The organism is Gulosibacter sp. (genome assembly GCF_052090685.1).
In the GTDB taxonomy this organism is placed as follows: domain Bacteria; phylum Actinomycetota; class Actinomycetes; order Actinomycetales; family Microbacteriaceae; genus Gulosibacter.
Genome location: NZ_JBQDBE010000014.1, coordinates 1 through 57,671 on the forward strand (window position 1 = coordinate 1; position 57,671 = coordinate 57,671).

General features: G+C 60.9%; 48 protein-coding genes (1 of these 48 running past the window's edge). 32 read left to right on the forward strand and 16 right to left on the reverse strand.

The features are described from left to right. Nucleotides 1-114: 114 nt before the first annotated feature. Genes ACTHXA_RS10210 through ACTHXA_RS10230 form a run of 5 tightly spaced genes read left to right on the forward strand, consistent with a single transcriptional unit; the run spans nucleotide 115 to nucleotide 3,927 of the window. A complete protein-coding gene (locus ACTHXA_RS10210; protein ID WP_441672000.1) occupies nucleotides 115-1,086 on the forward strand; it encodes a helix-turn-helix domain-containing protein in 972 nt (323 codons plus the stop codon). 60 nt (nucleotides 1,087-1,146) lie between these two features. Continuing rightward, entirely contained in the window at nucleotides 1,147-2,079 is a 933-nt protein-coding gene (locus ACTHXA_RS10215) for an AEC family transporter (RefSeq protein WP_441672002.1), read from the forward strand. Nucleotides 2,080-2,117: 38 nt separating this feature from the next. Then, nucleotides 2,118-2,609, forward strand: a complete 492-nt coding sequence (locus ACTHXA_RS10220) for a beta-class carbonic anhydrase (RefSeq protein WP_441672004.1) — start codon at nucleotides 2,118-2,120, stop codon at nucleotides 2,607-2,609. Further along, nucleotides 2,606-3,100, forward strand: a complete 495-nt coding sequence (locus ACTHXA_RS10225) for a methylated-DNA--[protein]-cysteine S-methyltransferase (protein WP_441672006.1) — start codon at nucleotides 2,606-2,608, stop codon at nucleotides 3,098-3,100. Before ACTHXA_RS10220 ends, ACTHXA_RS10225 begins: the two co-directional genes overlap by 4 nt. Next, nucleotides 3,100-3,927, forward strand: coding sequence for an esterase/lipase family protein (locus ACTHXA_RS10230; RefSeq protein WP_441672008.1), 828 nt, complete (start codon nucleotides 3,100-3,102; stop codon nucleotides 3,925-3,927). Before ACTHXA_RS10225 ends, ACTHXA_RS10230 begins: the two co-directional genes overlap by 1 nt. Here the strand turns inward: ACTHXA_RS10230 and ACTHXA_RS10235 are convergent. Together ACTHXA_RS10235 and ACTHXA_RS10240 are read right to left on the reverse strand one after the other, a co-directional pair. Continuing rightward, complete coding sequence (locus ACTHXA_RS10235) at nucleotides 3,857-7,267, reverse strand: DNA polymerase III subunit alpha (RefSeq protein ID WP_441672010.1); 3,411 nt, start codon at nucleotides 7,265-7,267, stop codon at nucleotides 3,857-3,859. The two genes, ACTHXA_RS10230 and ACTHXA_RS10235, sit on opposite strands and share 71 nt — an antisense overlap. A 1-nt stretch (nucleotide 7,268) precedes the next feature. Next, a complete protein-coding gene (locus tag ACTHXA_RS10240; RefSeq protein ID WP_441672012.1) occupies nucleotides 7,269-7,589 on the reverse strand; it encodes a DUF6504 family protein in 321 nt (106 codons plus the stop codon). Between the two features lie 181 nt (nucleotides 7,590-7,770). On the opposite strand from ACTHXA_RS10240, the gene ACTHXA_RS10245 reads away from it, so the two are divergent. The 5 genes from ACTHXA_RS10245 to ACTHXA_RS10265 are packed head-to-tail and all read left to right on the forward strand — an operon-like array spanning nucleotide 7,771 to nucleotide 12,982. Then, complete coding sequence (locus ACTHXA_RS10245) at nucleotides 7,771-8,370, forward strand: DUF4956 domain-containing protein (RefSeq protein WP_441672014.1); 600 nt, start codon at nucleotides 7,771-7,773, stop codon at nucleotides 8,368-8,370. Between the two features lie 2 nt (nucleotides 8,371-8,372). Beyond that, entirely contained in the window at nucleotides 8,373-9,209 is an 837-nt protein-coding gene (locus ACTHXA_RS10250) for a polyphosphate polymerase domain-containing protein (protein ID WP_441672016.1), read from the forward strand. Beyond that, nucleotides 9,206-10,738: a carbohydrate-binding domain-containing protein gene (locus tag ACTHXA_RS10255; RefSeq protein ID WP_441672018.1), complete on the forward strand. Its 1,533-nt coding sequence runs from the start codon at nucleotides 9,206-9,208 to the stop codon at nucleotides 10,736-10,738. The genes ACTHXA_RS10250 and ACTHXA_RS10255 overlap by 4 nt, the downstream gene beginning before the upstream one ends. A gap of 37 nt (nucleotides 10,739-10,775) precedes the next feature. Further along, on the forward strand, nucleotides 10,776-11,504 hold the full coding sequence (locus ACTHXA_RS10260; protein WP_441672020.1) for a response regulator transcription factor: 729 nt from the start codon (nucleotides 10,776-10,778) through the stop codon (nucleotides 11,502-11,504). Further along, the gene (locus tag ACTHXA_RS10265; protein ID WP_441672022.1) at nucleotides 11,501-12,982 is read left to right on the forward strand and encodes a sensor histidine kinase; all 1,482 of its coding nucleotides are present in this window, start codon (nucleotides 11,501-11,503) and stop codon (nucleotides 12,980-12,982) included. Before ACTHXA_RS10260 ends, ACTHXA_RS10265 begins: the two co-directional genes overlap by 4 nt. Before the next feature lie 42 nt (nucleotides 12,983-13,024). On the opposite strand, the gene ACTHXA_RS10270 is transcribed toward ACTHXA_RS10265, so the two are convergent. The 3 genes from ACTHXA_RS10270 to ACTHXA_RS10280 are packed head-to-tail and all read right to left on the reverse strand — an operon-like array spanning nucleotide 13,025 to nucleotide 15,590. Next, nucleotides 13,025-14,236: an App1 family protein gene (locus tag ACTHXA_RS10270; RefSeq protein ID WP_441672024.1), complete on the reverse strand. Its 1,212-nt coding sequence runs from the start codon at nucleotides 14,234-14,236 to the stop codon at nucleotides 13,025-13,027. Between the two features lie 4 nt (nucleotides 14,237-14,240). Further along, entirely contained in the window at nucleotides 14,241-14,933 is a 693-nt protein-coding gene (locus ACTHXA_RS10275) for an SOS response-associated peptidase (protein ID WP_441672026.1), read from the reverse strand. Between the two features lie 18 nt (nucleotides 14,934-14,951). After that, nucleotides 14,952-15,590, reverse strand: coding sequence for a DedA family protein (locus ACTHXA_RS10280; protein WP_441672028.1), 639 nt, complete (start codon nucleotides 15,588-15,590; stop codon nucleotides 14,952-14,954). A 96-nt stretch (nucleotides 15,591-15,686) separates the two neighbouring features. On the opposite strand from ACTHXA_RS10280, the gene ACTHXA_RS10285 reads away from it, so the two are divergent. Further along, nucleotides 15,687-16,571 carry a dihydrodipicolinate synthase family protein gene (locus ACTHXA_RS10285; protein WP_441672030.1) on the forward strand — a complete coding sequence of 295 codons (885 nt, stop codon included), beginning with the start codon at nucleotides 15,687-15,689 and terminating at the stop codon, nucleotides 16,569-16,571. Between the two features lie 145 nt (nucleotides 16,572-16,716). Continuing rightward, the gene (gene leuS / locus ACTHXA_RS10290) at nucleotides 16,717-19,230 is read left to right on the forward strand and encodes a leucine--tRNA ligase (RefSeq protein WP_441672032.1); all 2,514 of its coding nucleotides are present in this window, start codon (nucleotides 16,717-16,719) and stop codon (nucleotides 19,228-19,230) included. Here leuS and ACTHXA_RS10295 read toward each other — a convergent pair. Both ACTHXA_RS10295 and ACTHXA_RS10300 read right to left on the reverse strand, forming a co-directional pair. Then, nucleotides 19,227-20,237 carry a hypothetical protein gene (locus ACTHXA_RS10295; RefSeq protein WP_441672034.1) on the reverse strand — a complete coding sequence of 337 codons (1,011 nt, stop codon included), beginning with the start codon at nucleotides 20,235-20,237 and terminating at the stop codon, nucleotides 19,227-19,229. The two genes, leuS and ACTHXA_RS10295, sit on opposite strands and share 4 nt — an antisense overlap. Further along, nucleotides 20,234-21,367 (reverse strand): hypothetical protein, encoded by a 1,134-nt coding sequence (locus tag ACTHXA_RS10300; RefSeq protein ID WP_441672036.1) that lies wholly within the window; start codon nucleotides 21,365-21,367, stop codon nucleotides 20,234-20,236. The genes ACTHXA_RS10295 and ACTHXA_RS10300 overlap by 4 nt, the downstream gene beginning before the upstream one ends. A gap of 229 nt (nucleotides 21,368-21,596) precedes the next feature. Between ACTHXA_RS10300 and ACTHXA_RS10305 the strand changes: the two genes are divergently transcribed. Then, a complete protein-coding gene (locus tag ACTHXA_RS10305) occupies nucleotides 21,597-22,313 on the forward strand; it encodes a helix-hairpin-helix domain-containing protein (RefSeq protein ID WP_441672038.1) in 717 nt (238 codons plus the stop codon). Beyond that, nucleotides 22,310-24,628, forward strand: coding sequence for a ComEC/Rec2 family competence protein (locus ACTHXA_RS10310; RefSeq protein ID WP_441672040.1), 2,319 nt, complete (start codon nucleotides 22,310-22,312; stop codon nucleotides 24,626-24,628). Before ACTHXA_RS10305 ends, ACTHXA_RS10310 begins: the two co-directional genes overlap by 4 nt. 65 nt (nucleotides 24,629-24,693) lie before the next feature. Here the strand turns inward: ACTHXA_RS10310 and ACTHXA_RS10315 are convergent, their stop codons facing one another. Next, nucleotides 24,694-25,872 carry an acyl-CoA dehydrogenase family protein gene (locus ACTHXA_RS10315; RefSeq protein ID WP_441672042.1) on the reverse strand — a complete coding sequence of 393 codons (1,179 nt, stop codon included), beginning with the start codon at nucleotides 25,870-25,872 and terminating at the stop codon, nucleotides 24,694-24,696. Nucleotides 25,873-26,030: 158 nt separating this feature from the next. On the opposite strand from ACTHXA_RS10315, the gene holA reads away from it, so the two are divergent. Both holA and ACTHXA_RS10325 read left to right on the forward strand, forming a co-directional pair. Beyond that, entirely contained in the window at nucleotides 26,031-27,059 is a 1,029-nt protein-coding gene (gene holA, locus ACTHXA_RS10320) for a DNA polymerase III subunit delta (protein ID WP_441672044.1), read from the forward strand. Nucleotides 27,060-27,147: 88 nt separating this feature from the next. After that, on the forward strand, nucleotides 27,148-27,807 hold the full coding sequence (locus ACTHXA_RS10325) for an NUDIX hydrolase (RefSeq protein WP_441672046.1): 660 nt from the start codon (nucleotides 27,148-27,150) through the stop codon (nucleotides 27,805-27,807). A gap of 146 nt (nucleotides 27,808-27,953) precedes the next feature. On the opposite strand, the gene rpsT is transcribed toward ACTHXA_RS10325, so the two are convergent. The 4 genes from rpsT to ACTHXA_RS10345 all read right to left on the reverse strand — a co-directional run bounded on the left by rpsT (nucleotide 27,954) and on the right by ACTHXA_RS10345 (nucleotide 30,685). Then, nucleotides 27,954-28,220 (reverse strand): 30S ribosomal protein S20, encoded by a 267-nt coding sequence (rpsT, locus tag ACTHXA_RS10330; protein WP_441672048.1) that lies wholly within the window; start codon nucleotides 28,218-28,220, stop codon nucleotides 27,954-27,956. A 154-nt stretch (nucleotides 28,221-28,374) separates the two neighbouring features. Beyond that, nucleotides 28,375-29,901 carry a PTS ascorbate transporter subunit IIC gene (locus tag ACTHXA_RS10335; RefSeq protein WP_441672050.1) on the reverse strand — a complete coding sequence of 509 codons (1,527 nt, stop codon included), beginning with the start codon at nucleotides 29,899-29,901 and terminating at the stop codon, nucleotides 28,375-28,377. Nucleotides 29,902-29,943: 42 nt separating this feature from the next. Further along, nucleotides 29,944-30,219, reverse strand: a complete 276-nt coding sequence (locus ACTHXA_RS10340) for a PTS sugar transporter subunit IIB (RefSeq protein ID WP_441672052.1) — start codon at nucleotides 30,217-30,219, stop codon at nucleotides 29,944-29,946. Nucleotides 30,220-30,241: 22 nt separating this feature from the next. Next, nucleotides 30,242-30,685: a PTS sugar transporter subunit IIA gene (locus tag ACTHXA_RS10345; RefSeq protein WP_441672054.1), complete on the reverse strand. Its 444-nt coding sequence runs from the start codon at nucleotides 30,683-30,685 to the stop codon at nucleotides 30,242-30,244. Between the two features lie 124 nt (nucleotides 30,686-30,809). Here ACTHXA_RS10345 and lepA point away from each other — a divergent pair, with 124 nt between their 5' ends. Then, nucleotides 30,810-32,654 carry a translation elongation factor 4 gene (lepA, locus tag ACTHXA_RS10350; RefSeq protein ID WP_441672160.1) on the forward strand — a complete coding sequence of 615 codons (1,845 nt, stop codon included), beginning with the start codon at nucleotides 30,810-30,812 and terminating at the stop codon, nucleotides 32,652-32,654. A gap of 33 nt (nucleotides 32,655-32,687) precedes the next feature. Here the strand turns inward: lepA and ACTHXA_RS10355 are convergent, their stop codons facing one another. Together ACTHXA_RS10355 and ACTHXA_RS10360 are read right to left on the reverse strand one after the other, a co-directional pair. Further along, nucleotides 32,688-33,731 carry a M56 family metallopeptidase gene (locus tag ACTHXA_RS10355; RefSeq protein WP_441672056.1) on the reverse strand — a complete coding sequence of 348 codons (1,044 nt, stop codon included), beginning with the start codon at nucleotides 33,729-33,731 and terminating at the stop codon, nucleotides 32,688-32,690. A 7-nt stretch (nucleotides 33,732-33,738) separates the two neighbouring features. After that, nucleotides 33,739-34,098: a BlaI/MecI/CopY family transcriptional regulator gene (locus ACTHXA_RS10360; protein ID WP_441672058.1), complete on the reverse strand. Its 360-nt coding sequence runs from the start codon at nucleotides 34,096-34,098 to the stop codon at nucleotides 33,739-33,741. Between the two features lie 162 nt (nucleotides 34,099-34,260). Here ACTHXA_RS10360 and ACTHXA_RS10365 point away from each other — a divergent pair, with 162 nt between their 5' ends. Genes ACTHXA_RS10365 through ACTHXA_RS10380 form a run of 4 tightly spaced genes read left to right on the forward strand, consistent with a single transcriptional unit; the run spans nucleotide 34,261 to nucleotide 42,087 of the window. Continuing rightward, nucleotides 34,261-35,862 (forward strand): cytochrome ubiquinol oxidase subunit I, encoded by a 1,602-nt coding sequence (locus ACTHXA_RS10365; RefSeq protein ID WP_441672060.1) that lies wholly within the window; start codon nucleotides 34,261-34,263, stop codon nucleotides 35,860-35,862. Nucleotides 35,863-35,911: 49 nt separating this feature from the next. Beyond that, complete coding sequence (cydB, locus tag ACTHXA_RS10370) at nucleotides 35,912-36,976, forward strand: cytochrome d ubiquinol oxidase subunit II (protein ID WP_441672062.1); 1,065 nt, start codon at nucleotides 35,912-35,914, stop codon at nucleotides 36,974-36,976. Continuing rightward, nucleotides 36,973-40,566 (forward strand): thiol reductant ABC exporter subunit CydC, encoded by a 3,594-nt coding sequence (gene cydC / locus ACTHXA_RS10375; protein WP_441672064.1) that lies wholly within the window; start codon nucleotides 36,973-36,975, stop codon nucleotides 40,564-40,566. The genes cydB and cydC overlap by 4 nt, the downstream gene beginning before the upstream one ends. 30 nt (nucleotides 40,567-40,596) lie before the next feature. Then, nucleotides 40,597-42,087 carry an Hsp70 family protein gene (locus ACTHXA_RS10380; protein ID WP_441672066.1) on the forward strand — a complete coding sequence of 497 codons (1,491 nt, stop codon included), beginning with the start codon at nucleotides 40,597-40,599 and terminating at the stop codon, nucleotides 42,085-42,087. On the opposite strand, the gene trmB is transcribed toward ACTHXA_RS10380, so the two are convergent. Continuing rightward, entirely contained in the window at nucleotides 42,084-42,995 is a 912-nt protein-coding gene (gene trmB, locus ACTHXA_RS10385) for a tRNA (guanine(46)-N(7))-methyltransferase TrmB (RefSeq protein WP_441672068.1), read from the reverse strand. The two genes, ACTHXA_RS10380 and trmB, sit on opposite strands and share 4 nt — an antisense overlap. A 75-nt stretch (nucleotides 42,996-43,070) precedes the next feature. Between trmB and dapA the strand changes: the two genes are divergently transcribed. The 10 genes from dapA to ACTHXA_RS10435 all read left to right on the forward strand — a co-directional run bounded on the left by dapA (nucleotide 43,071) and on the right by ACTHXA_RS10435 (nucleotide 54,742). Beyond that, nucleotides 43,071-44,045: a 4-hydroxy-tetrahydrodipicolinate synthase gene (dapA, locus tag ACTHXA_RS10390; RefSeq protein WP_441672069.1), complete on the forward strand. Its 975-nt coding sequence runs from the start codon at nucleotides 43,071-43,073 to the stop codon at nucleotides 44,043-44,045. A gap of 42 nt (nucleotides 44,046-44,087) precedes the next feature. Further along, a complete protein-coding gene (locus tag ACTHXA_RS10395; protein ID WP_441672070.1) occupies nucleotides 44,088-45,803 on the forward strand; it encodes a ribonuclease J in 1,716 nt (571 codons plus the stop codon). Nucleotides 45,804-45,925: 122 nt separating this feature from the next. After that, on the forward strand, nucleotides 45,926-48,739 hold the full coding sequence (locus ACTHXA_RS10400) for a DNA translocase FtsK 4TM domain-containing protein (protein ID WP_441672071.1): 2,814 nt from the start codon (nucleotides 45,926-45,928) through the stop codon (nucleotides 48,737-48,739). A gap of 15 nt (nucleotides 48,740-48,754) precedes the next feature. Further along, nucleotides 48,755-49,348, forward strand: coding sequence for a CDP-diacylglycerol--glycerol-3-phosphate 3-phosphatidyltransferase (gene pgsA, locus ACTHXA_RS10405; RefSeq protein WP_441672073.1), 594 nt, complete (start codon nucleotides 48,755-48,757; stop codon nucleotides 49,346-49,348). A 110-nt stretch (nucleotides 49,349-49,458) separates the two neighbouring features. Beyond that, complete coding sequence (locus ACTHXA_RS10410) at nucleotides 49,459-50,079, forward strand: CinA family protein (protein WP_441672075.1); 621 nt, start codon at nucleotides 49,459-49,461, stop codon at nucleotides 50,077-50,079. A gap of 93 nt (nucleotides 50,080-50,172) precedes the next feature. Next, nucleotides 50,173-50,505: a helix-turn-helix domain-containing protein gene (locus ACTHXA_RS10415; RefSeq protein WP_441672077.1), complete on the forward strand. Its 333-nt coding sequence runs from the start codon at nucleotides 50,173-50,175 to the stop codon at nucleotides 50,503-50,505. A 113-nt stretch (nucleotides 50,506-50,618) separates the two neighbouring features. Beyond that, nucleotides 50,619-50,849 carry a DUF3046 domain-containing protein gene (locus ACTHXA_RS10420; protein ID WP_441672079.1) on the forward strand — a complete coding sequence of 77 codons (231 nt, stop codon included), beginning with the start codon at nucleotides 50,619-50,621 and terminating at the stop codon, nucleotides 50,847-50,849. A 300-nt stretch (nucleotides 50,850-51,149) separates the two neighbouring features. Further along, on the forward strand, nucleotides 51,150-52,211 hold the full coding sequence (gene recA, locus ACTHXA_RS10425) for a recombinase RecA (RefSeq protein WP_441672081.1): 1,062 nt from the start codon (nucleotides 51,150-51,152) through the stop codon (nucleotides 52,209-52,211). 26 nt (nucleotides 52,212-52,237) lie between these two features. Further along, nucleotides 52,238-52,993: a regulatory protein RecX gene (locus ACTHXA_RS10430; protein ID WP_441672082.1), complete on the forward strand. Its 756-nt coding sequence runs from the start codon at nucleotides 52,238-52,240 to the stop codon at nucleotides 52,991-52,993. A gap of 168 nt (nucleotides 52,994-53,161) precedes the next feature. Beyond that, complete coding sequence (locus ACTHXA_RS10435) at nucleotides 53,162-54,742, forward strand: SulP family inorganic anion transporter (RefSeq protein ID WP_441672084.1); 1,581 nt, start codon at nucleotides 53,162-53,164, stop codon at nucleotides 54,740-54,742. Between the two features lie 12 nt (nucleotides 54,743-54,754). On the opposite strand, the gene ACTHXA_RS10440 is transcribed toward ACTHXA_RS10435, so the two are convergent. After that, nucleotides 54,755-56,515 carry an ABC-F family ATP-binding cassette domain-containing protein gene (locus ACTHXA_RS10440; protein WP_441672086.1) on the reverse strand — a complete coding sequence of 587 codons (1,761 nt, stop codon included), beginning with the start codon at nucleotides 56,513-56,515 and terminating at the stop codon, nucleotides 54,755-54,757. Between the two features lie 177 nt (nucleotides 56,516-56,692). Here ACTHXA_RS10440 and miaB point away from each other — a divergent pair, with 177 nt between their 5' ends. Next, nucleotides 56,693-57,671, forward strand: the 5' portion of a protein-coding gene (gene miaB, locus ACTHXA_RS10445; RefSeq protein ID WP_441672088.1) for a tRNA (N6-isopentenyl adenosine(37)-C2)-methylthiotransferase MiaB. Its footprint extends 578 nt past the window's final position; 979 of the gene's 1,557 nt are visible here — the first part of the coding sequence; it begins with the start codon at nucleotides 56,693-56,695; its stop codon lies off the right edge, out of view.

The following is a 57,671-nucleotide window of genomic DNA, read 5'->3' on the forward strand; positions in this document are numbered from 1 at the left end:
TTCAAATGAGGCAACGTATCGAGCTACGCGGAGGTTTCTTATGAGTCAACGCGGAGCATGCGTTTTCAACAAAGAGTCACTATCATTAGCTCATACCCCGGCAAGGGAGGCGGTATGTCTGAACAATCAAAAATGGTCGAACTAGATATTCACAGCGTTGAGGATTGGCGAGAAGTCGCAACTTCGCTGCGGTTGCCGTTGGCAATCGAGTCGTTGAATGGCAAATTTCGTGCCCGACTGCGAAATCTGACGGTCGGTGGTGTGCGGTTTTTTACCGTTTCCGCAACTGAACACCGCTCCGCACCACTTGAAGAGCTCTCACAGCGCGGCGGTGAGCCGTACTACGTCATGGTGCATCAGGTGTCGGGTCGGTCACGGCTCTACCAAGCGCAACGTTCTGCCGAACTAGAGCGAGGCGACATCGCAATTTTCGACACGCTCATGCCATATCGGCGTGAGTTTGTTGAGGGCAGCACGATGCTCATGATGGTTCCGCAGCAACTTATTTCACTGCCGCCGCACGGCTTTGCTCAAATAGGTGGACTTCACATTGCCGGTAATTCTGGTTTGGGTGCAGTTATTTCGCCCTTGCTGACAGGAGTTTCCACAAACCTTAGTGCTTTGGAGAAGCCCGGCGGAATTGTATTTGTGCAAGCGATTGTGGACATGATTTCGGCTTGCGTAATGGAGCGACTAAACCTCAGCGTTTCCGGGCGGTCGAATTCACAGCTCGAATTGCTGATGAAAATTCGCGAATACATCATGGCAAACCTTGGTGATCTGGAACTCAATCCACAAAGAATTGCTGATGCGCACTATATTTCTGTGCGAACGCTGCATGCGCTCTTCAAAGAACAGGGCGCAACGGTCTCCACGTGGGTTCGTGAGCGACGCCTCGAGATGGCAAGGCGCGATTTGATTGATCCGCTCTGTAAAGACCCGATTCGCCAGATTGGTCTGCGGTGGGGGTTTGCGGATGCAACGCACTTCTCGAACGCCTTCCGCCTGGCATATGAAAAGTCGCCGCGGGAGTATCGTAAGTTTGCTCGAGAGGCTGCTCAATCAGCAGACATCGCAAGAACCTAATTTGCTGATGCCCTAATCGCGCGACCAACGTTGAGCAGCCGCTACTGAGCGGAGGCGTACGTGGTCGGAGTGCTGGAGGGCTTCAGCGTCATCGGCGTCATCATCGCAGTTGGTGTGGTGATCGACCGAACAGGCTGGCTCGGCCAGCACGGGCGACAGGTGTTGAACGGGCTGGCTTTCCACGTCGCCACTCCGGCGCTGCTGTTCGGGCTCATGTTCAATGCTGAGCTTGAGGTGTTGTTCAGCGACCAGTTCATTGCCACCGCGGCATCGATGGTCGCCATGGCAGTGGTCTACACCATCATGGGCGCCATATTTCGCTGGGGAGTCGGCCCAACCACCGTGGGGGCAATGGCGTCGAGCTACGTCAACTCCGGCAACCTAGGTATCCCCATTGCCGTCTATGTGCTGGGTGACGGATCGCTCGTCGCGCCAGTCATGCTGGTGCAGCAACTCATCTTGGGCCCGGTGATGCTCGGCATCCTCGACGTCACCTCGGCGACGCGAAAGGGCCGAAAACTGCCGTGGTGGCAGCTTGTGCTGCGGCCCTTCACGAACCCGGTTGTGCTTGGTTCGCTGCTTGGACTGTTACTTAATATCTTCGAGGTGACACCCCCGGGTTTTGTGCTGGAACCCATAGCGCTCATTGGCGCGATGAGTGTGCCCGCAGTATTGCTCGCCTTTGGGATGTCGCTGCGGGACAATGCGTTACCGTTCCGGGGTAAGGACCGCTACCAGGTGGGGCTCGCCACCGTGTTGAAGACGTTCATCCATCCCACCGTGGCGTGGCTGCTCGGGGTGTTCGTCTTCGACCTCGATAGCGTGACGCTGCTCGCGGTGGTGGTGGTCTCGGCATTGCCGACAGCACAGAATATTTACACCTACGCTGCGAACTACAGGGTCGCGGAATCACTGGCGAGAGAGTCGATTCTCGTTACCACGATTCTGTCGGTGCCAGTGATTTTTCTTGTGGCCCTCCTACTGCACCCGTAGCGAGGTTTAGACTCGGATGAGTCTGAAAGGGGCGAAATATGTCGTTTGCCGAAGAAATGATCGTTGCCAACAAGGAGTACGCAAGTACGTATCCGGGGCCGCGGCCATTGCGACCGTCGAGGGAAGTCGCGGTCGTCGCGTGTATGGACTCTCGTCTCCGAATTTTTGGATTGCTCGGGCTCGAACTTGGTGAAGCGCACATTATTCGTAATGCTGGCGGCGTGATTTCTGACGACATGATTCGTTCGCTGACCATCTCCCAGCGCATGCTCGGTACGCGCGAGATTATCTTGATTCACCACACGAACTGTGGGCTGTCGACGTTTTCGGAAGACGAATTTGATGACCTACTGATGCGCGAAACAGGTGCCCGAGCACACTGGAAGGCAGAGTCGTTCAAGGACGTGGACTCGAGTGTGCGGGAATCAATTCGTCGCATCATGCAGTCACCCTTTATCGAACACAAGAACGTGCGTGGCTTCGTCGCCGACGTTGACACCGGGTTACTTCGTGAGGTGCTTCCGTCATGACCGGATTGCGGCGACTTGAAACGTCCTTTGGTGAACTTGGTCTCGAAGCATCGGACACGGGGCTCCGCCGCATTTGGCTGCCCGGTTCACTGCCGCTCGGGTTTGATTCGGCGGCGGGTTCTTCGGCAGCGGAGGCACTGCTTGATCAAGCCGCGCAAGAGCTGATCGAGTACTTTGCGGGTGAGCGACAGTCATTTGACGTGCCGCTGGACTGGTCGGAAGCCACCGGCGGATTTGCCGGCCGCGCGCAGCGTGAGCTGGCGAACATCCCCTATGGCGAGACGCGGAGTTACGGCGAGCTTGCTGACCTACTGAACCATCCCCGGGCCGCTCGCGCGGTGGGTTCTGCCTGTGCGAATAATCCGCTGCCGATCATTTCCGCCTGTCACCGTGTCGTCAAGGCTGATGGCAGTGTCGGGTTTTACGGCGGTGGCGAAGCGATGAAACACGAACTGCTCGAACTCGAGCAGCGGGTTTTGAGCGCAAGTTAGTGACACCGCAACAACCCGTCCGGCTGCGATGGCAGCTGCGGGTTTGGCGCGCGCTGGTTCGGGCGTGGGCGTCGACCGCTGACTCGCTGTATTGGACCTGGTGGCAAGCCCGCAGCGCCGGGATGCGTGCGCAGCGGAAAGTGCGGGGCCGGCGTGCGGTCCTGCTCGCTGACCCGAGCCGGGTGGATCCGGAAAAGCCGGTGGTTGTTGCGCTCTCGGGGCTAATGACCTCTTGGGAGTTCCTCTCGCCGCTGACTGATGGCTTGATGGCACGCGGATTCCAGGTTGCCGTGCTCCCGCAGCTTGGACTCAATATGAGTTCTGTCGAGGCACTCTCGGCGCATGTGCACCGGTTTCTCGACACGCATGGCGAACTGCAACCGGTGGTGTTCGTGACGCACTCCAAGGGCGGGCTCGTTGCGAAACGCGTGCTGCTTGACGATCCGGAAGGTGAACTTGTGGTGGGGGCAGTGGCGCTGGCGGCGCCGTTCGCGGGTGCCACCGCAGCCCGCTATGTGCACGGGCTTACAAAGTTCGGGCGCGAGATTGTGACGTTGCGGGTGGGGACCCCGGCGCAGTTGCAGCTTGAACAAATGGATGCGCAGGATCACCGGATTGCCTCGATCGCGCCCGTGTATGACGAGATTGTGGGGGTGCGTGGCCGTGTGCGGGGTGGGCGAAACCGTGCGGTGAGTTCGCTGGGACACAATCGCCTGCTCAGCGATGATCGGGTGCACTCGCTGGTTGTGGTGGAAATTAATCGGATGTGGGAGACGTGGCAAGAGCACTTGACCGCATCGCCGACCACTCCTCCCAAACCCGTTTGAGATCCTGCGCGGCATCGGCCTGAATCGAGACGCCGCGGTCACCGGTTCGGCGTACCTTCCCTTGAATGAGGAGTAGGGGCGTCCCAAATAGCACGTTGCCGCTTTGCTGTTGCGCATCCTCAAAGAAGGTGGCGTCGGCGCAGCCGGTGCCATCGTCCACGCTAATAAAGACCACTCGTTTTCCCGAACGCATCGGCGGGGTTTGCGTTGCCACACGAACGCCCGCGACGGTCACTTCGGTGCCCCCGCGAAGCCCGAGCAGCTCACCCGCGGGGGTGACCCCGAGTTCGTCCAGCAGCGGCCGGTAGCTATCGATTACGTGCTCGGAGAGGTCGAGCGCGAGGACGTCAAGCTCGGCCTGCACTCGTTCTCGTGAGGTGAGTTCGGGCTCACCGGTGTGCTCAACCGGCGCATGTCCTTCGTGTCCGAGTGTGAGCGGTAGCTCGAGCGCATCCGGCGGTGCTGGCTTCGGCCGTACCCGAGGGCGACGGCGCACCGCAGCGAGCAGTTCACCACGCGTCGGATGCCCCGGTTCGAGCGTGTCGAGGGCACCGATGAGTGCGAGTCGTTCCGCGAGCGGTCTCGATGGCCGCGCGCGCGTGAGGAAATCGCCGAGCCCCTCGTAGGGACGCTCGGCGATGATGCGGGTTTGCTCGGATTCGCTCATCCCACGGATGTCGGCGAGCGCGAGACGAATACCGAGATCGCCAGTGCGGGTTTCGTGTCCCGGTGGTGTGTCCTGTACCCGCTCAACCACGAACCGGTCGGTCGAAATCTGCACATCGATCGGCAGAATGGGCACGCCGATTCGACGAGCATCGCCGAGCAGCAGCCGTTTGGGGTACATCCCCGGATCGTGGGTGAGCAGCCCCGCAAAGAACTCCGCGGGGTAGTGCGTTTTGAGCCACGCACTCTGCCACGTGGGCAGCGCGAACGCTGCCGCGTGGGCCTTGCAGAACCCGAAAGAACCAAAGCCCTTCAACACATCCCAAATCTCGTCGATCTGTTTATCGCTAAAGCGTCGACGGCCCTGGTGATCGAGATTCTTGCGAGTTTGCTGCCGAAACTGCTCCTCAATTCCCTCACCGGAGCGCTCCATCCGTCGACGGAGCTCATCGGCCTCGGCGAGGCTGATCCCCATACACTCGTGGAAGATACGCAGTACCTGCTCGTGGTAGACCACAACCCCGTAGGTCTCGTGGAGAAACGGCCGGAAATCGGGATGCAGCCACTCGGGGGAGGCATACCCGTGCTTCACATCGAGAAATGGACCGACCATGTTGCCCTTCATCGGCCCAGGGCGGAAGAGTGAGATATCTGCAATGAGGTCGTTATAGACATCGGGCTGCATTTTGCCGATGAGTTCGCGCTGACCGGGGGATTCAATCTGGAACATCCCGAGCGTGTGGGTTGTGCGGATCTCTTCGAAAGTCCGCTCATCATCCTTCGGGATCTCGTCGAGGACGACGTGGCCGGTCGTTGACACATAGGAGGCGTCGGGGCTGAGTCCACCACGAACCGCGGCGTGCGGCCCGTGCACTCGTTCGATTTCCTTGACCGCGTAGGCAAGCGAAGACTGCATCCGGACACCGAGCACGTCAAGTTTGAGCAGGCCCATGTCGTCGATATCGTCCTTATCGAACTGGCTCATGGGTAGCTCGATGCCGCTGGGCTGCACCGGAGTGGTTGACAGCAGGCTCGAATCGCCAAGCAACACACCGCAGGGATGCATTGACAAGTGCCGGGGGAGTCGATCCAGTCGTTCGGTGAGGTCGATCAGGAGATTGAGATCACGGTCCGTCTTCGCTTTTTCGGCGAGTTCAGCAAGCTCGGGTTTCTCTGCGAGTACCTCACGGAACTGGCCCGCGTTGAACCGCCATAGCGATTTGGCGATCTCACCAATGTGGTTCTCTTCGAGTCCGAGCGCGAGCCCGGCGTCGCGGGCGGCACCGCGGGCTCGGTAGGTTGAATGCATCGATAACAGGGTGACGCGCTCGCTCCCATAGCGGTTGAAGATCGCGCGGTACACCTCGTGACGACGATCTGATTCGACGTCGATATCGATATCGGGCAGTGTTGACCGTTTATTGCCGAGGAATCGTTCGAAGAGGAGGTCGTGCTCGATTGGGTTCACGTTCGATATGCGCAGCAGGTAATTGACGAGGCTTGAAGCGCCCGAACCGCGCGCCTGGTTGCGCACGCCCAGGTCGCGGATGAGCTCGGATACATTCGCAACGGCGAGGAAATAGGTCGCGAACCCGAAGCTCTGAATCGTACCGAGTTCCTGGTAGAGCCGGTGTTCGAGTGCCGTGCGCGCTTCGCCGACGGGGGAGTCGAAGCGTTCATTGAGCGCTGTGAGACAGCGGTTGCGCAGCACGCGATTGCTGTCTTCAGTAATGCCGAGCACTTCCGGCTCCGGCACCTTGGGCTGTCGCCACCGCAGGTCGCTATCAGGATCGAGTCGGCAGCGGGCTGCGAGCTCTGCGGTATAGCCGAGTAGCCGTTCACGCCCCGCGGCGCCCAGGGAAGTGCGCGAGGTGATGAGTTCGGCGAGCGCGCGCATCCGCTCGGGGGGTTTGAGCCAGGACTGTCCATTGGGCTGTGGCGGGAACTCGCCGAGCGGCTTGAGTTCCCCCGCGGCGTCGAGCACATCGCCGGTGATCGCATCGTCGGGTTCGAGATAGCGCACCTGGTTCGTGAGGATCGCCGGAACCTTACAGTCCTGCGCGAGCTCGAGCATCGCGGCGGCGTGAGTGAGGGATGCGGCGGAGCCCGGCTCGGTGAGATGGCAGACCACTTCAACGACCACTGCGCCGGGAAGCCGTTGCTGCCATTCCACGAGTAAGGCGCGAGCTTGTGCTTTGCGACCGGTTGCGAGTGCCTTACCGACATTCGACTGTGGACCGAGCAGCACCGTGCCCAACTGCTCGGTTTCACCGAGGAGGAATGGCGGAAAGCGCTTCGGTTCAAGCGAGGCGCGGTGCTCACGCTTTGCCGTCGCGTTCGCGCCTCGAGGAGGCACGTGCGCGGCCGAAGTGAGCCGACACAGTGCTGCCCACCCGTGCCCATTAAGCCCACCGTGCGCGAGTACGGTCACGCGCGCATCGGTGGTCTTGCCCTCGGGGGAGCGCAGTGCGAGATCAACCCCCACGATCGGCGCAATTCCCGCGGCAATGCACGCACGGATGTGCCGGACTGACCCGTACAAGCCGTCACGATCGGTGATCGCTGCCTCGTGCGCACCCCACTCGGCCACGCGCGCGACAAGCTGCTCGGGCCGCGCTGTCCCGTGATGGGATGAGTGCGCCGAAGCAACGTGCAAATGCGGAAAGGTACTCATTTCAGGCGAATAACCTCACTTCCAATTCGTCATCCCAGGCTTGCTCCAGCAGCCAACTGCCATCGGGCAATCGTGCGAGATCAAAGCTGCCGTCGAGGCGAACGCGGGTGCCCTGCAGCGGCACCGCATCCACCCGCCACATCTCGCGCTCAAACCGAACGCCAGCCCCGCGCGGCGCGCGAGCATTCGAACGCCACCACGCTTCCCGCCCGAGCCAGGGCTCGGGTGCACTCGTAACGCCGTAGCGCACATTCCGCCAAATGAAGCGCACCGGCGCTCCATCAGGGGAAAGATCTACCTCAACTGACTCACCAACAAACATGGACGGGCTCCCTCACTGTCTCGAAGTAATGTTCGAGAATGAAGCTAAACTGAGCCTACGACATGATCGAAAAAGTAACCAGTCTTGAGGCTGGATACTTGCTGCTCAAACGCGGCTAAGCACATTCATAGGTGCGGCATAGGAACAAGGCGCGAAATGGTCACAACGAAAGGAAATGACCATGACAACCGCACTCCTCCTCGCGGCAGACCTCCTTGCGATCAGCATCCTGGTCTTCGCACTTTTTGTGCCACGCCATCAACGCTTCGACCTCGTGCCCGCGTATCTCGCGGTGAACATCGGAGTGTTTTCGGTCACCACACTGCTTGCCTCAGCGGAGGTCGGAATCGGTCTCGGTCTCGGGCTCTTCGGTGTGCTCTCGATTATTCGATTGCGATCCAATGAGATCGGTCAGAGCGAAGTTGCCTACTACTTCGCGTCACTCGCACTCGGACTGATTTCTGGTTTCCCAACCACCGAGCCGTATTGGCAGCTTGGTCTGCTCGCGCTGGTGGTTGCCGGCCTGTACATCGGCGATCACCCGCTCATGATGCGCACGCGTCGCAGCGCGGTCATTCAACTCGATCGAGCCATCACTGATGACAAGGAGCTCAACACCACGCTTGAGCAGCTGCTCGGCGGTCCAGTCTCGCGAGTGACCGTGCTCGGGCTCGATCTGATTAACGATTCAACTCGCGTGGACGTGCGGTATCGCGTCACACCGAAACGACAAGTTGAGGCGGCACCGCAACGCGTGCACTATCTCGAGGATGTGGCATAGCCGTGAGTGACTTCGCCAGCATCAGTCTCGAGCAACTCAACGACCACGCTTCCCTCCAGACCCGAATTGACCGGAAGTACCTGCTGCCACAGCGTTTGGTGAGTGATCTGCTCGGCGACTGCCCGAGGAATACCCGGGTGCTGCGCATCAATGATCGCGAGCTGCTTGACTATCAGTCCACCTATTTTGATACGCCAACGCTGGGGAGCTATCACCGCGCGGCGTACCGTCACCGGCGCCGCTTCAAGGTGCGTACCCGCCTCTATCGGGATACTGACACGGCTTTCCTCGAGGTCAAACTTCGAGGTCCGCGCGGGCTCACCGTGAAGGAACGACTGCCGATTTCGCGGGAAGACACCCAAAGAATCACCCCTGACGGCAGGCAGTTCATCACCGCTACGATCCCGGCAGATCTGCTCACTGACGACGAGATCCAAGCGCTACAGCCGCAATTACACAACAACTACCGACGCAGCACCCGATGGTTACCCGATGATCAAGCGCGGTTCACGGTGGACACCGGGCTCAGCTGGCGCCTGCCCAGAGGCGGCGCCATGGTGAACGAAGAACTCGCCGTCATCGAAACCAAATCTCCGGCAACCGGTGGCACCAGCGCAGTCGATCACTGGTTATGGGAGCACGGCTACCGGCCGGTGCGAATGAGCAAATTTGCCGCGGGCCTTGCTGTGCTCAATCCCGAGTTACCCGCCAATGCCTGGCATCGGCCGCTCCAGCTCCTCAAGAGCCATTCGAGCATCCAAATCACCGCGATACCGAACGCCGCAACCCCGAACGCCACAACCGCGACCACCACGACCCAAATAAGGACCATCACATGAATCAACGCCGTATTCTTCAGGCTGCCGGAGCGCTCCTACTCACCAGCACGCTACTGACCGCATGCGCCTTCGGCACGATCGCGAGCACCGAACCGAACGAAATTGAATACAACATCGTCGAAGACGGTACCGCTGCCGACACGGTGCTCAGCGAAAACGATGCCAGCACCGTCATGACCACGGCGGACTGGGACGAGACCGAGGCAGTTGAGATTGACCTTGACCAGGAATCCGACACCGTCACGGTGACGGAAGCGGGAACCTATCACGTCACCGGGGACCTGGCGGGAAGCATCCTCGTGACTGCCGCTGACGACGCCAAAGTGACGCTCATTCTGGACGGCGTGAATATTGCGAGTAGCGATGGTCCGGCAATTAGCGTGGAATCTGCCGATGATGTTGCCCTGGTGCTCGCTGACGAGAGTATCAACACGGTCACCGATGAGGGCTCGGCAGCACAGGAAGATATCACGGCGACAATCGCCTCCGAAGCCGATCTCACGATCGCGGGCTCCGGCACACTCGAGGTGACCGGCACCGTGGAAGACGGCATCTCGAGCGATGACGACCTCGCAATTACAGGAGGAAACATCCTGGTCACCGCGGTCGACGAGGGATTGCGCGGCAAAGACTCGGTCAGCATCAGCGGTGGTGAAATCACCGTCACCGCGGGCGGCGACGGTATTAAGAGCACCAACGAAGAGGATGCAGCGCGCGGGTTCGTGACTATTGCCGGCGGAACTATTACGGTCACGAGCGAGAGTGACGCGATCGAGGCGGCAACCGACGTCGTGATCGGGGATGGCACGCTCAACCTTTCAAGTGCCGATGACGGGATACACGCCGAACAGAACCTCGTCGTGGCTGGGGGCACGATCAACATCAGCGAGTCATACGAGGGTCTTGAAGCCGCGGTGATCGATATTTCTGGTGGCGAGACCACAATCCTCGCGAGCGATGATGGTATTAACGCGAGCTCGGGAGAATCCATCGAGGGCAGCGCTCCCGCCCCGATGGCCGAAGCACAGGATGGTGTGAGTCTCACCATGAGCGGCGGTACCGTTACCATCGATGCCGTTGGCGACGGCTTCGACTCGAACGGTACCGCCACGCTCTCCGGCGGCACGCTCATCATCAACGGTCCGGTAGACGGTGCCAATGGCTCAATCGACACCGCCTCGGGGCTCGATATCGTCGGCGGCACGCTCCTCGCCGTTGGCAGTGCCGGCATGGCCGAATCACCCGCGACCGACAGCGAACAGGGGTGGCTGGCAGCATCCGCAACCGGCAGCGCCGGGGACACGATTGAGCTCCTCGACTCCGCTGGCCAGAGCGTCTACAGCTACACCGCGACCAAGGAATTTCAATCGGTAATTTTCTCGAGCGAAAACATCGTGAACGGTGAAACCTACACGGTCAGCGTCAACGGCACGGCTACCTCGGTGGAAGCGGGCACCGCGCTCGCGGGCGGTATGGGCGGCGGATCGGCCGGCGGCCCAGGTGGTGGCCCTGGCGGCGCACGGCCATAGCGGGATCGGGCACAATCAAGTGTTGTTGAATGAATTCATGACCCCGCAAGCCACACCACTCTCGAGGCCCGATGGGACCCCAATTCGCGCGCTCGTTGCCGACGATGAGGAGTATCTAGCCGATTTGCTGCGAATGACCCTTCGCGGTGAAGGCTGGGATGTGCGCACCGCAGCCACGGGCCGTCAGGCCCTCGATATAGTGCGGGAGTTTGCGCCGGACATTATTGTCCTCGACATCATGATGCCGGGAATTGACGGGATGGGAGTGCTGAAGCGCTTGCGCGAGGAACGCAACGAGACCCCGGTGCTCTTCCTCACCGCGAAAGACGAGCTCGACGATCGGATTGCGGGCATTGCCGAAGGCGGCGACGACTACGTCACCAAACCCTTCAGTCTCGAGGAAGTGGTCGTACGCCTTCGCGCGCTCGTGCGCAGGCACGTCCGCACCTTGGCTGCCGAGGATGCACCCGTCCTCAGGGTCGCCGACCTGGAACTCAACGAAGACACCTATGAGGTGTTTCGTGGTGGCGTACGAATCACGCTCACCTCGACCGAGTTTGAATTGCTGCGCTACCTCATGCTCAATTACCGTCGCGTGCTCTCGAAAAGCCAGTTGCTCGACAAAGTATGGGGATACGACTTTGGCGGCAAATCGAGCATCGTGGAGCTGTACATTTCCTATCTGCGAAAGAAGATTGACACCCTCGGTGAACCGCTGATTCACACCGTTCGAGGCATCGGATACACCCTTCGTGAGGAAGCATGACGCAAGTGACGACCGAGTCGCCGCGCGCCAAGCGTCCGCCAATGACTCTGCGGAAGAAGCTTGTGCTGAGCTTTATCGGTCTCGTGTCGCTGTTTGCGTTGGTGGTTGGGACCATCTCGGTCACGGCGCTGCACCGAAACCAGCTTGAGCGCTTGGATGAACGACTCGAACAAACGCTGCACACGCAGTTCAATTCGCCGCCCGGTGGAAATATGGCCGAGGAGGGCCCCGAGTCGCGAATCGGCTCGCTCTTCGTGCTCGTCGTGAACGGCGAGATCCTGCGCGCCGAGTACACGGGTGCCGAAGGTGAGGTCACTGATCTTACCGAGGCACAGATCCTCGCTGTGCTCGAGGCCGCGTCGAGCACCCCCGCAACGGTATCGGTTGACGGACTCGGCTCGATGCGGGTGCAAGCCGCCGAGGTGACCGGCATCGGGGTTGATGAAGGGATGCTGGTTGCGGGGCTTGAGAACGATGACGTGCAGTCAACCACGTGGAATCTCGTCGTGATCTACCTGATTGTCACGGTCGGCGCGATCCTGCTCTTCGCCGCACTCGCCTCGCAATTTGTGCGTCGGGCGCTGCGACCACTCGATCGCGTGGCCGCTACCGCCGCGCAGGTTTCGGCGCGCCCGATGTCGGATGGCAAGGTGAGCATCCCGGAGCGGGTTCCCGAAGCGGACACGGATGCGCGCACGGAGGTTGGTCAGGTCGGTTCAGCACTCAATGAACTCATCGGCAGTGTTGAGCAGGCGCTTGTGGCGCGCGAACACTCGGAACAGCGACTGCGGCAATTTGTCGCGGATGCGAGTCACGAGTTGCGCACGCCGCTCGCCGCAATCCGCGGATATTCGGAGCTCGCGAGCCGTGACGGCAGCGAACATCTCGGCGACACACAGCGACACTCACTCGAGCGAATCAACTCCGCATCCGTGCGTATGAGTGGACTGGTTGAGGACCTCTTGCTCCTCGCGCGCCTCGACGCTGGGCAGCAGCTTCGTCTCGAGCCAGCCGATCTCACCCGAACCGCACTCGATGCGCTTGAGGATGCTCGGGCCAGCCACCCCGATCATGAGTGGGTGCTCGAAGCCTTACCGGAGGAACTTCCGATACTGGCGGATGCATCGCGCATTCACCAGGTGATCGCGAATCTGCTGCGTAATGCGGGTGTGCACACTCCGGCCGGAACACGCGTCACGCTTCGCACCCGGCGAATCGATGACGCGTTTGAAGTGCAGGTCGAGGACGATGGACCCGGTATTGACCCGGAGATTCTGCCGAGCATTTTCGAACGGTTTGTGCGCGGCGATACCGCACGCGGTCGCGGCGAAGGCGGGTCGGCAACCACCAGCTCTACGGGCCTCGGGCTTTCGATTTGCCACGCAATCGTTGCCGCACATGGCGGAACGCTCACGGTGTCGAGCATCCCCGGCAGCACGGTGTTCACGATGCGTCTGCCGGTGAAACGGGCGAAGTAGCAGGGGTGGTTTGGGAAAAGCGGTTTGGCAGTAGCCAACTCGCTAGTCGCTAGCTGGTTCCGTCGGCGGATAGGGCATGGCGCTGCGCGTCTTCGCGAGCGATTCGGAGAGATCCACGAGCTCTGCCGCAGCCGCATCCGGGTCGAGGACGCCGATCCGCGCGAGTTCCTGAATGAGCTTGGCCCCGTTTGGCCCGTGCACCCACGGCACGCGGCGGTCGTGGCGACGCCAGCGAGCCGATGATGATGCACGACCGCCGGCGAGTACCGATTCGGTGTTCGACAGCTGACGGATCGCGATCGCGAGCACCGAGTCGGGGTAGTCACGCGCAAACTCACCGTAGAGCGTCTCGTCGTGCTGCCCGTCATCGCCGATGAGCACCCACTTCACATCGGGGAAGATCTCCGCAAGCTGGCGCAGATTTGCTCGCTTGTGATCGGCGCCGGAACGGAAGAGCCGTTGCGGGGTCGGTCCCCAATCGGTGAGCAACAGCGCACCGAAGGGGTATAGGTTCCGGCCGAGAAAGCGATTCAGCGTGGGGGCCACGTTCCAGGAACCCGTTGAGAGATACACAAACGGCGTTGACTCCTGCCCAAACTTTGCCGTGAGCCGCTGGTACAGCACGTTCATGCCGGGCACGGCCGCACGCGCGTGTTCGTCGAGCACAAAAGTATTCCAGGCAGCCAGCATCGGTCGGGGGAGCGAGGTCACCATGACGGTGTCGTCGATGTCCGAAATGATGCCGATCTTTTGCTCATCCGGCTTAATAAAGATCGGTGCCTCAGAAAACTGACCGTCGACGCTCTCAAACTTGATGGTGCGCCAGCCCGGCTCGAGCGCCACCTCTACCAGCTGATCGATAATGCCGCCGCGATCGGCTTCAAACTCGTGCACGTGGCCGTTGAGATGCACTTTGACCTGGCTATACGGCACGGCGACGCGAACAAAACTGCGCCATCCTCGAACCATCTGTTCCCGATTGCTGCGCAGCAATGAAGGGAAGCGCCGCCGACCTGTCCGCCGCAGTCCCGCCGGGACCATTTGCACCCGGCCGAGCACGCGCACTTGCGTGGTCGAGCCAATGCCGGTGTAGGTCTCGACAACTTCGAGATGCCCCCGCTCTCGTGCCCGACGCATCCTGAACCGTTTAATTGAGTCTTCGATTCGGAACGCATTGTTCACGAAAATTCGAATAAAAGGGATGCTCGCAATGAGTTCACCCATGGTTCGGCGGGAGCGGCGCTTGGCATTCACCCGTTCAGTCTTCCATGCTTGGGGAAATCAAACCCTCACCGCTCGCGCGTACGTTGCCGACGCGCGGATCGACCGGATGCATTGTCAGTGACTCCGCGACAGTCGCGGCACGATCCGCAACGGTGGTCACCAGCGCTTGGTCGCCCACTCGATCCTCGGCAAGCCACTGGGCCGCATCCGATTTCGCCAGAAATACCGGCATTCGATCGTGAAGGGCGCGCATCTCCTCGCCTGCGGAATCCCGAGTCAGGATGGTTGCCGAAAGCAGCCACTCGTCTTCCGGGGTCTTCCACCACTCATAGAGTCCGGCAAATAAAAGGATCGAGCGGTCTTCCGGATAGATGAAATACGGCTGCTTCGAACCATCGGCGTGCTTCTGCCACTCGTAATAACCGTCGACGGGGATGATGCCGCGGCGTTTCTTTACCGCTTCGCGGAACGTGGGTTTCGCGGCGGCGGTTTCACTGCGCGCGTTGATGGCGCGCACGCCGACTGAAATATCCTTTGCCCAGCGCGGCACCAGCCCCCAGCGGGCGAGCTCGAGTCGACGGCTCCCTTTGGCATCGACAACGAGCGGGATGCGATTGGTCGGCGCGACGTTATAGGACTCGGGAATCGGGTCGGCGGGAACCTGCTCGATATCGAGTTCGACAGCGAGCTCGGCACTCGCTCGGGCAACTACGAATCTCCCACACATGCCGACAGGATAGTGGCACTACTCGAAGTCTTTGGCAAAACGGCGATTGAGCCAGCGCTTCGCGAGCCACATAATCACGAAGAACAACACGATGATCGCCACGAAGATATAGCCCGCCCAGCTGAGCTGCGAGCTGAGCTGTTCGTAGCTGGCGGTTGCGAGGGCACCGACTGATACATAGGCCAGCGACCAGATGGTGCAGGCGGGGATCGTCCATGCCATGAACTTGCGATAGGGCATTCCCGCGATACCGGCGGTCAGCGGTACGAGTGAGTGAAGCACCGGCAGAAATCTCGAGATGAACACCGCTAGCCCACCTCGCCGGCTGAGGAAGGTTTCCGCTTTGTGCCAGTTCTCCTCACCGACTTTACGACCGAGTTTCGAGCGTTTAATCGGGTGGCCGAGCCAATGCCCGAGCCAGTAACCAATGGTTTCGCCAAGCAGCGCGCCAATAATTGCCGCAGCGACGAGGGCAGCCCACAGCCCCCAATTCGTCACCCCTATGGATGCGACAAGCAAGATGGTGTCTCCTGGAACGACCAGACCGATGAGCACGCTGGTTTCGAGCATGATGCCGAGACCCGCGACGAGAATCAGGAGAATCGGGTCCAACTGCTGCACTGCGTCGATTACCCAGTCGAGCAGATTATTGACCATCGATGAAGTCTAAATAGGCAACCTGGAGGAAGAGCACAGCTTCTCGACACTGGTGGTATTTACCTCCGCGGGCCCAGTGCTGTCACAATGAGTCGCATGTTTACCGGACTCATCGGCTTCCCGCTCACGCCGCTTCGCGATGACGTCTTCGACGAGGAGGCGTACCGCGGTCTCATTTCGAGACTCACGGGCGCCGGAGTGGATGCGATTGGCGCCTTGGGATCCACCGGGTCCTATGCGTATCTCGATCGTGAGGAGCGTCGGCGGGTGACGCAGGTGACCGTGGAGCACGCCAATGGGACTCCGGTCATGATCGGTATCGGTGCGACGCGTACCTCCCACGTGCAGGCGTACGCACAGGATGCGCAGGCCGCCGGTGCGGATGCCGTGTTGCTCGCGCCCGTGAGCTATCAGCCACTCACCGAGGAAGACGTGTTTGGCCTCTTCGAGCAGGTGACGGCGGAGCTTTCGGTGCCACTGGTCATTTACGACAATCCGGGCACCACACGCTTCACCTTCACGCTGGATCTGTATGCGCGGATTGCGGAGCTCCCCAATGTTGCGGCGATCAAAATTCCGCCGCCCGCAGTGGAAGACGTGGAGTCGCGGGTCGCCTCGATCCGTGCGGCAGTCCCCGCGCACATCCGTATCGGAATTTCAGGTGACAACCGGGCCGCCGCAGCGCTCAACGCCGGGGCCGACTCCTGGTTCTCGGTGATCGGCGGCACTCTCCCGCAAGAATCGCTCGTGATCACTCGAGCTGCGCAGGCAGGGGACCGCGCACGGGCGGTGGCCGAGTCGAACCGCCTCCAACCGCTCTGGGATTTGTTTGCAGCGCACGGCAGTGCCCGGGTCGCGGCGGCGGTGGCCGAGGAGCTGGGGCTCGTTGCGCCGTACAGTCTTCCGCACCCGCTGCTGGGGCTGAATCAGGGCGATCGTGAGCACCTCGTGAAGGTGCTTGAAGAGCTCGAACTGCACTGACGCAGCCGCATGGACTCGACGAAAGTTCTGTCGGGGTTGGAATAGGGAACCCGGCCACGCGCATCCGCGTCGCTACGTCGCTAAACTGGCTAGGTTGCATCCGCACCCGCCCGTGAACCCCAGCCCGTGGAAAGAAGACACCGCAGTGACCGTTGAACGAGACGACGTCCAGCCCGAGGACAGCTACGACTTTCGCCGCCTCGAGGCGAAGTGGCGCCCGGTGTGGGATGAGCTCGATCCCTTTGACACCTCGAATTTTGAGGATGATCGTCCGCGCAAATACGTCCTCGACATGTTCCCGTATCCGTCGGGAGACCTCCACATGGGGCACGCCGAGCAGTACGCGCTCGGTGACGCCGTCGCACGGTATTGGCGACACCGGGGCTTCCAGGTGCTGCACCCGATCGGTTGGGACTCCTTCGGGCTGCCGGCGGAGAACGCCGCGATCAAGCGCGGCGGTGAGCCGCGCGAGTGGACCTACGACAATATTGCGCAGCAGCGCGAGTCAATGCGTCGCTACGCCGCGAGCTTCGACTGGAACCGCGTGCTGCACACCTCCGACCCTGAGTACTACAAGTGGAATCAGTGGCTCTTCCTCAAGATGTACGAGAAGGGTCTCGCCTACCGCAAAGAATCCTCGGTCAACTGGGACCCGGTAGACCAGACCGTGCTCGCGAACGAGCAGGTGCTTGCCGACGGTACGAGCGAACGTTCCGGGGCAGTGGTGGTCAAGAAGAAGCTGACCCAGTGGTTCCTACGCATCACTGACTATGCCGACCGACTGCTCGAAGACCTCGACCAGCTTGAGGGCAAGTGGCCACACAAGGTGCTCACAATGCAGCGCAACTGGATCGGCCGCTCCTACGGTGCCGATGTCGAGTTTGCGATCGAGGGTCGCGAGGAACCGGTTTCGGTGTTCACCACCCGTCCCGACACGCTCTATGGCGCTACGTTCATGGTGGTCGCGCCCGAAAGTGATCTTGCCGAAGAGCTCGTTGCCGAGGCTTCGCCGGAGACCCAACAGCGCTTCCGCGAATACCTTGTCGAGACCCAGTCGATGGGCGCAATTGACCGCCAGAACGCGGATCGCCCCAAGACCGGTGTGTTCCTTGAACGCTATGGCGTGAACCCGCTCGACGGCTCGCGGCTGCCGATCTGGACGGCCGACTACGTGCTGGCCGATTACGGCCACGGCGCGATCATGGCGGTGCCCGCACACGATCAGCGTGACCTCGATTTTGCGCGCGAGTTCGATCTGCCGATTCGGATTGTGGTTGAACCCACTGAAGTTGAAGAGGGCGTGGAGTATGACCCCGCGCAGACCGGTGTGGCCCTTGCGGGCGATGGCCAGCTCATCAACTCCGGTCCGCTCGACGGGCTGTTGAAGGATGCGGCGATCGCGAAGGCGATCGACCTCCTCGGTGAGCGCGGTACCGGCCGTGCGGCGAAGAACTACCGCCTGCGCGACTGGCTGATCTCTCGCCAGCGCTACTGGGGCACACCCATCCCGATTGTCTACGACGAAGCAGGCAATGAGGTTCCGGTGCCGGAAGACCAGTTGCCGGTGCGCCTACCCGACGGCGAAGGGCTCGACCTCAAACCGAAGGGCACCTCGCCGCTCGGTGCCGCGACCGAATGGAAGACCGTCACTACCGCCGACGGTCGTCCCGCCACGCGCGATACCGACACGATGGACACTTTCGTCGACTCGTCCTGGTACTTCCTGCGCTTCCTCTCCCCAAACAATGACGCCGAGCCGTTTGACCAGGACGAACTCAAGAAGTGGGCACCAGTCGACCAGTACATCGGTGGCGTGGAACACGCGATTCTGCACCTGCTCTATGCGCGCTTCATCACGAAGGTGCTTTACGACCTCGGCTACGTTTCGTTTACCGAGCCCTTCACTGCGCTGCTCAATCAGGGCATGGTGGTGTTGAACGGCGCGAAGATGTCGAAGTCGAAGGGTAATTTCGTCAAGCTCGGGGACGAGCTCGAGGCGCACGGTGTGGATGCGGTGCGCACCACGATGCTCTTCGCCTCACCTCCCGAGGAAGACGTTGACTGGGCGGATGTGTCGGTCTCCGGATCTGGCAAGTTCCTGGCTCGAGCCTGGCGACTCGCGCATGACGTGTCCTCGGAACCGGGTGTTGATTTTGCTGCCGGCGACGTCGACTTGCGTCGAGTCACGGCACGAGTGCTCGACGAGGTTCCCAAACTCGGCGAAACCTTCAAACTCAACGTCATCGTCGCTCGCCTGATGGAGCTCACCAACGCCACCCGTAAGGCGATTGACGGTGTTGTCGGCGCTGCCGATCCCGCAGTGCGTGAGGCCACGGAAACCGTTGCCATGATGCTTGACATGTTCGCGCCCTACGTAGCCGAAGACATGTGGGCCCAGCTTGGACACGAGCCTTCGGTGGCGCTCGTGGAGTGGCCCAAGGCTGACCCGGCGCTGCTGGTCGAGGAGTCAGTGACGGCGATCGTGCAGGTAAACGGTAAGGTCCGTGACTCCTTCGATGTCGCGCCCGACATCGACGAGGAATCCTTCACACAGCTCGCGCTCGAGACCGACGGTGCGAAGCGCAATATTGGCGACAAACAGGTCGTGAAGATTATCGCGAAAGCCCCGAAGTTCGTGAACGTGGTTGTGAAGGGCTAGTCAATTTCGAAGCCTGCGACGTGCACTTCATCGTCGATTTCAATGAAGTGCACGTACGCAATCGCTTGACCTGAAATTTCTCCGGCTCCCGGCTCTGCGTAGCCTCTGTCGAGCATTCCCGCCTGCCAGGTGCTGAGCCTGACATTTGTCCAATCCGGGGACGGTGCGGGTCGCACCGTGGTCCATCCGGCCGAGTTATCCGCATCGCTCGGGCGCATTTCGACAGCACCTTCGGCGTAGCTGCCCGGCGAGATGACTGCACTATTGGGAACCTGGCATTCCTCACCGCAGCGCGACACAAAGTCGGCATAGGAATCGTCAATGGCACTCACGTCGATATCCGCGGTGGAGAGGTCATTCTGTTCATCGACGACACCAAATATCGTCGCTGACCACGTAATTGTGGGTGGATCAGGAACGAGAAAATGCGGTTCTAGCGTGACCTCATGTTCGCCGGGCGGCACGAACCACGCGTTTTCTTCGTCGCCATAGACTTCAAAGAACTGGCCGGTGTCGACGGTCATCTCGGGGGATGCGAGCCCCAAGTCTCCCGAGGCGACGTGGGCCCCGTTGAGTGGGAGGGATTGGAAGACATAGGGTTCCCCGGCATACTCCTCGATCGAAACCCGGCCGTCGAACGGAATCCCGAAGCAAGTGCCCGTCACCTCTACAAATGTCAACGTATCTCGTGCCGAAACCTCGGAGACGGAAATATCCGGTGCAATATCGAGATCGGCTTCCTGTTGCCGCTCCAGCTGCGCCTTACCGAGGTCTTCGGCACCGGCAAGCGCGGTCGTCGATTCCGGATAGTCATTGCCGCTGACGCGATGAATGGAACCCGGTCGTGTCAGGTCATTGGCGGCGGTGTACTCGGCGTTGCAGAGGTGTTCGACCCACGTCTGTGCGAGCTGGGCATGCGCGGAGCTGGCCGTCGGGCCGCATCCAGCCAAGGCGAGGCTTGTCGTCGCAGCGACCAGTCCTGTGAGGATGCGGTAGTTCAGGTTCATTTGACGCCCATCCAGGCCAGCTGAATCGTGCCCTCGTACTCGATGAAATCGATATGGGTTACCTCGTGCCGGAGCTTGTCAGTCGTGAGGTTGAACGTGCAGGGCTCCGTCGTCGAGCACTCCAACCTGAGGCCGGTCCCGAAGCCGGGAGCGTACCCACGAGCCGTATCGGGAAATTCATGACCCCAGTACCGCGGACCGCCACGCACCCACGCGGGGCTATCGCTTGGCGCAACCAAAGCGATTTCTCCGGAGTAGGTGATCGTTCCCGGCTCAACGGGTTCAATGTGCGCGGGCTGATTCGCCTCCCACTGCACGAGACATAGCGCACCACATTCCGCGAGAAACGCATCCGTCGCGGTCTCAAATGAGTCGAGTGAGGCCGTTACTCGATCCGTCTCCGTCGTGACCTGGAATGGGTCCACAGTGATGGTGCGTTCGGTTGCGTCACCGGTCGTGAAATGCGCGGGGAGATTGATGGTGTGATCGCCCGGAGGTAAGAACCAGAAATCTCCACTCGGGTCTTCGCCCTCGACCAGGTATCCGGTTTCGATCTGGGGGTTGGGAAAACTCATTTCGGGGAGTTGGTCGGGGACACCCGCATTGATGAAATAGCTCGCTTGAAAATAGGGAATCGCATCGGCGACCAGCCAACTGCCGTCGCCTTCTTCCGAAGGCTCTTCCTCGGCGTTCATGATCGATAGGGTCGTCTTGAAAGGCATGCCGTAGCAGGAGCCCTCAAGGTAGATGTCCTTGAAGAACTCTGAATCTTCTATCACGGACACCACCGAGATCTGCGGCGTGACGTCTACACCCGAGTCGGCAAGCTCCTCAAGCTTCGCCTCGAATAACGGTTGTGCGGCCGCAACGTGATCAGCAAACTGCGGAACGCTATCCGCGAAGAAAGAGTCGGATTTCTCTTGGGCCGCTGTGAGCTGGCCATTACAGAATTCTTCGGTCCAATCCACCGCGACTTGCGCTTCGGGGTATTCCGCAAGGTCAATCCCGGCACCTTCGGGGTTGGGTTGAGCACATCCAGTGAGCAAGACCGCCATCATCGCGACACCGGGAATGAGCCGTCGGATCACGTCCACCCTTTCTCTGCGTTCCTGCTTTGCACCCCGGTTCATCCTCTCAACTCCTCGGCACGGGTTCGAACCTTCGCGGTGGATTTGCTCCGGAAGGATGACGCCGATTCCCTCGTCTTGCCACTTGCCACTTGCTGGCTTCTGCTTGCCGCTCGAGGCTCGGCGCCTGTCCGCAGCGCTGTGGCTGTCTTCGAGGCTGTGGATGTGCGGTTCTCCACAGTGCTCGGATGCTTCACGTCGGCGCAGCTGCTGCGCTGGTTACAGTGCGCGCGTGGATGAGATCACCAAACCCAGTGATGAAGAGCTCGCCAACCTCTTTGCTGACCCGCAGCGGCCGCGGTGGAAGCTCAGCGCAGGCGCTGCGGTGGTACTCGGGCTCATTGCCTGCGCCGTGGTCGTACTCATGCTCGCGCTGCAACCGCGATCCGCAATTGGAGTGCCCGCCGAAATGGGAACACCCACCCCGACACCGACGACCGCAGCCGAACTCCCCGTGGATGTGCCGACCTCCGGCACCCTGGTGCACATCCTCGGGGCGGTTGCGTCGCCGGGCGTGTACGAGCTCGGCGCGAATGCTCGGGTTGTGGATGCGATCGCGGCCGCGGGTGGTCTCAATGAGGATGCGGATGTGGCGCAGATCAATCTGGCGCGCCCCGCGGTCGACGGCGAACAAATCTACGTGCCGAAGATCGGGGAGACACCGCCACCACTCGCGGAAGTGGCGCCAGAACCCGGTGCGAACGGCGGACACGATGCAAATGGTGACCCCAATGCCGGAGGTACGACAAGTGCTGGAGGACTCGTCAATATCAACACCGCGAGTGTGTCAGAGCTCGAGAACCTGCCTCGAATTGGGCCGGCCATGGCGCAGCGAATCATCGACTACCGCGACGCGAACGGCGGTTTCTCCTCGGTGGACGAACTCAAGGAAGTGAGCGGGATCGGCGAAGCAACCTTCGAGCAGTTGGCACCGCTGGTCACCGTATGAGCGCCCTGCTCGAAGAGCGGCAACCCGACTGGCGACTGCTCGCACCCGCCGGCGGCGCGTGGCTCTCGGCATGGCTTGCGACGGAGTTCTTGAGTGCGGCGGTCGCAATTGCCGTGGGGCTTTTGGCCGCGATGCTGCTGTGCTTGCTGTTCCTGCGGAAACAGTTCTGGGTCGCGACGGCAGCTGTGGTGTTGGCAGCGGCCATGCTCGTTGCAGGCTCGGCAGCAGTGCGAGCAGAGTCACGCATCCCCGAGGAACTCGCGGAGGCGCTTGAATCAGGGGACCGAATCGAACTGCGGTTCATTCTCACGGGGCTCCCGCGTGAGGGGAGCTACGGTCATCGGCTTCCCGCATCCGTGACTGGAATTGATGGCACTGGCGTGACTTCACCGGTGTTGGTGTTCGCCGAGCTTCCCGAAGACCGCCCTGGAATCGGCACCGAGATGGTGGTTGAGACGACGCTGAAACCGACCGCTTCGGGGGATGATGTGGTCGCCATGGCCTTCGCGAAGGAACCGCCCGAGGTGGTTACCAGCCCGCATCCAATTCTCGACGTGGGTAACGCACTTCGAGCGCAGTTCATTGCGACGGCAGAGCAGCTCCCCGGTTCCGGCGCAATGCTCGTCCCGGGGCTTGCCGTCGGGGACGAAGCGCTCGTTGACGATGACCTCGACCTCGCAATGAAGGTGAGTTCACTCACCCACCTCACAGCGGTATCCGGCTCCAATATCGCCATTATCGTGGCCGGAATCATCGCCCTGGGGCGCCTCCTCGGCTGGTCGCGGACAGTCCGCATTGCCGCGGCAGGCTTTGCGCTCGCGGGATTCGTGCTGCTCGTGACCCCACAGGGGTCCGTCGTCCGCGCGGCAGCCATGGCGATCATTGTGCTCTTGCTCGAAGGGTTTTCCCGCCCGGTTGCCGGAGTACCCGTGCTTGCGCTCGCGGTGATCGTCTTGCTCGCGGCTGACCCGTGGCTCTCACACGACTACGGCTTCGCACTTTCGGCAGCCGCCACCGCTGGGCTACTGATCGGGACTCGACCCGTTGCGACCTGGCTCGAACGCTGGCTGCCGCCGCCAATAGCGCTGTTGATCGCCGTGCCGCTCGTCGCGCAGGTCGCCTGCCAACCGATCCTGCTCATGCTCGACGCGACCTTGCCGATATACGGTGTGCTCGCAAACCTGCTCGCAGCTCCTGCGGCGCCAATTGCGACCGTAGTGGGATTAATCGCCTGTTTGTTCGGTGCGATATTCCCACCCCTCGGACTGCTACTCGCGTGGATCGCGTGGCTGCCCGCGCAGTGGATCGCGCTCATCGCCGAAACCGTCGACCGACTTCCGGGCGCCGCCGTGCCGTGGATTGCCGGACCATTCGGCGTGATCTCGTGGCTGGTCTTGTGCATTGCCATCTCGCTGCTCGCGGTGCGACGTACCCCGCTGCTGATAAAGAAAACAATCCTGGTTGGCCTGTCCTTCGCACTGCTCATTGCCGTCACGCAATCGAGCATCTCGACCCTGCAGCGTCCCACGACCTGGCGTGCGGTGGCCTGCGATATTGGCCAGGGAGACGCGATGCTCGTACGAAGTGGGGCAGCCACGGTACTCATCGACACGGGAGAAGACCCCGAGAAATTACACGCCTGCTTTGCAGAATTCGGTGTCGAGCAAATCGACCTGCTGATCCTCAGCCACTTCGATATCGATCACTCTGGCGCCGTCACCGAACTGCGCATCCCCGTCCTCACCGCTTGGCTCCCTGATACCGAAGAAGCGCGTGCGGAACCGGTCACCGCAGCCCTCCACGCCGCAGGGATCCCGGTGTATTTTGGCGCTCGCGGAGACGCCCTGCCGCTCGGAGACATGACTTGGCGAGCATTGAGCCCGGAACGGAATGCGGAAGGTGGGCCAGCGTCCGTGAAAGGGAACGACTCGAGCCTGACCGTGCTGGCGGAGCCCACCACCGCCTGCGTCGAGTCCTGCCTGAGCGTTATCGCGCTCGGCGATCTGGGCGAATCGGCGCAAACGCCACTGCTCGACCAGCCGGTCGCCGCCGACATCGTCAAGGTCTCGCATCACGGCTCGCGCGACCAGAATGCGGCGCTCTATAACCTCATCGGCGCACGCGTGGGACTGATTTCGGTCGGCGAAGGCAACGGCTACGGGCACCCGACCGATGAAGTGCTGAGCATTCTTACCGCAGCAGGCACCACCGCCTTTCGCACCGATACTCAGGGGCATCTTGCTGTCTTTGGCGACTCCCAGAACATCCAAGTGTGGATCTCGAAGCCGCAATCCGGTGAGCACCTGCGGCAGTGAACTGGGAAGCGGACACCGGACCTGAAGCGTCCCAGATCTGCGAAGGACAAAACGGTGCCCGGCAACTACACGAAAGCGCTCGTCCCGGTCAGCTGGCGAGCGACGATCAAGGACTGCACCGTGTCGGTGCCCTCATAGGTATGGATCGCTTCAATATCGAGAAGGTGCCGGATCACGTGGCGCTCGAGCAGGATGCCGTTACCCCCAAGCATGTCGCGGGCATCGGATGCGATTGCTCGCGCCAGACGGGTGTTGTTCACCTTGGCCATGGAGGCCCGCGTCGGGTCGAGCTTGCCCTGCGCATCCAGTTCGGCGATGCGCATGCAGTGCAGCTGCATTGTGGTGATCTTCATCGACATGTCGGCGAGCCGCTGTTGGATGACCTGCGACTTCGCGAGCGGCCGACCAAACTGCACGCGAGTTTTCACATGTTCGAGTGCGGCCTCGAAGCACGCGATGGCGTGGCCGAGTGCCGACCACGCAACGCCGCTTCGGGTCGCCGAGAGCACGCGAGTGGTGTCCTTGAATGAGGTTGCGCCAGGCAGCCGAGCCGAATCAGGGACCCGCACGTTGCGGAAAGTGATCGCTGCCTGATCGATCGCCCGCATTGCCGCCTTTCCAGGGATGCGGGCGGCCTCGTAGCCTGGGGCGTCCTGTTCGACGAGGAAAGCGTTGACCTCGCCAGTGGTTGAGGCACGGGCCCACACCACCGTCACACCGCCGGAACTGCCGTTACCAATCCAACGCTTCTCGCCATTGATGATCCAGTCATCGCCTTCGCGCGTTGCCGAGGTCTCGAGGCTCACCGAGTCGGAACCGTGGTCGGGTTCGGTGAGCGCAAAAGAACCGAGCACCTGACCGGAAGCGAGTGGGCTTGCCCACCGCTGTTGCTGTTCCTCGGTGCCGTAGAGCATGACGCACCGCAGCGCGAGGCCCCCTTGCACTGCAAGTACAGTACTCATCGAGCCATCGGCCCGAGATAATTCCATGTTTACGAGTCCCGCGCCGACTGGGGAGAGTTTCGCGTGTCCGGGAATGTCGAGCCCGTCGATGAAGAGATCGAGTTCCCCCATACGGCGGACCAAGTCGAGCGGGTATTCGCCATGCTGCCAATAGTCATTGATCACCGGCAACACTTCGCGGCCGAACTGCTGCGCACGGGCCCAGGCGGCAGCATCCTCACCGGAAACGTTCGAAAACAGGTCGTAGTAGTCGCTTGCCGCGTCGAAACCGTGATCGCTCATCCTGCTGCCCTTCACCTCACGCCCTACGCCAGCGCCAATGCCAGCCAAAGAACTCTTTCACTCCAGCGTGCCACAGCAAAGCGCTGAAATCGTATCTGTGCAGTTTCGAAATGACGGGGCGCAGTCTCCCGTACCATTGAGGACGGTTAGGAGGCCACGTGGCAGCAGCGAAGGGGCGCGGAAAGACAAGCGCGAAGCCGAGCATCCCACAGGTGCATTGGCGCGAAGTACGGCCAGCGCCGGTTGTCCTAGTCTCGGGACCGGAGGAATTTTTTGCATCCGAGGCGATTACCGGCCTGCGCACCATGCTGCGGACAGAGGATCCCTCGCTCGAGGTGCACGAACTGGACGCCTCATCCTACGCACCGGGTGAACTCACCACGCTGGTGAGCCCGTCTTTGTTCATGGAGCCGCGACTCGTGATTGCGGAGCGCGTGCAGCAGACCGAGGACGCGTTCCTCAAAGAGGCGCTTGCTTACGTCGAAGCACCGATCGAAGGCACGACACTCGTGCTGCGGCACTCATCCGGGGTGCGCGGTAAGAAGCTATTGGATGCGGTGCGCTCGATGCCGGATGCGATCGAGATTTCGTGCCAGGCACTGAAAGCGAATGAGCTTTTCGACTTCACCATGGCCGAGTTCCGCTCGCAACGTCGTCGTGCGGAACCGCAAGCAGTGCAAGCGCTTGTAGCTGCGTTTAGCAGCGACTTGGCCGAGCTGGCGGCCGCATGTCGCCAATTGATGAGTGTCTCGGGGGAAGAAGAAATCTCCACGGAGATCGTGGAACGCTACTACGGCGGGCGCGTCGAGACCACCGGGTTCAAAATCGCCGACAGCGCCATCGCGGGACGGTTCGCGGAAGCAATGTTGCTCGTCCGTTCCGGCCTCGATACCGGGCTTAATGCCGTGCCGATCGTCGCTGCATTCGCGATGAAGCTCCGCCTCATGGCGAAGGTGTACGGGCTCGCGGGGTCCGATGCGCAACTTGCCAGAACCGTAGGTGGGGCGCCGTGGCAGATTGGTCAGGCCCGTCGCGAGACCAGGGGGTGGAGCGAACACGAACTCGCGAGCGCCATTCTGCTCGTGGCAGAGAGCGACCACATGGTCAAGGGCGGCTCGAGGTCACCGGAGTTCGCGGTCGAAAAACTCGTGCGCTGCGTGGCATTACGAGACTTTAGTGGTGCGTGAAATGCCAGATGCAAAACAGAATTCTCAGCCAATAAACTCGAGACCGGCGCCGTCGCAGCCGCAGGCTCGCATTGAACTTGAAGAAGCGATGACTCGCGACTTCAACGTCGACTACTCCTCGCAGGGCCTCCCGACGTCCGGGAAAGCGCCGCGAAAGTCCGCGGTGTTGATCCTGTTCGGTGAGCTCGACGACATTGCCTCGGAGAGCCATACCGAAGCGGTTTCTGATGGCTTGGATGTGCTGCTGACCCGGCGAGCTGCGCACATGCGACATCATCCCGGGCAGATCGCCTTTCCCGGTGGGGGAGTCGAACCGCAGGACGAAGACGCCCCCGCGACCGCATTGCGAGAGGCACAGGAAGAAACCGGCCTCGATCCCGAGGGCGTGGACGTGCTGGGGATGTTGCCGGAAATCTACATGCAGGTGAGCAACAACCTGGTCACCCCCGTCATTGGCTGGTGGCGGCGCGCGAGTCCCGTGCGGGCTGACCAGGCGGAGTCTCACGAGGTCATGCGCGTACCGGTTGCTGACCTGCTTGATCCTCGAGCACGAGGCGTCTCGGTGCTCAAACGGGACGGACTGACGTTCCGGGGCGCGGCATTCCAACTTCCCGCACGATTCGGCGGCGATATCGTGTGGGGCTTTACCGGAATGCTCTTGTCAAGCGTGTTGGAGGGCGTCGGTTGGACCCAGCCCTGGTCGCGGGAGCGGGAATTTCCGGTCAACGTTGATCCACGGCGGGCGTAGTGCGGCGTATCGGCACATCACCCTGTAGTTTCGGGCACGAGTGGCTACTCCGGAGGTGGATATAACCTCGGAGCGTGCCATGCGTGCCGCCGGAAAGCAAGGGGCCCGGTCACCGAAGTGACCGGGCCCCTTGCGAGTAAGCAGCCTTACTTGCTGAGTGCTGCAACCTGCTGGGCGATAGCCGACTTGCGGTTCTTCGCCTGGTTCTTGTGGAGCACGCCCTTCGACACTGCCTTGTCGAGCTTCTTCGAAGCGAGCTGGAGAGCGGACTGTGCCTGCTCTGCATTGCCTGCTTCAACGGCGCGACGGACGTTACGGATCGAGGTGCGGATTTCCGACTTGTAGGCGCGGTTACGCTCGGTTGCCTTGCGGTTGGTACCGATGCGCTTGATCTTCGACTTGATGTTTGCCAACGTTAAATCTTTCCTGGAAGTGAAATGAGAACTTTCACGCCGTGCGGGTAGAGGGGCCGCAGGCGCATCGCGTCGAGTGGGGTACGCGTAAGCCAAAGGACAACTTTACCAGCACCTCAGCCCGACGCAACGCCTTTTGCGCAATCAAGCGGTATTACGCGTCCCCCTGCTTCGCTTTTGCCTCCTTGGCCGCGGCAGCTGCTGCTTTTTCCGCTTCCTTGGCCGCGGCTCGCTGTTCATCCACGAACTGCTGGTGCGCTTCGCCGGGGACCCACCCCTTGTCGACGACGCGCTTCTGCCAGAGGATCGCGAGGACCAGCAAGACAACGCCAATCACTACCGCGAGGACCGCACCCACCACAGTGGACTCGGCCTGCACGGTGAGCCCAATGAGCGAACCGAACCAGCCGAAGTCGGCGTCGCCGAAGGTCGAGCCGGTGAGCCCAACGCTCTCCATGACCTGGTACAGGATCGCCGGGAGGATGGTGATCAGCACACCGTTCACGAAACCACCGAGAACGGCGCCACGCCGTCCACCAGTTGCGTTGCCGTAGACACCCGCACCACCACCGGTGAAGAAGTGGGGCACCATGCCGGGCAGAATCAGCGCGAGCCCGAACGCAGGTCCGAGCCAGGTTGCCAGGATCAGCAACATCACGAGTCCGCCAACGAAGGAGGAGATGAAGCCGATCAGTACCGCGTTCTGACCGTAGGGGAACACGATAGGAACATCGAGGGCAGCTTTCGCGCCCGGGACGACCTTCTTCGCAATACCTTGGAAGGCCGGGATGAGCTCACCCAAGAAGGTGCGGACACCGTAGAGAATCACTGAGACACCGACACCGAACATCAGGCCCTGCATGAGCGAGTTCATGATGAATGCGCCGCCGTCTTCGGACCCGGGCATGTACTGGTAGGAGTCCGGCCCGAGTGCGATGAGGCCCCAGATCGCGAACACGAGATAGATGAGCACCATTGACAGGGCGGTGGCGACCATCGAGTCGCGAAGGAATGCGAGGCCCTTCGGGAACTTGATGTCCTCGGTTGACTTCGAGTGTTTACCGACCGCCTGTCCCACCGCTCCGGCGGCGATATAGCCGACGGTGCCGAAGTGGCCGATCGCGACGGTGTCATTGCCGGTGACCCGTTTGGTCCAGGGCTGCGCGAAGGCGGGCATGACCACCATCATCACTGCCAGGAGGAACGCGCCGATAAGGACCGAAAGCCAGAGGTTTTCGTCGCCGAACCCGATTGAGAGCAGCACGGCGAGCATCATTGCCATGAAGACCATGTGGTGCCCCGTGAGGAACACATAGCTCAGTGGCGTGAAGCGCGCGATGACGAGCATCAGCACAAATCCGAGCGCCAGAATATAGGCACTCGCGGCACCAAATTGATCGGCCGCCATGGCGGTGATGACTTCGTTTGTGGGTACGACACCTTCGGCGCCGGTAACGGCGAGTACGAGCCCACCGAGCGGTTCAAGTGCTGCGGTGACCACACCCGCGCCGGCACCCAGGATGAGGAAGCCGAGGGTTGCTTTGAGGGCGCCGCCAATGACTTGTCCAGCACCCTTCTTGAGCGCGATCAGTCCGACGGCGACGATGATGCCGACCAGGTACGCCGGAACGTTGAGAATTTGTTGGCCAATGAAATCAAGAATCGTGACTAACCAGTCCACCTTGATCCCCTTTCTGAAGCGCGATCAAATCGCGCCCGGATGTTACAGGTTGAGCCCCTGTTCCAGCTTTTCTTTGACTTCGTCCTGATCGACAAAATTGTCGACAACGATGATGGGAGTGTCGACATCGCCGAGTTGTTCGACGAGTTCGCTACTGGTCATGACCAGGTCGGCGCTGGCGGCAGCACCGCGCGCTGAGGAAATATCGGCAGCTTCGACTTCACCATCGATCCCGAGTGTTTCGAGCGCCTGGTCAATATTCATTTTGAGCAGCACCGAGGTGCCAATACCCATGCCACAAACGGCGATAATTTTCATTGTTCTCCTTAGCGAGGACCCGTCAGTTCCCGAGCAGGGCTGCGCGGATTTCTTCCGGGTCGGTGGATGCGCGTAGGCGCGCAAGTACTTCGGAGTTGGCAAGCACTCCGGCAAGCTTCGACATAATTTGGATGTGCGAGTCGTGGTCGAGGGCGGCCAGGCCAACGACGAGATCCACCGGGTCATTGGCGGCACTGCCAAATTCGACCGGTTCGGCGAGTTTCACCCAACTCAGCCCGGTTTGCTTCACGGCTTCGGAGGGACGTGCGTGCGCGAGCGCGAACCCGGGGGCAATGACCATGTAGGGGCCGAGTTCCTCGACAGTTTTCACCATAGCTTCGGTGTATTCGTCGGTGGTTGCGCCGCTCGAAACCAGCAAATCACCACTGATCCGAATGGCTGCCCGCCAGTCGGAGGCATTCGCGTTGAACTGAATTGCAGAGATTGGCAGAACGTCGTCAGACATAGCGTTCCTATTCGCGATGGACCGGGGATTATTTACGTTCATTTTACTGCAGATTTGCCAAACATAGTGATCGATTTGTCAGTTGCGTGCTCGCGCTGGAGTTCGTGGGACAATGGCAGACACCATGCCGAACACGCCCAAAATCTTGCAGCCGCTTGAGACTCCTGCCGAGCGCATCCGTAACTTCTGCATCATCGCTCACATTGACCACGGGAAATCCACCCTGGCAGACCGAATGCTGCAGCTCACGGGGTCGGTGGAGGACCGCGTCATGCGCGCCCAGTACCTCGACAAGATGGATCTCGAACGCGAACGCGGCATCACCATTAAGTCCCAAGCCGTTCGAATGCCTTGGCATATCGAAGGAGAGGACTACATCCTCAACATGATCGATACACCCGGTCACGTTGACTTTTCCTACGAGGTGTCGCGATCGCTCGCGGCCTGCGAAGGCGCGATCCTGCTCGTGGATGCGGCCCAGGGCATTGAGGCCCAAACGCTCGCGAACCTGTATCTGGCGCTCGAGAACGACCTCGAGGTGATCCCGGTATTGAACAAGATCGACCTGCCGTCCGCGGATCCCGAGCGTTATGCCGCCGAGATCGCAAACCTCATTGGCGGTGCACCCGAAGACGTACTGCGGGTATCGGGCAAAACCGGCGACGGTGTCAAGGAACTCCTCGACGTCATCGTCGATCGACTCCCCGCACCCACCGGTGACCCCGAGGCATCACCGCGGGCGATGATCTTCGACTCGGTCTACGACACCTATCGCGGTGTGGTGACCTATGTGCGGATGGTCGATGGCAAGCTGAAAAATGGCGAGAAGATTCAGATGGTCTCGACCGGTGCCAACCACGACCTGCTGGAGATGGGCGTCTCGGCACCCGAGCCACGCACTGCAAAGGGTCTCGCAGTCGGTGAAGTGGGATACCTCATCTCGGGGGTAAAGGATGTTCGACAGTCGCGAGTTGGCGACACCGTCACCTCAGCACGGAACCCAACCTCCGAGGGACTTGAAGGCTTCGTGGAACCGAAACCCATGGTGTATTCGGGGCTGTATCCAATCGACGCCGGTGACTATCCGGAACTTCGAGAAGCACTCGACAAACTCAAACTTGAAGATGCGGCGCTGCACTATGAGCCGGAAACCTCAGTTGCGCTCGGCTTCGGTTTCCGTGTCGGTTTCCTGGGGCTGCTGCACCTCGAGATCATTACCGAACGGCTCTCGCGCGAGTTCGACCTCGACATCATTACGACTGCACCCTCGGTGACCTATGACGTGGTGACTGAGGACAATGAGGTGCACCACGTCACGAACCCTTCCGAATTTCCGGAAGGTAAAATCAACGAGGTTCGCGAGCCCATCGTGCGCGCATCCATCCTGGTGCCGAAGGAATACATCGGGAAGGTCATGGAGCTTTGCGAGACGCGACGCGGCAGCCTCATCTCGATGGATTACCTCTCGGAAGAGCGCGTCGAACTTCGCTACACGCTGCCGCTCGGTGAGATCGTGTTTGATTTCTTCGATCAGTTGAAGTCGCGCACCCAGGGGTACGCCTCGCTCGACTATGAGCCGGTGGGGGACCAGTCGGCCGATCTCGTGAAGGTCGACATCCTGCTACAGGGCGAAAAGGTGGATGCCTTCAGTGCGATCGTGCACCGCGACAGCGCCTATTCCTACGGCACGATGATGGCGGAGCGACTGCGCAAGCTGATTCCTCGACAGCAGTTTGAGGTGCCGATTCAGGCCGCCATCGGTGCGCGCATTATTGCTCGTGAAAATATTCGCGCGATCCGGAAAGACGTGCTTGCCAAGTGCTACGGCGGCGATATTTCGCGAAAGCGAAAGCTGCTCGAAAAGCAGAAGGAAGGTAAGAAGCGCATGAAGATGGTCGGCCGGGTAGAGGTGCCGCAAGAAGCCTTTATCGCCGCACTGTCGGGCGATGTTGAGACCAAGGGTAAGTAGACAAAAGCCCGCCTGCACGGAGTGCAGCAGCTGCTAGAAGATCGCGAGTGGCGGCAGCACAAGGAGCAGCACTGCGCTCGTAATCACTGCTCCGCGCGCACCCGTTCCCAGCGGATTCGGGTCGTCGAGCAGGCGCCGAACTCGCGCTTCGACCGGGTTGGTTCGCGGGGGTGCGGCCCACAAGAACCTAATCGCGCGAGGGATCCAATGCTCGCGGGGCGAGGCGTCGGGAACGCTTGCGAAAGGGTCTTCAGTCGGAGGTATCGATACCGGTGACGTTGATCGAAGCGGCGTCGAACTCACCGGCGCCTGCTGGCCGAGTGCAACGACCCTGATCGAGGCAACGAGTGCGTCACGAGAAACACTGCGCAGCGCCAAATCGTCGGCGAGCATCTCGATCAGCAGCGCCACCGACTCTTCGGCACGCGTTGCGATCGGAAACCAGGGCAGGGCGCTTGCCCACGCAGCGAATACCGTGAGCACGACCGTGTGTCGCTGTTCGAGATGGGCCTGTTCGTGCGCGATGACCGCCTCGAGCTCTTCGACGTTCAGCCGCCGCACGAGACCCTCGGATACGACAGTCATGTCACTTGTGAGGCCGGGCAAGCAGTACGCGAACGGGGTGTCGACGGCCACTTGGCGAGTGTGTCGTTGCCCGGGGACGGGGGTACTTAACAGTTCGATGAGGTCCCGGTGGCGTCGATGATGACGCACGGTGCTGGTCGTGGTGACCGCCAAGTTCAAGATCAAATGGGTGAACAGCAGCGCCGCGAGACACAGCGAGGCCGCGTGGAGAAACCCGAACCCCGGTGGAAAATCGCCCGCCCACAGACTCCCGTCGAAGACGCGAATCAGGAAATGACCGAGGGCATCGGACAGTGAATCACCGTAGGACTGCAGCCCAAAGACGAGCAGCGAGCTGAGCATCGAGAAGCCACCCGCGAGCGCGATCGCTTGCCACAGTACGAGCGCCAAAGTGGGGGAGCGCCACGTCCAGCGCGCTCGGGAAAGCAAGATCGGTACCGGCCACGCGAGTGCGATCGCGAGCGCCGCGAGGCCGAGTGAGAGAGCCAGCACCGAAGGGCTAGTCCGCGAGTAACTGGCGCAAGGTCTCCGCTTCGTTCGCGTCGACCCGACCGACGAAGCGGGCGAGGACTGCATCCCGTTGCCCACTGGCGGCGAGCGCTTCGTGCATGAGGTCGGCGACGTAGTCGGCCTGTGAGCGCACAGGCTGATAGCGATGCGGGCGCGAGCTTCGTTCGCGGGAGACGAGTTGTTTTTTCTCGAGTCGACTCAGCACCGTGAGCACTGTCGTGATCGCCGGGTAGGGCTTGCCATTTGCGCCGGGTGCACCGGTGTCGAGTTGGTCGCGTAGTTCGAGTGCTGACTGTGGAGCGTCTGCTTGCCACAGCAGTTCCATGAGTCGTTTCTCCAACTCGCCCATTGTTCATTGCCCTTTCACCGGTCAGTTCTACATCAGGTAGAAATCGAGTTCTATTTGATGTAGAAATGAAGCTGTCTTCGACACAGCGTAGAACACAAATCCTTCGGAGCCAAGCGTTTCGAATGGACCCGGCCCAGTCTGACCACCTCTGAGAGGAACCCCGTGGAACTCGATCCCGTTCTGATTGCTCGGTGGCAGTTTGGTATCACGACCGTGTACCACTACTGGATGGTGCCGCTCACGATCGGGCTCGGACCGATTCTCGTGTTCATGCAGTGGCGTTGGATGCGCACCGGGAACGAAATGTTCCTGCGCATGACCAAGTTCTGGGGCAAGCTCTACGTGATCAACTTCATCATGGGCGTCGCCACGGGACTCGTGCAAGAGTTCCAATTCGGCCTCGCGTGGAGTGAGTATTCCCGATTCGTCGGTGACGTATTTGGCGCGCCGCTCGCGATGGAAGGCTTACTCGCGTTCTTCTTCGAGTCGATCTATCTCGGGATGTGGATATTCGGCTGGAAGCGACTGTCGAAGCGCGTCCACCTCTTTTCGCTCGCGAGTGCAGTGCTTGCGAGTATCCTCTCGGCCTACTTCATCATCGTCGCAAACTCGTGGATGCAGCACCCGGTTGGTGTCGAACTCGTCGATGGTCGAGCAGTGATGACCGACATTTTCGCGGTGCTCACGAATAGCACGGCGATTGCCGCGTTCTCGCACGCGATTTTCGGCGCGTTGATGGTCGCGGCGGGAGTCATCATCGGGGTGTCCTTCTATCAACTGTGGCGTCGACGCCACGACGGCATCGATACGGTGGATGCGAAGGGTCACGTCATCGTCGGTGCGGCACCCGCGATCCCCGGTCGCGACGCGCTTGATCACCGGGTCTGGCTGCGGTCGCTGCGGATCGCGGGCGTGGTCAGCCTGGCTGCGTTCGTTGGCGTCCTCGGAACGGGGGATGTCTTGGGCAAACTGATGTACGAACAGCAACCGCTGAAAATGGCGAGCGCGGAAGGCGCGTGCCACACGGGCACGGCCTTCTCGGTGCTCAGCGTTGGTAGCCTCGGCTCCAAAGACTGTGATGACATCACGCCGATTCTCGAGATTCCCGGGGTACTTTCCTTCCTCGCAAAGGGCGATTTCACGACCGAAGTGCCCGGAATTAACGAGCTCTTGCCAGTCTACGAAGAGCGATACGGAACGCACCTGCCGGAAGACGAGATGTATGGTGATCGTTCGGGCGAGGAAATCGACTACTTGCCTATCGTCGAGGTGACCTACTGGGGATTCCGGATCATGATCGGATTCGGTGGGCTCTCCGCATTTGCGAGCCTCCTCGCGCTCTGGCTGACCCGCAAGGGAACGGCGCCCGCGTCGAAATGGCTCATGCGCGCTTCCATCGCTTCCATCGCGCTGTCATTCATCGCGAACTCGAGCGGCTGGGTGTTCACCGAAATGGGCCGCCAACCATTCGTGGTGGCGCCGAACCCGGTCATGAACGACGGCATCTTCATGTTTACGGCGGCCGCGGTATCGCCGGGCGTATCGGCGGGTGAACTGCTGTTCAGCTTGATTTCATTCACCGTCATTTACGGCGTGCTGCTCGTGGTCGAACTCTTCCTGATGCGCAATTACGTCCGCGGTGGTATCGCGAGTGCGATGCCAGAGCTCGCGAAAGAGTCCGAGGATGAGGACAAGGACGACGCCGACTCACGCGACGGCAAGGGTCGAGGGCATCGTGATGACGTACTCGACTTTGCTTTCTAACCGGAATCTCCGAGCCCACACGGCCGTCGCGCAGAACTGAGGAATGAACATGGATCTACCGAGCATTTGGTTCGTTGTTATCGCAGTGCTCTGGTTCGGGTACCTCCTACTCGAATGCTTCGATATGGGTGTCCTCATGCACTTCTATGGGATCGCTCGGACGCCCACTGAACGACGTGTGCTGCTCAACACCATCGGTCCGGTCTGGGACGGCAATGAAGTGTGGTTGATCACGGCGGGGGCGATGACCTTCGCGGCCTTCCCAGACTGGTACGCCTCGCTCTTTTCCGGGTTGTATGTACCGCTCGTATTCGCGCTCTTCGCACTCATCTTCCGTGCTGTCGCGATCGAGTACCGCAGCAAGCACCACACCGAGCGATGGACACAGACCTGGGATGCGGTAATGGCCATTGCCTCCCTCGTCGCATCCTTCGCCGTGGGCGCGATGCTCGCGATCACCACAACCGGCTTGCCCATCAATGACAATGGCGACCGAGTCGGCGGAGTGTGGGCCTGGTTCAGCGTGCCCGCAGTGATCGGCGGTCTCGCACTCGTGTGCTTCAGCCTGGTGCACGGAGCCGTCTTCCTCGCTTTGCGCACTGAGGAACCGATTCGAGAACGCGCCCGCACCTTTGTGCTGCGTTGGGGAATCGTGGGCATGCTGCCACTTGTCGCGTGGGTGGTCTGGGTACAGGTGCAGTCCGGCAGCTTCCTCACCTGGAGCTTCGTGGTGGCTGCGGCCGTGGCACTCGTGATCTCGATGGCATTCATCCGGGCACGTCGCCAGCGCGCGGGGTTCATCGCGATGGCGACCTTCTTGGCCTTTGGTGTGGCAGCGATTTTCGTCGCGGTCTACCCGGTGGTACTGCCGTCGACCATCGATCCAGCGTTTAACCTCACCGTATGGAACGCTTCGAGCAGCGAGTACACGCTCGGCGTCATGAGCGTCATTGCGCTCATGGGGATTCCAGCCGTTGTCGTGACCCAGGCATGGAGCTACCGGATTTTCTCGAAACGACTCGCAACACGGCACATCCCACCACTCCACGAAGTGGTTCCTGCTATCCCGGCGGTCGAACACGGTGTCAGCGACCGTGGGAACAAATCCGAATGACGCGATCAATACGGGCGGCACGATCACCGATTGCCGGACTCGGTCGGGACGGAAAACGCGCGCTCGTAGTGCTCGGAGTGGTCGCAGCCATCAACGCAACGGGATTCGTGCTCATCGCCGAGGCCCTCGCGCGCGTAATCACCGCGGTCTTCAACCAGGGCACTTTTGAACCTGCCGCAATCGCGATCGGGGTAATCGGGGCCGTGCTGCGCGCCGCTGCCACATGGGCGAATCGAATGTTTTCCGCGCGTGCAGTGTCGGCAAGAAAGACGGAAATCCGCCGCGGACTTGTTTCGCGAATTCTTCGCGGTAGCGACCAACCCACCGGCGCGATGGGTACGCTCGGCACTCGCGGACTCGACGATCTTGACGAATACTTCATGACGTTCTTGCCGTCAATGGTTGCGGCAATCATCATCCCGCTCATCCTGCTCATTCGCATCCTCTTTGCTGACTGGCTGAGCGCCGTGATCATCGTGTTGACGATTCCGCTCGTGCCGCTGTTCATGATCCTGATCGGGCTGACGACGCGAGATGCGGTCGATAAAGCACAGGATGCGCTGTTGAGAATGTCGGGGCACCTGGTCGAACTCGCGCGCGGCCTGCCGGTGCTCGTCGGGCTCGGCCGAGTTCGAGATCAACTCGGCGCCCTCGACCGGCTCTCCGATGATTATCGGCAGCGCACGATGCAGACGCTGAAGACCGTGTTCATGTCCTCCCTCGCGATGGAACTCATCTCCACCATCTCAATGGCAGTGATCGCCGTGTTCATCGGAGTGCGGCTCGTTTACGGCGGGCTCGACCTGGAAATCGGGCTGCTCGTGCTCATTCTCGCCCCGGACTGCTACGCGCCATTCCGACAAGCCGGTGCGGCCTATCACGCCGCCGAAGACGGCGTCGTAGCACTACAGCGCGTAACTGCGGTGAGCGAAGAACCTGTAGCGCAGCCACTGTGGGATGCGGCGGAAGCAACCCGGGAGCCGGCCGTTCCGCAAACATTGACTGTCCGCGGCCTGAGCGTCGCGTTCGAGGGGCGGGAGCCGATTCTCGAAGACTTCAGTTTCCGCGCACACGCCGGCGGACTAACGCTCCTTGACGGACCGAGCGGTGCAGGAAAATCAACGGTGATCACCGCACTGGCTGGACGGCTGGGGCATGTGGATGCCGTTGCTGGAGCCGATACCGACCCGGATGCGAAGGTCGTTACCGACGCATCCGCACAGCCCAAGGTGCGAGGCCGAGTCACGGGCATCGATCCGAACCGATTGGCCTGGTTGCCGCAGCACCCCCACGCTTTTGGCGAAACCGTCATGGCGGAGCTCGAGTTGCACGCGCGACTCACGGACTCGCGGTCGGTGCCGGAATATGACGTGGAGTCACGACTTGACGGCTCTTCAAGGATCGCCGTAATGCGTGTCCTGCAGGAAGTGGGGTTGCTCGTATCAATCGCGGACCCCGATCACACACCACCCCACGCACTGAGCCCCGGAGAGTTGCGGCGCTTGGCGGTTGCACGTGTGTTATTGCGCATCGATGCGGGAGCCACCACGGTGCTCCTCGACGAACCCACCGCCCACCTCGACCCGCACTCGGCCGAACTCGTTCGTGACGCTATTCGGCGTCGTATTGGGAAGGCGACAATGATTGTCGCGTCGCACGACGAGCTCGTCCACGAAATGTGTGCGCATCGCGTGCGAGTGAGCGGAGCAAATGACGAGCGTTCGGTGCTGGCGAGTATGGCGCCCGGTCACCGGGAACGGGACCGAGTCGCACACACCGTTGTCCACCGCGGCACAAAGCCATCACGTAAGGATGCGAAAACCGACGCGATGGCGGATGAATTACGTCGCGGGCGAAAGCCTCGCGCGACACCGCGGTCCTTGCTGCGACTGCTCCGGCCAGCGGGCTGGAGCTTTGTACTCGGCATCCTAATTGCCGTGGGGGCGGTGATTTTCGGTGTCACGCAGACCTCCATCTCGGGCTGGCTCATCGTGCGCGCCGCCGAACAGCCACCGATTCTTCTGCTCATGGTTGCAATCGTGGGCGTGAGATTCTTCGGGATCGGTCGATCACTACTTCGCTATCTCGAGCGGCTGCAAGTGCATGATGCCGTATTCCGACTCGCAGGTCGACTTCGTCGACAGCTCTGGACCACGCTCGCGAGCACTGCCTTGCGGTTCAAGCGACTGCGTACGGGGCCGGCAGCGCTTGACCTCCTCGTCCGCGAAGTTGACGCGATTCGTGATGAGGTCCCTCGCGTGCTGGTACCGCCGATCGTGGCCTCGATTTCCGTCGTCGCGGCACTCGTCGCCGCCGCAATCTGGCTGCCGGAAGCGATCGCGCCCTTATTCGCGTTGGGAATTGTCGCTTTGGTTTTGGCCCCGGCGCTCGTTCGCGTGGCGGATAACCGTGCGACACGCGAGGAAGAACGGGTGCGGTCACGACTCTCACAGCGATTTATTGCGCTGCTCGAAGCCGGACGAGACCTACAAGTGCACCGTGTCGAAACTGAGCCGCTGCGTGAACTCGCCGACCTGGAAGCCGAAGCGATGCGCTTCACGCGGCGCGCAGCGTGGGCGCAAGGCGCAGCCAACGCGCTCGTCGTGGGAGCGACAATCGCAGCGGCACTGTGGCTCACCGCGAGCCTCGGACTCCTCGCGCAAGATGCTTCCGGTGCCGGAATTGATGCGAAACTTCTCGCCGCCTTCGCCCTCGGAATGCTCGCGCTCGCCGAGCCACTTTCGGATGGCGTGACCGCGGTGCAGCGCTGGCCGCGACTGCGCTCACTGCTCGATTCGGTAGACGGCGTGCTCGGCATTGAAGCAACCGAGGCCGAAGCAACCGAAGCCGAACCAAACAAACAGGACGCCGGCATCAAGCAGTCACGGTCGGAGTCTGCCGAACTCGCAAGCACGACACCGCAACTGGCGCCAGCGCTCGAATTGCGCGGGGTGCATGCCGGCTGGCCCGAACAAGAGTCCCCGGTCTTTGAGGACCTCACCGTGACGCTCGAGCGAGGCGACTGGCTCACCGTCACCGGACCATCCGGTTCGGGAAAATCGACCCTGCTCGCAACAATGATGGGCCACTTGCCGGTGCTCGCTGGCGACGTGCGTGTCTCGGGAGTACCGGTTCGTGCCGACGCCGCGAACCGTATCGCCTGGTGTCCGCAAGAAAGCCACCTCTTCAACTCGACACTGCGCGGCAATTTGATCCTCGCACGACCGGCCGACAACATCCCAACCGACTTCGAACTCGAACTCACACTCGAACGAGTGGGGCTCGGTCCGCTGCTCGACTCGCTCGACGCCGGTCTCGATACGCCGATCGGGGCAGATGGCTCCTGGCTTTCCGGTGGCCAGCGTCAGCGAGTGGCGGTTGCTCGGACGCTACTCACGAACGCACCGGTGGTGCTGCTCGATGAGCCGACTGCCCACCTTGATGAGCAAGGAGCCGAGGATCTGCTGCGGGATCTGCGCTCTGCGCTCGCGAATCGCGCGGTGGTGTGTGTCACTCACCGAGTTGGAGAACTTGCTGCGAGTGACCGGCACTTGCAGCTTTCCCCGAGTACGGTGCGGGAGTCTGTGTAGTCGTTCCTCAGCCTTGCTAGCGTTAGCGCTATGCGACTTGGCATCGACTTCGGGACTACCCGCACGATCATCGCTGCGGCTGACCGCGGCAACTATCCAGTGCTCACTGTCGATGACGCCGACGGTGACACGCGAGACTACATCCCGACACAGGTCGCGCTCGATGGCGATCGGCTCGTGACGGGGTGGGATGCGGTCCGGCTCGGTGCCGAGGGGGTACCGGTCGCTCGCTCATTCAAGCGACTGCTCGGCGCACCGGGCAGCACGGCTGAGACTCCGGTGCGTATTGGCGAAGAGCTTGTCCCGCTTGGCCGAGTGATGGCAGCCTTCGCGAATCACGTGGCCGAAGTCATCCGGAGTCATTCACTTTCGACCGGCCCCTTACGTGCGGTGGTTGGAGTGCCCGCAAACGCCCACAGCGCGCAGCGGCTATTGACGCTCGATGCCTTCGCACAAGCGGGTATCGAAGTCCTCTCGCTCGTGAACGAACCAAGCGCGGCCGCATTTGAATATACGCACCGACACCCGCGCGGCATCAACACGAAACGCTCGACCGTGGTGGTCTTCGACCTCGGCGGGGGTACCTTCGATGCATCGATGGTGCACATCCAAGGGACGAAACACGAGATCGTTCGAGCACTCGGCATCAATCAGCTGGGCGGCGACGATTTCGACGAGGTGCTCGCGACCCTCGCGAAGCAAGCGGGCGGATTCGAACACGATGCGATTGGACGTCGCGCTCATGCCCGGTTGCTCGACGAAGCGCGCAGCGCGAAAGAGCGAATCGCGCCACAGTCGCGCCGCATTTTCCTCGAGTTCGGTGACACCGACATCACGGTGCCGGTGGATGCGTACTACGAAGCGTGCGAGGGGCTGGTTGAACGCTCGATCGCCACGGTGGGTGAACTGCTCGGTGCCGAGGGCACAACCAACCTGGTGGGGTCTGACATAGCCGGTATCTATCTCGTCGGCGGAGCCTCGGGATTGCCGCTCATTCCACGACTGCTTCGCGAACGCTTCGGGCGCCGTGTGCACCGCTCACCGCATCCGGCCGCATCCACGGCCATCGGCCTCGCGATCGCTGCCGACCCAGACTCCGGCTATGCGCTACGAGACCGCCTGGTGCGCGGGATCGGCGTGTTTCGCGAACAGGATGCGGGAAAGCAGGTTGCGTTCGACGCCCTGATCGAACCAGCCGCGGGACCGGATGAACACGGGGAAATCATTGCCCGACGGCAATATCGAGCTGCGCACAATGTCGGCTGGTTCCGATTCGTCGAGTACTCGGCCCTCGATGACGCGGGGGAACCAACCGGGGATATGAGCCCGCTCGTCGAAATTGTTGTTCCCTTTGACCCGGCACTGCGAGACGTGGAAGACCTCCGCGAAGTCGCCGTCGTGCGTCGCGAGAGTGGGCCACTCATCGAGGAAACAGTGCGTGTGGATGCCAACGGCATCACGTCAGTTCGGCTCGAAGACCTCGACACGGGGTACATCGCCGAGGCTACCGCCCACCGCTAGCCGTTTTGGGTGGGCGCTTCACGGCGGACTCCGACGATATCGTGCGCGGGACGGCCTGCGAGCCTTCCGCGTTCCTCGAAATGGGTGAGCAAGCGCCCTTCGTAGCGTGGCGCGAACCCACCGCGCTCGGGTTCGCGATCCTCGGGATCCGGTCGCTCACCGACGTGCGGGTTGTCGAACCACGCAGCCGCTTCGATGACATCCCGCATTTGCCACGCGTAGTTCTCCCAGTCCGTGGCCATGCGCCAAATCCCGCCCGGTTCGAGCACTCCGGCAGCTGTCAAGGTGAACAAATCGCTCACGAGCCGGCGCTTGTGATGACGAGCCTTCCGCCAGGGGTCGGGGAAGAAGGTCCACAACTCGTGGGCGCGAGGATTCTTCGCGTTCTGGTGCGAAGCAGCCACCAGCCCCGTGGCAATTCCGGTGCCGTCAACACCAACACCGGAGCCACCCTGCACCGCACGATCATCCTGCACAATTTCAAGCCCGAAGACGATCGGCAAGGCCTGAGCGACATCCGCCTCAATGATGCGCACGTTCGAGAGCTCAGCGCGTGCAAAGTTGCCAACGCATTTGGCGACCCCCGGATGCCACGCCTCGAAGGCCAGAAAGTTCCAGTCGGGATGCTGCTGCGCCGCGTGAGTGAGCTGCTCACCATTGCCCGGACCAATCTCAACGATGAGCGGTGCCTCGCGGTCAAACTCCGCAGTGAGGTCGATCAGCGCATCCGGCGCCACCGTGGCCGCAGCCGGGCCAACGGGAACATCGATGATGTAGGTCGGACCGTGCTGTTCGAGCACCTCGTCGTAATCGCGCGCCATGCGGTTGTGGCCGCGCATCGAGAAGGAACGGATGCGGTACTTCGCTCGCGCTTCCGGGTTTGAGCGTGATTGGTGCTGGGATTCCATGCGGTCTATCTTCGCAGTACGACAGCCTGTGCACGGTTTCGTGCTGTCCCAAGCCGTGCGGGGTAGGCTGTCACAGTGACTGTAAACAATCCTTTTGGCCAGGTGCTCGTTGCCCTCATTACGCCCATGGACCACGACGGTGAAGTCGCGTGGGACGACGTTGAGCGGCACGTTGACACACTCGTGACCCAGGGCGTTGACGGCATCGTGGTGTCTGGCACCACGGGCGAAACGTCGACGCTCACTGATGAAGAAAAGCTCAAGCTGATCACGGTATCCAAAGCGGTCGCTGGCGACCGGGCAAAGATCATCCAGGGTGGCCCGTCGAATGAGACGGCACACGCGATCCAGCTTGCCAAGCAGTCTGCCAAGGCCGGTGCCGATGCGGTCATGGCAGTCACGCCCTACTACAACAAGCCCACGCAGGCGGGTTTGCTCACGCATTTCCGGATGGTCGCCGACGCAACCGATCTGCCCATGCTTGTCTACGACATTCCCGGCCGCGCCGGTGTGCCGGTCAAGTACGAAACGATTCTTCGACTGGCTAAGCACCCGAACATCCTGGCGGTGAAGGATGCGAAGGGTGACCTCGCCGAGGTCTCTCGCGTGCTCAATGAGACTGATTTGCTCTACTTCTCCGGCGATGACGCAATGGTGTTGCCCTCGCTCGCGATCGGTGCTGTGGGGCTGATCGGGGTGACCGCAAACATCGCACCAAAGCCATACCGTACAATTGTCGACGCAGTCAATCGCGGCGATCTCGCCGCAGCCACCGCAGAACACCGGCTCCTAGAGCCTTTGGCTCGAGCAACGATGACGCACATCCCTGGGACCGTCTCGACCAAATACATCCTTCACGGCCTGGGCCGAATCTCCACTCCGCGCGTGCGATTGCCGCTCGTCGGTCCGGAAGAATCGGAAGCGACACTCATTGAGAACGATGTCGCACAGGTGCATGGACTTGGCGGTGTTGACTTCACAAACTTCCGCCCCGATCGGAACGCAGCCGCAGGCGGCGCGCTTCCAAAGATCGCGGGCACCACCCGGTAGCTCTCGCTACGCGGGTGACACCGCAACAATGACAGGTACTGAATGACCGATACTGCAAACCAGGCTGCCCAAAAGCAGAACCTCCCCAAGCTGAAGCGCGACACAATGCGCATCATTCCGCACGGTGGGCTCGGCGAGGTTGGCCGCAATATGACCTCCTTCGAGATCAACGGCAAAATCCTCATCATCGACTGCGGCGTGCTCTTTCCCGAGTCCACCCAGCCCGGTGTTGACCTGATCCTGCCCGATATCGAATCGGTCATGGATCGACTCGACGACATCGTCGGCATCTTCCTCACCCACGGGCACGAGGACCACATTGGTGGCGTGCCCTATCTCCTCAAGCGCAAGCCGGATATTCCATTGATTGGCTCGGCGCTGACGCTCGCACTCGTGGAAGCGAAGCTGCGGGAACACCGAATCAAGCCGTATACGCTCACCGTCACTGAGGGTGACATCGAAGAATTCGGTCCCTTCACCTGCGAATTCATTGCAATCAACCACTCGATCCCGGACTCGCTCGGCGTGCACGTGTCAACGGAAGCCGGAAACTTCATCCACACCGCCGACATCAAGCTCGACCCGACTCCGATGGATGGTCGATTGACTGACCTTCGAGCGTTTGGTCGCCTCGGTGAAGAAGGCGTGGATCTCTTCCTGTGCGACTCCACCAACGCGGAAGTACCGGGGCACTCCGGTAGCGAGATGAGCGTTGGCCCAGCGATTCACGAAGCGGTTCGCACCGCGAAGGGTCGCGTTGTGGTTTCGAGCTTTGCGAGCCACATTCACCGAGTTCAGCACGTGATTAATGCCGCGGTTGAAAACCGTCGCAAGGTCGCCCTTGTTGGCCGGTCAATGACCCGCAATATGGGCATCGCCCTGGACCTTGGCTTCCTCAACGTTCCGGACGGCGTGCTTGTTGATTACAAGAAGGCGCTCGGTATGCAGCGCAACCAGGTGGTCTTCATCTGCACCGGTTCGCAGGGCGAGACGCTCGCGGTGCTCAACCGCATTGCCCAGCACGATCACGCGATTGAGGTTGGCGAGGGTGACCGTGTCGTACTCGCATCCAGCCTCGTTCCGGGCAATGAGATTCCCGTGTCCAACATGATCAATAACCTCATGAAGGCGGGTGCTGACGTTGTCCACAAGGGCAATGCGCACGTTCACGTCTCGGGCCACGGGTTTTCGGAAGAGCTGCTCGCTTGCTACAACATGATCCAGCCGAACTACGCCATGCCCGTGCACGGCGAATACCGTCACCTCGTGGCGAACTCGCGGATTGCTGCGAGCTCCGGTGTCGCTGAAGACCACATGATCATCACCGAAAACGGTGGTGTCATCGACATGGTTGAGGGTATCCCGCGCAAGGTCGCTGATATTCCGGTTGGCTTCGTGTACGTCGATGGGAAGACCGTTGGGTCCGTCACCGAAGATGACATTAAGGATCGCCGGGTGCTTTCCGAAGAGGGATTCATCTCCATCTTCGCCGTCATTGATCCCACCGACGGTTCCATCGTCGCCGGACCGGAGATCCATGCTCGCGCCTTCGCGCCTGACGACCGAGTATTTGAACCGCTCATCCCGCAGGTCCGCAAGGCTATTGAGGATGCGCTGGATGACGGGGTTCGTGACAAATATCGCCTGTCGCAGGCGGTACGTCGCATCGTCGGCCGCTGGGCAGGGACGAAGCAGCGTCGCCGCCCGATGATCGTTCCGGTGGTGACGTTCGCCAACCCGAACGAGCCTGCAAAATAACCTGCGCTAAACCGCAGCGCACCGGGGTCGAACCGCTTCACTGAGGTTCGGCCCCGGTTGTTTTTTTGGGGCACTCCGCAAGGTTGCTCGGCTCTGTCGGAGGGTGACGGTACCGTTGAGGTATGTCTAATTCGTCGCCGAAGCGTGCCCAAAACCGGAGCACGGGCTCCAATACGGGGTCCCGTGGCCGGTCGACGAAGTCTTCCGGAAAACAGCAAGACACCAAAGTCCAGCTCACCGTAGAAGAACAGGCGCTCGGTACGCGTGCCTGGAATGGGCTCGCGCACGCAGTCGGCGGCGCAGCTCGAGCGATGGGGCCGGAGCGTATTGCTAAGGAAGACCGTCGCGATACTTTTCCGATGGTGCTGTTCCTGCTCGCGATTGCGGGCGCGGTTACCGTGTGGTTTTTCCCGGCCAATGCATTCGCAAGCGGGCTTAACTCTTTTACCTTCGGTGGACTCTTTGGCGTCGTCGCGTACGCAATGCCGGTCATTCTTATGGGGCTGGCGTTGTGGCTGTTCCGTCACCCGTCCTCGGTGGACGACAACGGGCGAATCATGTTCGGCCTTGCCATGGCACTCTTCAGTGCCTGCGGAATTTGCCACCTCCACGGCGGTCAACCGCAGCCAGCTGAGGGGATGCCGATGCTCGCCACCGCGGGTGGCGTATTCGGGTGGATGATTGGGGCTCCGCTGGGCTTCCTGATCACCCCCATCGGCGCTACGATTCTGCTCTCGCTGATATTCCTGCTTTCACTCTTTGTAATCACCAAGACGCCCCCGCGACAGTTACCGAGCCGTATCCGTGCGGGCTGGAACTGGCTCGTCGGCGCAGAACAGCCTGGTGAAAAGAGCCGCGAGTCTGGAGCCGAAAGCACCGAAGCGGATGCCGATAGCGGTATCGAACGTGATCGTGAACGGGTGCCCTGGTGGCGCCGTAACGATTCGGGTCGAGAAATGGACCCCGCCTATGACACGCCGCTCATCGAACCGGATGATCGCGAGGGCACGGAAGCGGTCGAGTCGCTCTTCGAAGAGGCCGAGACGAAGGTGATTCCAAACGGGCGCGGCCCGAAGGGCAAGAAGCGCAAGCAATCCGCGCAGGATGAGCCCACCGTGGAGTTTGCAGCCGCTGGCGCGAAGCCCGAAGACCACTCCACCGAGGTGATTTCACCCGCTTCCCGGGACGACGCTGTCGATCCAGCCGCAACGCAGGTACTGCCGACTACCTCGGCACCAGCATCCTCTGAACCGAGCGAAGCTGATGCGCTTGCCGCGGTTGAAGAAGACGACACCGCGGATTGGGATACCCGCGCCGATGACCAGGCCGATGACTACGAGCTGCCAACCCAGTCATTCCTCAAACGCGGCGGACCAGCGCTGACCCATACCGAAGCGAACGAAGAAGTGATTGAAGCACTCAACACGACCTTCGCATCCTTCAAGGTGGAAGCCAAAGTCACCGGCTTCTCCCGCGGACCGACGGTCACCCGCTACGAAGTCGAAGTGGCCCCCGGCACCAAGGTGGAGAAAGTCACGCAGCTCTCCAAGAACATTGCGTATGCCGTGCGATCAAATCAGGTACGCATCCTGTCGCCAATTCCGGGTAAGTCCGCGATCGGTGTGGAGATCCCCAATACCGACCGCGAGGTTGTTCGTCTCGGCGACGTGCTTGGTTCGCAAAAGGCATTGAACGCGAAGCATGCCATGACGATCGGTGTTGGTAAGGATGTTGAGGGCGGGTTTGTGCTCGCGAACCTCGCGAAGATGCCGCATCTGCTCGTTGCGGGTTCGACCGGATCCGGTAAATCCAGCTTCGTGAACTCGATGATCGTGTCGCTGCTCACCCGCTCGAAACCATCCGAAGTGCGGATGGTTTTGGTTGACCCGAAGCGCGTTGAACTAACTCCCTATGCGGGCGTCCCACACCTCATTACTCCGATCATCACGAACCCCAAGAAGGCGGCGGAAGCGCTGCAATGGGTGGTTAAAGAGATGGAGATGCGCTACGACGACCTGGAGAACTTCGGGTTCCGTCACGTTGATGATTTCAACGCCGCAATTCGCGCCAACGAAGTGCATGTCCCCGAGGGCTCCAAGCGCAAACTCAAGCCCTATCCGTACTTGCTCGTGGTGGTGGATGAGCTTGCCGAGCTGATGATGGTCGCTCCTCGCGACGTGGAAGACTCGATCGTGCGGATCACGCAGCTTGCACGTGCCGCCGGAATCCACCTCGTGCTCGCCACCCAGCGACCTTCGGTGGATGTCGTGACCGGTCTGATCAAGGCCAACGTGCCCTCCCGGCTGGCGTTTTCGGTGACGAGTTCCACCGACTCACGAGTGATCCTCGACCAGGTTGGTGCGGAGACACTAATCGGTCAGGGTGACGCGCTGTTCTCGCCAGCCGGCCAGAAACCGATTCGTGTGCAGGGCGCTTGGGTTGATGACGAAGAGATCACCCAGGTTGTCCGCCATGTCAAGGAACAGGCACAACCCGAATATCGCACCGATATCAATGCGCCCGCCGAGAAGCGGGAGATCGACGCGGACATCGGTGATGATCTTGAACCGCTGCTCGCAGCAGCCGAATTGGTGATCACTTCGCAGTTTGGTTCGACCTCAATGCTGCAGCGGAAGTTGCGCGTCGGGTTCGCCAAGGCGGGACGGCTCATGGACCTCATGGAATCGCGCGAGATCGTCGGGCCATCCGAAGGATCGAAGGCACGAGACGTGCTGCGTTCCCCGGAAGAATTGCCGCAGGTACTGGCAATGATCCGCGGCGACGAACCGCCCGCCGGCGCGGCGCCCACCGAGTCAGAAACTGAGTACGGTGGCCCGGAAGACCAGGTCGCAGCCCAATACGAGGGGCTCGAGGAGGTCGAAAGTGACTCCGATGAAGACAGCGAGGACGCTTGGGGCCTCACCGGCCGCGATTAGCGCGAGGAGCAATAAGTGAATAAGCGCATTTGGCGCGTCGGCGAAGAGCCGGTGAGCGTATGGGCAGTCCCAAACATCATCACTATCATCCGCATTCTGTTCGTGCCGGCGCTGGTGTGGGCAATGATTGCGGACGATGGCCAGGGCGGCCCGCTTCGATGGCTTGCGCTGGCACTCTTTGTCGTCGGTATTGGGTCGGATGCGGTAGACGGTTACCTTGCGCGCAGCAGAAACCTCATCAGTGATTTTGGGAAGATTCTTGATCCGATTGCGGATAAGGCACTCACCGGTGCCGCGCTCATCGTCTTGTCCATCATCGGGGAACTGCCCTGGTGGGTTACCGGACTCATCCTGCTTCGCGAAATTGGCATCACCATCTGGCGACTCATTGAAGTGCGAAGAATTGTGCTGCCAGCCGGTCGAGGCGGCAAACTCAAAACCGTCGTGCAGGCCGTCGCGATTTCCCTGGCGATTGCACCATTCCCGGCGATTTTGGGCGACTGGATGCACTGGGTCAATACCGCAGTCATGGCACTCGCATTCGTGCTTACCCTTTGGTCGGGAATTGACTACCTTTTCCGTGCATACTTTCCACGGAAGCGCGATTAGCGAGGAAGCACTGAAGGTGGAGGACGCTCATGTCGGATCATTCGAAGAACCGGAATATTGAAACGAGCCCAATTCAGCCCCCTTCAGATCAACAGCTTGAGGACGCGCAGATGATTCCGCCAATTACCGCCGACGGCGATGCCGCAACGTCCGATTCGGCGGAGTTGCCGCCGCTACCACCGGTGCACAGTGGCTATAACGAACCGTCAGCGCAGGCACTCGAACTCGCGCAAATACTGGTCGACGCACACCTCACGATTGCCGTAGCTGAATCACTCACTGGTGGCGAACTCGCCTCTGAACTCGTACGAGTTCCGGGAATCTCCGAGTCATTTCTCGGCGGCATTGTTGCCTACCAAGACGAAATCAAACATTCACTCCTCGATGTCGATCAGCGCGTGCTGCACGAGCACGGCTCCGTGCATAAGGATGTGGCCTTGCAGATGGCCGAAGGTGTGCGTGAGAAATTTGAGATGCACGATCGGCACGCCGATATTGGCATCTCGACCACGGGAGTCGCCGGGCCAGACCCGTCTGCAAAAGACCAGCCGGCTGGCACGGTGTTCATCGGCATCTCGTCGCTCTGGGGAGAGCACGTTGCTGCGCTCGACTTCTCGAACCTCGTTCGGGAAGAGGATCCGATCGGTTCTCGCCAGCGCATCCGTTTCGCGACGGTCGAGGCTGCGCTGTTCAATTTACTCGAGCATCTCGCCATTCAAGCAGAACTCTGAGGATTTCCGGTTAGCCGGGAATGAATTCTCTCAGAAGTGAGTTATAAACTTCATGAGCCTCACCAAAGTAACAACAAGAAAGGGAGGTTCCGCATGGTGCTAGTCCGTCATGAAATGGGAGAGGTGCTTCGGAACGTCCGCCTTCGCAAAGGCGCCACTCTCCGGCAAGTCGCCGGTCGTGCATCCGTGGCGCTTGGATATCTCTCGGAGATAGAGCGTGGCCAAAAAGAGGCATCGAGCGAGATCCTCGCATCGGTAGCTGGAGCACTTGATACGCCGCTTTCGCAGATTTACCACGAGGTGGGTAACCGTCTCTCGGTACATGAAGAGAACGAGCTGCGCGAACAGCGCCTGGCCGGTGTCATTCCCGACACGGTGCCCGACGACATCCTGAACACCCACCACGAGCCTGTCGGCGCTCACTAGCGAGAGCCGTGGGCGTTTGACCATCGACCCGGTGTGATCGATGAGTCACAGTAGAACGTCTCGTCACCTTGAGTGTGCCGAGGCGTTCTTCGTTTCCCGAGTACGATATTCGGATGCGATTGAGTGAATTCCAGCGTGCCGTTGCCGATGAGTTTGGTGACGTGTACGGCGCAAGCGTCGTGCGGGATGTCGTGCTCGACGGATTGAATGACCGCACCGCCAAACAGGCACTCGACGATGGCGTCGATGCGCGGCAAGTGTGGGAAGCGCTGTGTTCGGGCATGGATGTTCCGAAGGAACGCTGGTACGGCGTTGGTCGGTTGGACCCACGCAGCAAGCACTGACACCCGGGTGCCGCGCAGCCGTGGTGCATTGCGGAGCATTCACTGCTGAGATTCGCTGCCGAAATTCGACACGCCCAGGAATCCCCCTCGAACAGCTGTTCGAAGCCGTGTAGTGTCATGCGTGTGGTTTGTGGATGACTCGTTTTCCACAGCAGGATGCCTCGCCGAACAGAATGTCGGTGGCCAAATCTACGCTGTGGGCAACAGGTCAATAACGAACCGCCCGCCTTGTCTGAACGCTCTCCATCAGCGCAGGACAGCCTGTAGGCGACAACCCTAAAAGCCCTAAGGAGCAACATCATGGCCGCACCAAAAGATCGCGATAAAGCACTCGAATCCGCCCTCACCCAGATCGACCGCCAGTTCGGCAAGGGCTCAGTGATGCGCCTCGGCAGCGAAGAACGCGCACCAGTCGAAGTGATTCCTACCGGCTCAATTGCGCTTGATGCCGCGCTCGGCATTGGTGGCCTCCCACGCGGTCGCGTGGTGGAAATCTACGGTCCAGAATCATCGGGTAAAACCACGGTCGCACTCCACGCGATTGCGAATGTCCAGCGCAGCGGTGGCATTGCCGCCTTCATTGACGCGGAGCACGCCCTCGACCCGGACTACGCCCAGAAGCTCGGCGTTGATATTGACCAGTTGCTGGTATCACAGCCAGATACCGGGGAGCAGGCCCTCGAGATCACCGACATGCTGATTCGATCCGGAGCGATCGATCTGGTCGTGGTCGACTCGGTTGCGGCCCTCGTACCGCGCGCCGAAATCGAAGGTGAAATGGGAGACTCGCACGTCGGTCTGCAGGCACGCCTCATGTCGCAGGCACTGCGAAAGATCACCGGTGGCCTGAACCAGAGCAAGACCACCGCGATCTTCATTAACCAGCTCCGCGAGAAGATCGGTGTGTTCTTTGGCAGTCCAGAAACCACCTCCGGTGGTAAGGCACTGAAGTTCTATGCCTCGGTACGTCTCGACATCCGTCGCATCGAAACGCTGAAGGACTCGGGTGACGCGGTCGGTAACCGTACCCGTGTCAAGGTGGTCAAAAACAAGATGGCTCCACCCTTCAAGCAGGCAGAGTTCGACATTCTCTTCGGCCACGGAATCTCCCGTGAGGGCTCGCTCATCGACTACGGCGTTGAGCACGGGATTGTGCAGAAATCCGGTTCGTGGTTTACCTATGATGGCGACCAGCTCGGGCAGGGTAAGGAAAACGTGCGCCGATTCCTCCTTGAGAACCCGGAGGTCGCGAACGAAATTGAACACAAGATTCTTGTGCAGTTGGGCCTTCGAGAGGGCGAACCCGAAGCGGAGTCCATTGTCGATGGCGCAACGGGCGAGATCGTGGAACTCGGCGCCTAAGGTTCGCGATTCAACAGAGTGACCGAATGAAGTCTGAATCAGACGACCTCGCAGAGGTCATCGCATTTCCGGGCGCGCAGCCTGCGTCAACTGACCGAGAGGACAGCTTGACGCAGCTGCGCGCCCGGATGGCCGCGACCGAAGCCGAATACGCACCGGACCGAGCCGCAGCACAGAAACCTACCGCGTCAAAAAAGCGACCGACGCTAACCAACAAACCCGGACGATCCGTTGAATTCGCACCCAAAGCGGAGGCCGATGAGGGCGATACAGACACGAACGATAATGTCTCGACAATGCCCGGAGTCTCTTCCTCCCAGGCCGCCGACCGAGACGAAGCAAGCAATATGCTGGTTCGAGCACTCGGTCGAAGCGCCAAGTCGGTGCGCGAAGCAGAGAAATTTCTTGCCGAGCAGACCGAACTCGGCATCAGGGATCGAGAACAGATCATTCATCACATGATCGATCTGAACTACCTTGACGATGCTCGATTGGCGGAGCAGTTGATGACGGGTTCACTGAGCCGTAAGGGCCTCGGAAGTGGCGGTATCAGCAGAGAACTCCGCAAGCGGGGCATCGACGAGAGCATCGTCCAAGATGCCCTTGCCGGGTTTGACCGCGACACCGAATTTGACCGTGCCGTGGAGCTCGCACAGGAACGCGCATCCCGTTTCCGAGGACTCGATGACGACACTGCCCGGCGACGCCTCTACGGCTATTTGGCACGTCGCGGCTTTGGTGGGGATATTGTGACTCGTGCGATCAACGAGGCACTGAGCTAAAAGCGCTGGTCACTCCCCAAGGACTAAGCTGGCATTACCTTCTTCTCCCACGTAATTAGGGGTAATTTATTCGTGTCGGCAAGCAAATCTCGTAGTTTCGGTAGAACCCTCGGCGATCGAATTCTGCCGCGCGCCGCAGATTACAAGGGCTTTCGCACAAGTTGGCGCGTGGATATCACTGCGGGAGTCACGGTTGCGATCGTTGCGCTCCCACTCGCGCTGGCATTCGGTATCAGCTCCGGAGTCTCGGCAGCCGCAGGTCTCGTGACCGCGGTCGTTGCCGGGCTTGTCGCCGCGATCTTCGGGGGCTCGAACGTCCAGGTGTCTGGACCCACCGGTGCCATGGCGGTCGTGCTTGCTCCGGTGGTAGCCGTCCACGGAGCCAGCACCGTACCGCTGTTGGCGATCATGGCAGGTGCAATGCTCGTCCTCATGGGCCTCTTCGGGCTCGGTCGGGTGGTGTCCCTGATTCCGTGGACGGTGGTGGAAGGGTTTACCCTCGGTATCGCCATCATCATTTTTCTCCAGCAGGTGCCGATGGCATTCGGTACCACCGCCACAGTCGGGCTCAATCCTGCGCTGGCTGCGGCGGAAGCGATTGGACAAGCTGACTGGTCCATTGCTTGGCAAACCGTCCTCATTGTGGTCATCACTTGGCTTCTCATTGTCTTGCTGCCACGAATTCACCCTGCCATTCCCGCCAGCCTCCTCGCAGTAGTCGTCGCAACGGTGATCGTTATCGCGTTCTCGATGGCGACCCCGCGCATTGGCGAATTGCCCTCGGCGCTTCCCGCACCGTCAATTCCGACATTTGAGATGAGTTCACTCAGCTCCTTGATCGGACCAGCAGTATCCATTGCGTTGCTCGCAGCCATCGAATCCTTACTCTCCGCACGCGTGGCCTCGCGGATGGCTGACACGGGACCGTATAACCCAGACCGCGAACTCAGCGGCCAGGGTCTCGCATCCATCGCTTCCGGAATGTTTGGCGGCATGCCCGCGACGGGTGCAATCGCACGCACCGCGGTCAACGTGAAGACGGGCGCGAGGACTCGGGTGAGCTCCATCGTCCACGCCCTGCTGCTGTTGCTCGTGATTTACGTGGGTGCCCAGTTGGTCTCCACCATTCCGCTGGCCGCACTTGCGGGCGTGCTGATGGCCACCGCAGTTCGGATGGTCGCGCCGCGCACGATCAAAGCGGTCCTCCGTGCGAGCCGTTCCGACATTCTCATCTTCTTCACGACCGCGGCAATCACCGTCGCGTTCGACCTCATCGTGGCGGTGTGGATTGGTATTGTCGTTGCCGCCATTGTCGCGCTCAAACACGTTGCTGACCAGGCCGGAGTCCGACGCGAAGAGCTTCCGGGCGAGCGTGTTGACGGCGATGAGCGCATCGCACTTGTCCGAATCGACGGCGCCATGTTCTTCGGTGCAGCCGAGCGACTGCAACGCGAATTCGATGAATTTACCGGCATCGAAGTCGTCATTATTCGTCTCTCTCACCTCGGTGGACTCGACTCCACCGGCGCAAACGCCCTCGTAGAGATCATCGAAACCTTCGAAACCCGAGGGGTCACGGTGCTTATCAAGGGCCTCCAGCCGCGGCACCGACAAATGGCTGGGGCGTTTGGGGTCTTTTCCGCCTTGCGCGATGAACGACACGCGTTCGATACGCTCGAGGATGCGGTGGCTCACGCGCGGAGCCATATTGCGCGTGGACCGTGGCGCGATCAAACTCGGAAGGCATAAGCATCCTGACCATCACAGACTTGGTGCGGGCGAGAGCGAGAAGGACTCGCCCTGCCACCGATCACGGAGCCAACGGTCGTGGCTCGCGATGACGACTGCGCCAGGGTAATCAAGGATTTCCTGCTCGAGTTCTTCCGCAAGCGCGAGCGCAAGATGGTTCGTCGGCTCGTCGAGCAGCAATAGCTCCGGTGGTTCAGCGACGAGCTGCGCCAAAGCGACCCGCCGCCGCTGCCCGTAGGACAACTCGGCAAGTGTCAGTTCCGACGCCTTCTCGTCCAATAAGCCGAGTGCTGTTAGCGACGGTGCGTGATCGGGATCCCGCAGTGCGGATCGATAGGCGGCGGTGGCTGTGATGCTGAGGTCATCCCACGTGTCGTATTGGGCGAGCAGCCCCACGGTGCCGAAGCGGGTCGCCGTTCCAGAATCGGGGTCGATTGCGCCGGCCAATATGGCCAGCAGCGTCGACTTTCCCGCGCCATTCGGTCCCTCAACGAGGATGCGCGATCGCGCTTCGATCTCCAAGGACACGGGATTTAACCGTCCCGATACAGAGACAGATTGCAGTGACGTAACTTGCTTTAGGGCCGTATCCACTGTTTGTGTTGCGCCAGGCTCGGTGCCGGTGCCGGTGCCGGTGCCTGCGCCGGTGCTGCCGCCCTGTTCCCTGGCAAATCCAACGAACCGCAACGGCGCGGGTGGTTTCGGCACTGCTGTGCGGTCCAACGCCGCGAGCTGATTCCTGGCCTGTCGCAGCCGATTACCCACCGTTTTTGCGGCACGATCCGCTTCGAATTTCGCGGTGATCCGTGCTTCATTGCGCGGCTGCGTCGTGTGGAAGATAGTGCGCGCATCCACGTCAAGTACCTGCTGCAGCCGGGCTCGTTCCCGCTGCTCCGCTTCGTAGGCGTTCTGCCAGCGGGTGCGCTCCCGATCTCGAGCACCGAGGTAGGCACTGAACCCACCGGTATAGCGGCGCCCTTGGACGTAACCGTCAGTCGGTCCACCGGGACCAACAGCGAAATCGAGGTCGACGATGCCGGTAGCCACCGCATCCAGAAAGGTGCGATCGTGACTCGCGAACAGCACCGGACCGCGCCAGGATCTGAACTCTTGTTCGAGGAACCCGAGCGCATCATCATCGAGATGATTCGTGGGTTCGTCCAGCAAGATCGCCGTGGGCTGCTCGAGCAAGAGTGACGCAAGCGAGAGACGACGGCGTTGACCGCCGGACATTTCAGCGATTAGGTGATGCTTGGGGAAATCTGCCAGACCGAGCCCGGCGAGTACCGCGTTAATTCGTGCGTCCAATTGCCAGAGTCCGGACTGTTCGGCCTCGATAAGCGCCAGTTCGTAACGATCAGCCGAATTCGGATCGGATAAATCCATAGCGGCTGCTTCAAGCCGATCGCCGATCGCACGAATCGGCGCGACGGCGCGGTCAATCACGTCAAGAATTGAGGTCGCTGGCGCGGGTTCGAGTTCTTGGGCTAAGGCGCCAAGTGAATCTGGTCTGTCGATCGTGCCGGTCGCCGACTGGGCATCGAGCGAACCGGTGATCACACTGAGCAGCGTGGACTTCCCCGCGCCATTCGCACCGATAAGACCGATTGTCTCGCCGGGGGAGACCGTGAGATTCACGTCTTGGAGGACACGACGGGTACCGCGCAGCACGGATACACCGTCGAGCTTGAGGTGCCTGGCGGACCGGAACTGCAGCGCGGACACCGCAGGCGTATTCGAGAAAGTTGCTGAAGATGGATGTGACAGGGTCACAGTGGAACCTCTATTCGAGCCGGTGGCTCGCTAAGTCGGGGACACCCGCCGGGCTTCAGAACGCCACAATCGATGTGGCTGCCGCAGTCACGGGTGAGGGACTCAGTACAACTTCATGCCGAACATCCTAACCACCGAAACCCACATGCGCCAAGAGGCCCGTAGAATTGGCACATTATGACCGCAACTGCCACCGTTATTCAGCCCTCACCCGCAGCCATTGGCCCAGATGGCGAGCCGCGGAGCTTCTTTGTGCGCACCCTTGGTTGTCAAATGAACGTGCACGACTCAGAACGCATCACGGGATCGCTGCTCGCAGCCGGTTATGTCGAGTCGCAAGAGCCGGAAGCAGATGTCATCGTCATCAACACGTGTGCGGTGCGCGAAAACGCTGCCAATAAGCTCTACGGTAATCTCGGCTACTTGGCGAGCGTCAAGCGAGAACACCCGGGAATGCAAATTGCGGTCGGTGGTTGCCTCGCACAAATGGAGCAGCGCAAGATCGTCGAGAAGGCTCCCCAAGTGGATGTGGTGTTTGGCACCCACAACATGGGTTCGCTCCCGACCCTGCTCGAGCGTGCACGACACAATGCTGAGGCTGAAGTCGAGCTGCTTGAGGTGCTCGAGACCTTCCCCTCGACGCTGCCAACGAAGCGTGAGTCAACCTATTCGGGTTGGGTATCGATCTCGGTTGGCTGCAATAACACGTGTACCTTCTGCATCGTGCCGGCGCTGCGCGGTAAAGAGAAGGATCGCCGCCCCGGTGAGATCCTCAGCGAAGTGCAGGCGCTGGTCGACCAGGGCGCGATCGAGGTCACCTTGCTGGGGCAGAACGTGAACTCCTACGGCGTTGAGTTTGGTGACCGGCAGGCGTTCTCCAAGCTGCTGCGCGCTTGCGGTGAGATCGAGGGGCTCGAACGGGTTCGCTTTACCAGCCCACACCCCGCTGCGTTCACCGATGACGTGATCGACGCGATGGCCGAAACCCCGAATGTGATGCCGCAGCTGCATATGCCCCTGCAGTCGGGTTCCGACCGCATCCTGCGCGCCATGCGTCGCTCATATCGGTCGAAGAAATTCCTGGGGATTCTCGAACGCGTTCGCGAGCGGATGCCGCACGCCTCAATTACCACCGACATCATTGTGGGCTTCCCCG

Bases quoted from the DNA above. Each gene is read 5' to 3' on its own strand.
- ACTHXA_RS10210 (WP_441672000.1), top strand. From the start codon at position 115: ATGTCTGAACAATCAAAAATGGTCGAACTAGATATTCACAGCGTTGAG.
- ACTHXA_RS10220 (WP_441672004.1), top strand. From the start codon at position 2,118: ATGTCGTTTGCCGAAGAAATGATCGTTGCCAACAAGGAGTACGCAAGT.
- ACTHXA_RS10225 (WP_441672006.1), top strand. From the start codon at position 2,606: ATGACCGGATTGCGGCGACTTGAAACGTCCTTTGGTGAACTTGGTCTC.
- ACTHXA_RS10235 (WP_441672010.1), bottom strand. From the start codon at position 7,267: ATGAGTACCTTTCCGCATTTGCACGTTGCTTCGGCGCACTCATCCCAT.
- ACTHXA_RS10240 (WP_441672012.1), bottom strand. From the start codon at position 7,589: ATGTTTGTTGGTGAGTCAGTTGAGGTAGATCTTTCCCCTGATGGAGCG.
- ACTHXA_RS10245 (WP_441672014.1), top strand. From the start codon at position 7,771: ATGACAACCGCACTCCTCCTCGCGGCAGACCTCCTTGCGATCAGCATC.
- ACTHXA_RS10255 (WP_441672018.1), top strand. From the start codon at position 9,206: ATGAATCAACGCCGTATTCTTCAGGCTGCCGGAGCGCTCCTACTCACC.
- ACTHXA_RS10260 (WP_441672020.1), top strand. From the start codon at position 10,776: ATGACCCCGCAAGCCACACCACTCTCGAGGCCCGATGGGACCCCAATT.
- ACTHXA_RS10265 (WP_441672022.1), top strand. From the start codon at position 11,501: ATGACGCAAGTGACGACCGAGTCGCCGCGCGCCAAGCGTCCGCCAATG.
- ACTHXA_RS10275 (WP_441672026.1), bottom strand. From the start codon at position 14,933: ATGTGTGGGAGATTCGTAGTTGCCCGAGCGAGTGCCGAGCTCGCTGTC.
- ACTHXA_RS10280 (WP_441672028.1), bottom strand. From the start codon at position 15,590: ATGGTCAATAATCTGCTCGACTGGGTAATCGACGCAGTGCAGCAGTTG.
- ACTHXA_RS10285 (WP_441672030.1), top strand. From the start codon at position 15,687: ATGTTTACCGGACTCATCGGCTTCCCGCTCACGCCGCTTCGCGATGAC.
- ACTHXA_RS10295 (WP_441672034.1), bottom strand. From the start codon at position 20,237: ATGAACCTGAACTACCGCATCCTCACAGGACTGGTCGCTGCGACGACA.
- ACTHXA_RS10300 (WP_441672036.1), bottom strand. From the start codon at position 21,367: ATGAACCGGGGTGCAAAGCAGGAACGCAGAGAAAGGGTGGACGTGATC.
- ACTHXA_RS10310 (WP_441672040.1), top strand. From the start codon at position 22,310: ATGAGCGCCCTGCTCGAAGAGCGGCAACCCGACTGGCGACTGCTCGCA.
- ACTHXA_RS10315 (WP_441672042.1), bottom strand. From the start codon at position 25,872: ATGAGCGATCACGGTTTCGACGCGGCAAGCGACTACTACGACCTGTTT.
- ACTHXA_RS10325 (WP_441672046.1), top strand. From the start codon at position 27,148: ATGACTCGCGACTTCAACGTCGACTACTCCTCGCAGGGCCTCCCGACG.
- ACTHXA_RS10340 (WP_441672052.1), bottom strand. From the start codon at position 30,219: ATGAAAATTATCGCCGTTTGTGGCATGGGTATTGGCACCTCGGTGCTG.
- ACTHXA_RS10345 (WP_441672054.1), bottom strand. From the start codon at position 30,685: ATGTCTGACGACGTTCTGCCAATCTCTGCAATTCAGTTCAACGCGAAT.
- lepA (WP_441672160.1), top strand. From the start codon at position 30,810: ATGCCGAACACGCCCAAAATCTTGCAGCCGCTTGAGACTCCTGCCGAG.
- ACTHXA_RS10360 (WP_441672058.1), bottom strand. From the start codon at position 34,098: ATGGGCGAGTTGGAGAAACGACTCATGGAACTGCTGTGGCAAGCAGAC.
- cydB (WP_441672062.1), top strand. From the start codon at position 35,912: ATGGATCTACCGAGCATTTGGTTCGTTGTTATCGCAGTGCTCTGGTTC.
- cydC (WP_441672064.1), top strand. From the start codon at position 36,973: ATGACGCGATCAATACGGGCGGCACGATCACCGATTGCCGGACTCGGT.
- ACTHXA_RS10380 (WP_441672066.1), top strand. From the start codon at position 40,597: ATGCGACTTGGCATCGACTTCGGGACTACCCGCACGATCATCGCTGCG.
- trmB (WP_441672068.1), bottom strand. From the start codon at position 42,995: ATGGAATCCCAGCACCAATCACGCTCAAACCCGGAAGCGCGAGCGAAG.
- ACTHXA_RS10395 (WP_441672070.1), top strand. From the start codon at position 44,088: ATGACCGATACTGCAAACCAGGCTGCCCAAAAGCAGAACCTCCCCAAG.
- ACTHXA_RS10400 (WP_441672071.1), top strand. From the start codon at position 45,926: ATGTCTAATTCGTCGCCGAAGCGTGCCCAAAACCGGAGCACGGGCTCC.
- ACTHXA_RS10410 (WP_441672075.1), top strand. From the start codon at position 49,459: ATGATTCCGCCAATTACCGCCGACGGCGATGCCGCAACGTCCGATTCG.
- ACTHXA_RS10415 (WP_441672077.1), top strand. From the start codon at position 50,173: ATGGTGCTAGTCCGTCATGAAATGGGAGAGGTGCTTCGGAACGTCCGC.
- ACTHXA_RS10420 (WP_441672079.1), top strand. From the start codon at position 50,619: ATGCGATTGAGTGAATTCCAGCGTGCCGTTGCCGATGAGTTTGGTGAC.
- recA (WP_441672081.1), top strand. From the start codon at position 51,150: ATGGCCGCACCAAAAGATCGCGATAAAGCACTCGAATCCGCCCTCACC.
- ACTHXA_RS10430 (WP_441672082.1), top strand. From the start codon at position 52,238: ATGAAGTCTGAATCAGACGACCTCGCAGAGGTCATCGCATTTCCGGGC.